Annotated in this window: 54 protein-coding genes and 3 pseudogenes; 37 read left to right on the top strand and 20 right to left on the bottom strand. The window is 56.6% G+C overall.

Going from position 1 to position 56,982, the window contains the following annotated elements:
- Positions 1 to 67: 67 nt before the first annotated feature.
- Positions 68 to 1,207 carry an RHE_PE00001 family protein gene (locus tag DA915_RS13615; protein ID WP_107676139.1) on the bottom strand — a complete coding sequence of 380 codons (1,140 nt, stop codon included), beginning with the start codon at positions 1,205 to 1,207 and terminating at the stop codon, positions 68 to 70.
- A 169-nt stretch (positions 1,208 to 1,376) separates the two neighbouring features.
- On the opposite strand from DA915_RS13615, the gene DA915_RS13610 reads away from it, so the two are divergent.
- The 4 genes from DA915_RS13610 to DA915_RS13595 all read left to right on the top strand — a co-directional run bounded on the left by DA915_RS13610 (position 1,377) and on the right by DA915_RS13595 (position 5,591).
- Complete coding sequence (locus DA915_RS13610; RefSeq protein WP_107676138.1) at positions 1,377 to 1,664, top strand: hypothetical protein; 288 nt, start codon at positions 1,377 to 1,379, stop codon at positions 1,662 to 1,664.
- Complete coding sequence (locus DA915_RS13605; RefSeq protein ID WP_192886487.1) at positions 1,664 to 2,818, top strand: site-specific integrase; 1,155 nt, start codon at positions 1,664 to 1,666, stop codon at positions 2,816 to 2,818. Before DA915_RS13610 ends, DA915_RS13605 begins: the two co-directional genes overlap by 1 nt.
- Positions 2,819 to 3,181: 363 nt before the next feature.
- Complete coding sequence (locus tag DA915_RS13600; protein ID WP_107676137.1) at positions 3,182 to 4,819, top strand: hypothetical protein; 1,638 nt, start codon at positions 3,182 to 3,184, stop codon at positions 4,817 to 4,819.
- A gap of 10 nt (positions 4,820 to 4,829) precedes the next feature.
- On the top strand, positions 4,830 to 5,591 hold the full coding sequence (locus tag DA915_RS13595) for a hypothetical protein (protein ID WP_153064547.1): 762 nt from the start codon (positions 4,830 to 4,832) through the stop codon (positions 5,589 to 5,591).
- 137 nt (positions 5,592 to 5,728) lie between these two features.
- Here DA915_RS13595 and DA915_RS13590 read toward each other — a convergent pair.
- Positions 5,729 to 6,827 (bottom strand): annotated as a pseudogene (locus DA915_RS13590) (IS1595 family transposase).
- A 334-nt stretch (positions 6,828 to 7,161) separates the two neighbouring features.
- Here DA915_RS13590 and DA915_RS29190 point away from each other — a divergent pair.
- The 7 genes from DA915_RS29190 to DA915_RS13555 all read left to right on the top strand — a co-directional run bounded on the left by DA915_RS29190 (position 7,162) and on the right by DA915_RS13555 (position 16,113).
- Positions 7,162 to 7,770: a type II toxin-antitoxin system Y4mF family antitoxin gene (locus tag DA915_RS29190; protein WP_244600711.1), complete on the top strand. Its 609-nt coding sequence runs from the start codon at positions 7,162 to 7,164 to the stop codon at positions 7,768 to 7,770.
- A complete protein-coding gene (locus DA915_RS13580; protein WP_107676135.1) occupies positions 7,770 to 9,122 on the top strand; it encodes a HipA domain-containing protein in 1,353 nt (450 codons plus the stop codon). Before DA915_RS29190 ends, DA915_RS13580 begins: the two co-directional genes overlap by 1 nt.
- Positions 9,123 to 9,603: 481 nt before the next feature.
- Positions 9,604 to 10,839, top strand: a complete 1,236-nt coding sequence (repA, locus tag DA915_RS13575) for a plasmid partitioning protein RepA (RefSeq protein ID WP_107676134.1) — start codon at positions 9,604 to 9,606, stop codon at positions 10,837 to 10,839.
- A complete protein-coding gene (gene repB / locus DA915_RS13570; protein WP_107676133.1) occupies positions 10,836 to 11,828 on the top strand; it encodes a plasmid partitioning protein RepB in 993 nt (330 codons plus the stop codon). The genes repA and repB overlap by 4 nt, the downstream gene beginning before the upstream one ends.
- Positions 11,829 to 11,985: 157 nt before the next feature.
- Positions 11,986 to 13,197 carry a plasmid replication protein RepC gene (gene repC / locus DA915_RS13565; protein WP_107676132.1) on the top strand — a complete coding sequence of 404 codons (1,212 nt, stop codon included), beginning with the start codon at positions 11,986 to 11,988 and terminating at the stop codon, positions 13,195 to 13,197.
- Between the two features lie 1,795 nt (positions 13,198 to 14,992).
- Positions 14,993 to 15,451: a transposase gene (locus DA915_RS13560; RefSeq protein WP_107676160.1), complete on the top strand. Its 459-nt coding sequence runs from the start codon at positions 14,993 to 14,995 to the stop codon at positions 15,449 to 15,451.
- Positions 15,452 to 15,618: 167 nt separating this feature from the next.
- Positions 15,619 to 16,113 (top strand): hypothetical protein, encoded by a 495-nt coding sequence (locus DA915_RS13555; RefSeq protein WP_107676131.1) that lies wholly within the window; start codon positions 15,619 to 15,621, stop codon positions 16,111 to 16,113.
- 302 nt (positions 16,114 to 16,415) lie between these two features.
- On the opposite strand, the pseudogene DA915_RS13550 reads toward DA915_RS13555, so the two are convergent.
- The 4 genes and pseudogenes from DA915_RS13550 to DA915_RS13535 form a co-directional block, all read right to left on the bottom strand.
- A pseudogene (locus DA915_RS13550) lies at positions 16,416 to 16,837 on the bottom strand (transposase); the annotation flags it as partial.
- A 78-nt stretch (positions 16,838 to 16,915) separates the two neighbouring features.
- A complete protein-coding gene (locus DA915_RS13545) occupies positions 16,916 to 17,233 on the bottom strand; it encodes a PIN domain-containing protein (protein ID WP_107676130.1) in 318 nt (105 codons plus the stop codon).
- Positions 17,230 to 17,520 carry a type II toxin-antitoxin system Phd/YefM family antitoxin gene (locus DA915_RS13540; RefSeq protein ID WP_107676129.1) on the bottom strand — a complete coding sequence of 97 codons (291 nt, stop codon included), beginning with the start codon at positions 17,518 to 17,520 and terminating at the stop codon, positions 17,230 to 17,232. Before DA915_RS13540 ends, DA915_RS13545 begins: the two co-directional genes overlap by 4 nt.
- Before the next feature lie 336 nt (positions 17,521 to 17,856).
- Positions 17,857 to 18,945, bottom strand: a complete 1,089-nt coding sequence (locus DA915_RS13535; protein ID WP_107676128.1) for a tyrosine-type recombinase/integrase — start codon at positions 18,943 to 18,945, stop codon at positions 17,857 to 17,859.
- 127 nt (positions 18,946 to 19,072) lie between these two features.
- On the opposite strand from DA915_RS13535, the gene DA915_RS13530 reads away from it, so the two are divergent.
- On the top strand, positions 19,073 to 20,026 hold the full coding sequence (locus DA915_RS13530) for a DUF1403 family protein (protein ID WP_107676127.1): 954 nt from the start codon (positions 19,073 to 19,075) through the stop codon (positions 20,024 to 20,026).
- Between the two features lie 10 nt (positions 20,027 to 20,036).
- The gene (locus tag DA915_RS13525; protein WP_107676126.1) at positions 20,037 to 20,777 is read left to right on the top strand and encodes an SMC-Scp complex subunit ScpB; all 741 of its coding nucleotides are present in this window, start codon (positions 20,037 to 20,039) and stop codon (positions 20,775 to 20,777) included.
- Between the two features lie 273 nt (positions 20,778 to 21,050).
- Here DA915_RS13525 and DA915_RS13520 read toward each other — a convergent pair whose 3' ends face one another.
- Positions 21,051 to 21,491 (bottom strand): hypothetical protein, encoded by a 441-nt coding sequence (locus DA915_RS13520; protein WP_107676125.1) that lies wholly within the window; start codon positions 21,489 to 21,491, stop codon positions 21,051 to 21,053.
- Positions 21,492 to 21,568: 77 nt separating this feature from the next.
- On the opposite strand from DA915_RS13520, the gene DA915_RS13515 reads away from it, so the two are divergent.
- The 6 genes from DA915_RS13515 (at position 21,569) to DA915_RS13490 (ending at position 26,108) form a co-directional block, all read left to right on the top strand.
- Positions 21,569 to 22,255 (top strand): hypothetical protein, encoded by a 687-nt coding sequence (locus DA915_RS13515; RefSeq protein WP_153064546.1) that lies wholly within the window; start codon positions 21,569 to 21,571, stop codon positions 22,253 to 22,255.
- Positions 22,252 to 22,866 carry a GIY-YIG nuclease family protein gene (locus tag DA915_RS13510; RefSeq protein ID WP_153064545.1) on the top strand — a complete coding sequence of 205 codons (615 nt, stop codon included), beginning with the start codon at positions 22,252 to 22,254 and terminating at the stop codon, positions 22,864 to 22,866. Before DA915_RS13515 ends, DA915_RS13510 begins: the two co-directional genes overlap by 4 nt.
- 1 nt (position 22,867) lies before the next feature.
- Positions 22,868 to 23,359, top strand: a complete 492-nt coding sequence (locus DA915_RS13505) for a hypothetical protein (protein ID WP_107676122.1) — start codon at positions 22,868 to 22,870, stop codon at positions 23,357 to 23,359.
- Between the two features lie 429 nt (positions 23,360 to 23,788).
- Positions 23,789 to 24,457 (top strand): transcriptional regulator, encoded by a 669-nt coding sequence (locus DA915_RS13500; protein WP_107676121.1) that lies wholly within the window; start codon positions 23,789 to 23,791, stop codon positions 24,455 to 24,457.
- Between the two features lie 130 nt (positions 24,458 to 24,587).
- On the top strand, positions 24,588 to 25,145 hold the full coding sequence (locus tag DA915_RS13495; protein WP_107676120.1) for a hypothetical protein: 558 nt from the start codon (positions 24,588 to 24,590) through the stop codon (positions 25,143 to 25,145).
- A gap of 384 nt (positions 25,146 to 25,529) precedes the next feature.
- Positions 25,530 to 26,108, top strand: a complete 579-nt coding sequence (locus tag DA915_RS13490) for a hypothetical protein (RefSeq protein ID WP_107676119.1) — start codon at positions 25,530 to 25,532, stop codon at positions 26,106 to 26,108.
- Between the two features lie 157 nt (positions 26,109 to 26,265).
- Here DA915_RS13490 and DA915_RS13485 read toward each other — a convergent pair whose 3' ends face one another.
- From DA915_RS13485 to gcvA, 6 genes are all read right to left on the bottom strand, one after another.
- The gene (locus tag DA915_RS13485) at positions 26,266 to 26,658 is read right to left on the bottom strand and encodes a hypothetical protein (RefSeq protein WP_107676159.1); all 393 of its coding nucleotides are present in this window, start codon (positions 26,656 to 26,658) and stop codon (positions 26,266 to 26,268) included.
- Between the two features lie 79 nt (positions 26,659 to 26,737).
- Positions 26,738 to 28,021, bottom strand: coding sequence for a DUF4238 domain-containing protein (locus DA915_RS13480; protein ID WP_107676118.1), 1,284 nt, complete (start codon positions 28,019 to 28,021; stop codon positions 26,738 to 26,740).
- On the bottom strand, positions 28,022 to 28,753 hold the full coding sequence (locus DA915_RS13475) for a hypothetical protein (RefSeq protein WP_107676117.1): 732 nt from the start codon (positions 28,751 to 28,753) through the stop codon (positions 28,022 to 28,024).
- Between the two features lie 3 nt (positions 28,754 to 28,756).
- Positions 28,757 to 31,633, bottom strand: a complete 2,877-nt coding sequence (locus DA915_RS13470; protein ID WP_107676116.1) for a class I SAM-dependent DNA methyltransferase — start codon at positions 31,631 to 31,633, stop codon at positions 28,757 to 28,759.
- 64 nt (positions 31,634 to 31,697) lie between these two features.
- Positions 31,698 to 31,889 (bottom strand): hypothetical protein, encoded by a 192-nt coding sequence (locus DA915_RS13465; RefSeq protein ID WP_107676115.1) that lies wholly within the window; start codon positions 31,887 to 31,889, stop codon positions 31,698 to 31,700.
- Positions 31,890 to 32,365: 476 nt separating this feature from the next.
- Positions 32,366 to 33,301 (bottom strand): transcriptional regulator GcvA, encoded by a 936-nt coding sequence (gene gcvA, locus DA915_RS13460; protein WP_107676114.1) that lies wholly within the window; start codon positions 33,299 to 33,301, stop codon positions 32,366 to 32,368.
- A 162-nt stretch (positions 33,302 to 33,463) separates the two neighbouring features.
- Between gcvA and DA915_RS13455 the strand changes: the two genes are divergently transcribed.
- The 7 genes from DA915_RS13455 to DA915_RS13425 all read left to right on the top strand — a co-directional run bounded on the left by DA915_RS13455 (position 33,464) and on the right by DA915_RS13425 (position 40,308).
- Positions 33,464 to 34,180 carry a cysteine hydrolase family protein gene (locus DA915_RS13455; protein WP_107676113.1) on the top strand — a complete coding sequence of 239 codons (717 nt, stop codon included), beginning with the start codon at positions 33,464 to 33,466 and terminating at the stop codon, positions 34,178 to 34,180.
- Complete coding sequence (locus tag DA915_RS13450; RefSeq protein ID WP_107676112.1) at positions 34,173 to 34,841, top strand: hypothetical protein; 669 nt, start codon at positions 34,173 to 34,175, stop codon at positions 34,839 to 34,841. The genes DA915_RS13455 and DA915_RS13450 overlap by 8 nt, the downstream gene beginning before the upstream one ends.
- Before the next feature lie 122 nt (positions 34,842 to 34,963).
- Positions 34,964 to 35,824 carry a DMT family transporter gene (locus DA915_RS13445; RefSeq protein ID WP_107676111.1) on the top strand — a complete coding sequence of 287 codons (861 nt, stop codon included), beginning with the start codon at positions 34,964 to 34,966 and terminating at the stop codon, positions 35,822 to 35,824.
- 190 nt (positions 35,825 to 36,014) lie between these two features.
- Positions 36,015 to 36,920, top strand: coding sequence for a class I SAM-dependent methyltransferase (locus DA915_RS13440; RefSeq protein WP_107676110.1), 906 nt, complete (start codon positions 36,015 to 36,017; stop codon positions 36,918 to 36,920).
- Positions 36,921 to 36,929: 9 nt separating this feature from the next.
- Complete coding sequence (locus DA915_RS13435; RefSeq protein WP_107676109.1) at positions 36,930 to 37,700, top strand: hypothetical protein; 771 nt, start codon at positions 36,930 to 36,932, stop codon at positions 37,698 to 37,700.
- Positions 37,697 to 38,437, top strand: a complete 741-nt coding sequence (locus DA915_RS13430; protein ID WP_153064544.1) for a hypothetical protein — start codon at positions 37,697 to 37,699, stop codon at positions 38,435 to 38,437. The genes DA915_RS13435 and DA915_RS13430 overlap by 4 nt, the downstream gene beginning before the upstream one ends.
- A 167-nt stretch (positions 38,438 to 38,604) precedes the next feature.
- On the top strand, positions 38,605 to 40,308 hold the full coding sequence (locus DA915_RS13425) for a phospholipase D-like domain-containing protein (protein WP_192886486.1): 1,704 nt from the start codon (positions 38,605 to 38,607) through the stop codon (positions 40,306 to 40,308).
- 471 nt (positions 40,309 to 40,779) lie between these two features.
- Here DA915_RS13425 and DA915_RS13420 read toward each other — a convergent pair whose 3' ends face one another.
- The gene (locus DA915_RS13420; protein WP_107676106.1) at positions 40,780 to 41,124 is read right to left on the bottom strand and encodes a hypothetical protein; all 345 of its coding nucleotides are present in this window, start codon (positions 41,122 to 41,124) and stop codon (positions 40,780 to 40,782) included.
- A 178-nt stretch (positions 41,125 to 41,302) separates the two neighbouring features.
- Positions 41,303 to 41,782, bottom strand: coding sequence for an Lrp/AsnC family transcriptional regulator (locus DA915_RS13415; RefSeq protein WP_107676105.1), 480 nt, complete (start codon positions 41,780 to 41,782; stop codon positions 41,303 to 41,305).
- Between the two features lie 85 nt (positions 41,783 to 41,867).
- Between DA915_RS13415 and DA915_RS13410 the strand changes: the two genes are divergently transcribed.
- On the top strand, positions 41,868 to 42,959 hold the full coding sequence (locus DA915_RS13410; protein ID WP_244600710.1) for a DMT family transporter: 1,092 nt from the start codon (positions 41,868 to 41,870) through the stop codon (positions 42,957 to 42,959).
- Between the two features lie 575 nt (positions 42,960 to 43,534).
- Here DA915_RS13410 and DA915_RS13405 read toward each other — a convergent pair.
- Positions 43,535 to 44,563 (bottom strand): methyltransferase, encoded by a 1,029-nt coding sequence (locus DA915_RS13405; protein WP_107676104.1) that lies wholly within the window; start codon positions 44,561 to 44,563, stop codon positions 43,535 to 43,537.
- 1,018 nt (positions 44,564 to 45,581) lie between these two features.
- Between DA915_RS13405 and DA915_RS13400 the strand changes: the two genes are divergently transcribed.
- The 6 genes from DA915_RS13400 (at position 45,582) to DA915_RS13380 (ending at position 49,481) form a co-directional block, all read left to right on the top strand.
- Complete coding sequence (locus DA915_RS13400; protein WP_107676103.1) at positions 45,582 to 46,391, top strand: PHB depolymerase family esterase; 810 nt, start codon at positions 45,582 to 45,584, stop codon at positions 46,389 to 46,391.
- A 133-nt stretch (positions 46,392 to 46,524) separates the two neighbouring features.
- Positions 46,525 to 47,079 carry a hypothetical protein gene (locus tag DA915_RS13395; protein WP_107676102.1) on the top strand — a complete coding sequence of 185 codons (555 nt, stop codon included), beginning with the start codon at positions 46,525 to 46,527 and terminating at the stop codon, positions 47,077 to 47,079.
- 63 nt (positions 47,080 to 47,142) lie between these two features.
- Positions 47,143 to 47,565, top strand: a complete 423-nt coding sequence (locus DA915_RS13390) for a DoxX family protein (RefSeq protein ID WP_107676101.1) — start codon at positions 47,143 to 47,145, stop codon at positions 47,563 to 47,565.
- A 50-nt stretch (positions 47,566 to 47,615) separates the two neighbouring features.
- The gene (locus DA915_RS28910) at positions 47,616 to 47,765 is read left to right on the top strand and encodes a hypothetical protein (RefSeq protein ID WP_192886489.1); all 150 of its coding nucleotides are present in this window, start codon (positions 47,616 to 47,618) and stop codon (positions 47,763 to 47,765) included.
- A 287-nt stretch (positions 47,766 to 48,052) separates the two neighbouring features.
- Complete coding sequence (locus DA915_RS13385) at positions 48,053 to 48,838, top strand: class I SAM-dependent methyltransferase (RefSeq protein ID WP_107676100.1); 786 nt, start codon at positions 48,053 to 48,055, stop codon at positions 48,836 to 48,838.
- Positions 48,839 to 49,022: 184 nt separating this feature from the next.
- Positions 49,023 to 49,481, top strand: coding sequence for a YHS domain-containing (seleno)protein (locus DA915_RS13380; RefSeq protein WP_107676099.1), 459 nt, complete (start codon positions 49,023 to 49,025; stop codon positions 49,479 to 49,481).
- 654 nt (positions 49,482 to 50,135) lie between these two features.
- On the opposite strand, the gene DA915_RS28680 is transcribed toward DA915_RS13380, so the two are convergent.
- Positions 50,136 to 50,516: a hypothetical protein gene (locus DA915_RS28680; protein ID WP_153064543.1), complete on the bottom strand. Its 381-nt coding sequence runs from the start codon at positions 50,514 to 50,516 to the stop codon at positions 50,136 to 50,138.
- A gap of 25 nt (positions 50,517 to 50,541) precedes the next feature.
- Here DA915_RS28680 and DA915_RS13375 point away from each other — a divergent pair.
- Positions 50,542 to 50,832: pseudogene (locus DA915_RS13375) on the top strand (integrase core domain-containing protein); the annotation flags it as partial.
- A gap of 23 nt (positions 50,833 to 50,855) precedes the next feature.
- Here the strand turns inward: DA915_RS13375 and DA915_RS13370 are convergent.
- Both DA915_RS13370 and DA915_RS13365 read right to left on the bottom strand, forming a co-directional pair.
- Complete coding sequence (locus DA915_RS13370) at positions 50,856 to 52,919, bottom strand: recombinase family protein (protein ID WP_107676098.1); 2,064 nt, start codon at positions 52,917 to 52,919, stop codon at positions 50,856 to 50,858.
- Positions 52,909 to 53,106 carry a hypothetical protein gene (locus tag DA915_RS13365; protein WP_107676097.1) on the bottom strand — a complete coding sequence of 66 codons (198 nt, stop codon included), beginning with the start codon at positions 53,104 to 53,106 and terminating at the stop codon, positions 52,909 to 52,911. Before DA915_RS13365 ends, DA915_RS13370 begins: the two co-directional genes overlap by 11 nt.
- Positions 53,107 to 54,044: 938 nt before the next feature.
- On the opposite strand from DA915_RS13365, the gene DA915_RS13360 reads away from it, so the two are divergent.
- Positions 54,045 to 54,497 carry a hypothetical protein gene (locus tag DA915_RS13360; protein ID WP_107676096.1) on the top strand — a complete coding sequence of 151 codons (453 nt, stop codon included), beginning with the start codon at positions 54,045 to 54,047 and terminating at the stop codon, positions 54,495 to 54,497.
- A gap of 80 nt (positions 54,498 to 54,577) precedes the next feature.
- Here the strand turns inward: DA915_RS13360 and DA915_RS13355 are convergent, their stop codons facing one another.
- Entirely contained in the window at positions 54,578 to 55,132 is a 555-nt protein-coding gene (locus DA915_RS13355; protein ID WP_107676095.1) for an ankyrin repeat domain-containing protein, read from the bottom strand.
- A 905-nt stretch (positions 55,133 to 56,037) separates the two neighbouring features.
- Between DA915_RS13355 and DA915_RS28670 the strand changes: the two genes are divergently transcribed.
- Positions 56,038 to 56,295: a hypothetical protein gene (locus DA915_RS28670; RefSeq protein WP_153064541.1), complete on the top strand. Its 258-nt coding sequence runs from the start codon at positions 56,038 to 56,040 to the stop codon at positions 56,293 to 56,295.
- 1 nt (position 56,296) lies between these two features.
- Positions 56,297 to 56,982, top strand: a 686-nt coding sequence (locus tag DA915_RS13350) for a hypothetical protein (protein WP_153064540.1), incomplete at its 3' end; no start/stop codon positions are given.

Here is a 56,982-nt window from a genome sequence, read left to right as displayed (position 1 = left end):
TGGGAGAGGCAGCCTGGCGAGAGATCGTGACATTGCTTTGTCTTTCGCTTGATCCCCACGCTTTGGTTCACAAAACCCCCCACGCCCGAAACCTCCCCCTGCCCGTCATCTCTCTGAGGCCGAGCTCCAAAACGATCCGCCGCGCCGCCTGCGGCGTGACCTCGAGCGTCTTGGCCACGATCCCGGCCGACACCAATGGCGTTGCCATCACCAACTCGACCAGTTCCGGCAGCTTTGACGACGTGCGGCGCCCTTCCAGCTTCCGCTCCATGAGCGTGCGGGCCAGCGCCAGCCGGTCATGCTCCTTCATGCCGATCTCGTCGGCCGCGATCATGCCGTGGGTGATGGCGAGCAGCCGGGTCTCCCGATCACGATGCCGGCGCCGATCGACGGGAATGGTTTTGAGACCGAGGTTAATGGCGGCGAGATGGGTGCCGGTGGTGATGCCGGACTGGCGCAGGATCGAGGCGGCAAGCAGCCGGCCGAGCCAGGGGGCGCGCTGAAGCACCGACAACTCGTTCCAGGCATCGAGGGCGACGACCGCCTGCAGCACCGCCGGCAGGTGTTCGACCTGGCGCAGCACACCGCGCCATTCGTCGAGCCGCGCATCTTCGTCCCAGTCGAGATCATAGACGAGAGGGTCTCGCTCGCGGGTGTCTACCGCAGGCCGGTCGGGGCGTTTTGCGTGCTCGATCGCAGCGTCAGATCGCGCGAGCAGCGCATCGATGGCCGCGAGGTCGACGCCCGGCAGATCTTTGTCGTCCCCCTCCCCTTCCGGCTCGACCACCTGTGCAGGCTCAACTCTGCGGTCGTTCGCAGCGCTGTCAGGACCGTCTGATGGTCCAGGCCACGCCTGGGTTTGTCGCAACGTTCGGATACCCTCTGCGGACAACGCCCAATTAGGCGATTGGCCAGAAATCCGTCGGCGAGTGCGCAGCACATCGCGGGCGATGGTGAGTTCGTGGGTGGGGGTACGGATATCGCGGGTGGCGTCGTGCAGGACGAGGTCTTCGAGATGCACCAATTCGCCGTCGATCCACAGCGAGGCACACGCGTCGGCATATTGCGACCGTTCGAGGAAGCCGGCGCCGACGGGCGAGCGGGCGATGCGCTCGTCGAGCCGAGTCAGGGCGACACCGGCGTCAAAAGCCGGCCGCATCAGGGCATTCATGCTGATTTTCGTGATATCATAAGCCATTGATTTTATGGTAAATGATTTCTTATAAGAACTCTATCTAAATATTATAGTTCCTCACTTGCTATAATTGGTAGGTGAGCCTATAACCATCGATAAGTATAGGTTATCGATGATAGATCGACAAAGCCCGCAAATCACCATATCCTGGGCCCAATCTCGCTCCGAAAGGCTCCGAAACATGGAAGATCGCGTCCGCTTCGCCCTCGAAAAGCTGCTGAATGTCGCTCACCAGGATACCGGCCAAGGGCGCCGGGTCGCCAGTTTTTTGCTGGCCTGGTGGAACGCCGAGGTTTTGGGTGGTTTTGACCTGACCGACCTTGCCAATGTCGACCGCGAAATTTCTGAAGACATGGCGACGATTTTTACCTTCCTCGCCCGCGCTGAGGATGTCGTCTACCCCACCGACTATCGTGACGAGATCGAAAAAATCATCGCCCGCTGGCGGCCACAGCCCGAGACGGCCTGATGGCGAAGGTCAACAAATCCGCGGTCCTGTCCGGCGTCGAACGCCGTGCCGTCGAACTCGACACGATCGCCTCGGTGCTGCCGATCGACCGGCGTGACGAACTGGCCGAGCTTTTGACCGACCAGGATGTCGAAACGCTGCGCCACCTCGTCAACGAAGGTATGGGCGCCAACACCTTGCGCGCGCTGACCTCCGATCTCGCCTATCTCGAAGCCTGGGCTTTGGCCGCCACGCGCAAATCGCTGCCCTGGCCGGCGCCCGAAGCGCTGCTGCTCAAATTCGTCGCCCATCATCTCTGGGATCCGGAAAAGCGCGAAAATGATCCGGATCACGGCATGCCGGCCGACGTCGATCAGCTGTTGCGAGATCAAGGTTTTCTAAAATCGACCGGTCCACACGCGCCTGACACCGTACGCCGCCGGCTGGCCAGCTGGTCAACACTGACCAAATGGCGCGGTTTTTCCGGCGTCTTCGCCTCCCCTCCCCTCAAATCCGCCATTCGCCTCGCTGTGCGCGCCGTGCCGCGGAAGCGAATCCGAAAAAGCGCCAAGGCGGTTACCGGCGATGTGCTGGCAAAGCTGCTGGCGACCTGCGCCACCGACAGTTTGCGCGACCTGCGGGATCGCGCCATCCTGATGGTCGCCTTCGCCTCCGGCGGCCGCCGGCGCAGCGAGATCGCAGGGCTTAGGATTGAGCAGCTGAGCGTCGAGGCACCGATCGAAGTGGCCGATGGCCCTCCCCTCCCCTCACTTGCCATTCATCTCGGTCGGACGAAAACCTCGACTGGTGAGCAAGATGACGTCGTCTATCTGACCGGCCGCCCCGTTGAGGCGCTGAACGACTGGATGGTGGCTGCCAGGATCGACAGTGGCAGCATATTTCGGGGGATCGGGCGTTGGGGTACAGTGTCGAAGCGCGCCCTCGATCCGCAGTCGATCAATGCCATACTCAAACAGCGGGCGGAAATGGCTGGATTGGATCCTGGGGAGTTTTCCGCCCACGGGCTACGGTCGGGCTACCTGACGGAGGCCGCCAATCGCGGTGTTCCCCTGCCCGAAGCGATGGAACAATCACGTCATCGCTCGGTGCAACAGGCGTCGAGCTACTACAACAACGCCACGCGGCGAAGCGGACGGGCGGCAAGGTTATTATGATGTCCAAACATCAATATGCAAAGCGCAACTGGGTAGGCTCAACGTGTGTTGCGCCTGCTTGATCTTCGGGCTGCTCCAGTTGCAATACCGCTTTTGGAAGCGGTGACAGTGCTGCAGATTGGTTCGAATGACACCGCGCATACCGGCTTCCTTCGCCCTAGCTCGAAATGGCATCGCCATCCTCCTACCCACGGGTCAGAACAAGAGCTGTTCCCACGGACACGCTAGGTCGAACTTACCTTGCCGGTCTCCCAGCGCACTGTCATTGCGCCCCAACTGGAACCGGTCTCAAATTTGAAAAAATAAACTTGACTCAATTAGTCACGTAATGCTCATTCACGCTATCGCTATGGTTGAGGGGTAATGGCTGTGGGATATACGCTGAATGAAGTCGATATCGATGATCTGCAATGGATATTGGAGGAAGGTGGCAGCATAGAATTATATTACGTTGTCCTCGCATCCATGGGAGATGGTTATGGAAATCTCGCTGCAGGTGTTGTGGGAAATGACTCTTTTTCGGGAAAGATTGCCAACGCCTTCGCATGGTCAGTGACAAACAGCGTGAACCCGGCCTTAGCACAAGGCAATTGGGACGCCACGTGGAAGAAAGTATCCGAGGAATTGGCGCGCGCTGATTTCGAAATGCGGCTTGCAAAATACAATCTAGGTCTTTCCGACCACTCATTAAGCTATCTTGAAATTCAAGAATATCACAATGTGGTTTTTGAGGCGAATGGGCTACCAGCGGAGGCTTGGACCGCTGAAATAGTTCTGAATAGCCATCCGAATCCCGAGCAATGGTGGAACAACCAGCTATCCCAAAGCGGGATAGTAAACCTTATTGCGTACAAGGACCTCTTCAATCAGATGGTGACGTTATCTAGCGCGGAAGCAGATGCACATCGTCATGAATGGTATAACGCTGGCGGCACGATAAACGATGCGACGGCGAATTCGTCCGCATGGATGATCGACAATATGCCGATCACATTCTGGTCTCAGCACCTGTATTCTCCGACCGGGATAGGGGCGGCCGCCAGCGGTTTTCTTGAATCGCTTGCCTCTGGTGTCGTTGACGCATTTTCAGGTGTCAGAGTCATCCAGATGTACCTCTCTGACTTTGTCGACGGCGCAAACGATATTCTCGGCCACTATCTTTACGAGACCTCCGCATTCTACGGTTTGCTTGTGGAAGGGTATATGGATGAAACGGTTCTTAATAATTCGACCGTGACAGGTACATGGGGTATGGCGAATGCTGATCTGCGCTCCCCGAATAACGGCGACATGGGAGCATGGATACAGCTAACTCGAGACTACCGCGATTTCTCCACCAAGTACCAACAATTCATGGCGAAAATTAAAATTTGGTCCGATGATGAAGGTGTATTTGTTGAGTATATGGGGGATTTTCCCGGTGGCGGAGGAATGACCATACTGTCTAAGCAAGAATTAGATGTCGCGAAGATTACACAGGACATGATCAATGATGCCGTTGAATATTACTGGAACTTTTTTGATCCTGTGGTGCTCGATCTCGACGGTGACGGAATAGAAACAATCGCTCTGTTGGACAGTTCGTCTTCCTTCCTTGATCCTACCGGAAGCGTTCATGGTTGGCTGTCGGCAGATGATGGCTTCTTGTTCCTCGATAAAAATGAGGATGGTGTCGCTACAAATGGTTCAGAACTTTTCGGATCAGCATCGGAACGGGGCTTCGACGCCCTGAAGCGACTGGATGTGAACAGCGACTCGGTTCTTGACCAGTCCGACCCGATGTTTACCAGTTTGCGGGTCTGGAGAGACCTTGATGGGAATGGGGTATCTTCGCTTGACGAGGTTTATACGCTCGATCAACTGAACATTAAAAGCTTCAATCTGGCCTATGTGAACGAGCCGTATATCAACAACGGCAACTTCGTTGCGGACGTTTCGAGCTACGAGACGACAGATGGGGGTCGCAGGGTCATGGCCGATGTCTGGTTTGCGGCAGCTTAGAGGAGTACTCGTGAAAAGCGTGCTTATGCTGCTTGGCGGGATTTTACTGGCGCAGCCGGAAATGGCGGCTGCGCAAAGCAAGCCTCGCATCATTGATCATCGTACGATAGTCGATCCGTCGGAAACTCTTCCACTCATCCTTGATGGTGTTCGCTATACGATTCCGGTCAATTACCTCAATACGATAATCGAGCCGGATGACGTGCTTCCTCACGAGGTTAAATCTGGGTTCAGTGTGGAGGGCCTCTATCCGGATTTTGTCATGCGCAGCCGAGAAAACAGAGATCGATTTATCGGAAGGGCACCCGGTCCTGAAACATACAGAGATCTGATCACTGCTACTGTATGGCGTATCTGCTCTACCAGACCCGGCAGTTGCACGGCTGAACGACAATGGAAAGTGAAGCAAGAAATATATCGTGGAACACGATTTTTCGACGTCGGTGATTTGAACAAACTGGGCGTAAATTACGTGGATGTCGTTGAACCGGCAGGACTGAAGCTTCTGGGGGCAGCCAATTACCTAGGCCGGCACGATAAGCTTAATGAAAACTCATGGATTTCATATTCGGTGGACGATGCCGGTGAGGATGCGTTCGTCGCGTGCAAGGTAATTATGACGCACGCCCACTATAATCCTCGTTGCACCTACTATGGGAAATTGTGGAATGCGACACCGATCGAAATCCGATTCTCATATCGCCACATTTCTGAATGGCAATCCATCCGGAGTGTCGTGATGAACAAACTACGGGAATTTTCGGGAAAATAGAGCTGGCTCTGGAAATCTGCCGAGCGGGGAAAAGGCGCTCCGCTGGATCGAGAAGCGCGCACTCAAAAGGGTGATCTTGATCCATATGCATATTCCGGGTCGGCACAAGATTTGTTCCTGCAGACACGCGGCTATTATCAACCAAAGACAGCCACGGCAGATTTGATGGTAATGCCTCCGCTATGACTACGGCGCATTTGGCGGCCGGTAGCAGCGCGGAAGACCTGCTGCAATTGTAGTGCAGGAGGTACACGTGACCAAAGAATCTTCTTGTTTTCCTTGCCGCTTCGGCTTTTCCGCACTGCTTGGCCAGTAACAACGAGCTGCGTCCATCGGAAGCCGATTTCGTGAAAATATAGATCGGCAAGTTCCGGGCTGATGTGATGAAAAACGCATGCAATGGTTCGCCGGACCCTTGCATTGAACCCCTCGGCTGAATTGACGTGGACGGTATCCCGGACATATTCGCGGCTGGAATGGTTGACTGTCTCGTGTGCGGCAAAGCTTTCGCCTATGGCAATGAATGCCTTTGCCTCGTCACTCATCAAATGCGCTCGAAGTTCAACTTGTGTTGCAACTGCTCGAACTGCAGCACGCAACGAAAGGCCGGTAACGACAGCCGCACGGGCATCGCCGGCACTTGAGCCCGGGGTGATATCTGTCGGTCGTTGCACGATCGCCATGACCGGCGTCTTCTCCGTCTTTGCCTGCCCCTTGCGGCCCCTTCCGGGTGGCGGATCATCGGGATGTTTTCTCGCTCTGCCACCAAGATAGGAATGGTCGACTTCCACAGTGCCGTCGAGCATGTGTTCGCGCGCCACCATGAGGCGCAACGCATGACCGATCCGCCAGGCCGTCGGTTGGCTAACGCCAAGCGTCTCGGCGAGACGGACCAAGGATAAGCCTTTATCCGACTGCAGCAACAGCCACATCGCCTTGAGCCAGGTGCGCAACGGAAGCTTCGTAGCGTGCAGGGGTGTATGGGTTGTCACGGTGAACTGGAAGCGGCAATCACCGCTAGAGCATTGGTAAAGACCCGGCCGCGCTCGGCGTTTGCCCATGCCGCGGCCAGCTATCGCGGTCGAACGTTTGTAAGCCACAGGCGGGGCAGATCCTGCCATTCGGCCATACCATGCTTTCCAGCAAGCGACGGCAACGCTCCTCGTCCCGGAACCCAACGACCATGTCTTCAACCGTCCGAATATTGGAAAGCATCGCCAGCATCATTTCAGACATCATTATCTCCTCCGGGACTGACCGAAGAATCGCATGAAAGATACCGTAGCTGTCTTTGGTTGATAAAAGCCGCATGTCAGTGAAAACAGATCTTGTTCCGGCCCCCTGTTAGCTGAATGCTTCGCCTCGGTGCCGCTTTATTGAGGTACCGACGTCTTTAGCCCACCGGCCGATGGCTTTGCTCCCGAGCGGTAACCAACTTGTTTTAAGTGGAGCAGTCGTCGCGATTCTGATCCCGTACAGTATCATATATCGCGCGTGATCCCGTAAGGGTGCAGGCTATCTTGCGGCGAACCACTGAAGGTGATATGTTCCCGATCAGGAGCAAAGGGTGATGAAATTGCCAAAGAAAACGCTTGATTCGCTAAACGACATCCAGAAACTGGTCAACCAAGCTAGTCCGGCAATCGAGCTGGCCCGCACACTCGCCTCGATCGACGCACCGGCAAAAGCCTTGAAGGATCTCAATGAGAGTTTTGCCTCGAACAACGACCTAATCAAGTCGATCGAGTCTGCCTCAGACATTGCAAGGCGATTATCACATCATTCCGGTCTGGCTGCCAAATTAACTGAAGCGTTGCCGAAGATTAATCTGAACCTACCGAATATTTCCGCAACGATAAAGGCATCCTTGCCCAAGCAATTGGCGGATTTCTCTGCCCAGCCAGCGCCGAATGCCCCGATTGCCGCACAAAAAGCAAGTCCAGAGACCTTTGCGCAACCGGAAGTCCAACTCGATAGCACCAAAGATCTCGGAAACATGGTCCGTCGCCTCCGGGAACGTCGAAAACTATCCCAGCAGGAATTTGCAGATCTGGCGGGCGTTGGACGCCGCTTCCTCTCTGAACTCGAAAACGGCAAGCCGACTTTGGAATTCGCGAAAGTTCTTCAGGTCGCTCGGGCGGCCGGGATATCCCTCATTGCGCGCGACCGGTCACTGTAATGGAAACACTCGCTCTCGATGTCCGCTTGGACAGTTCGGAAAGCCCGGTGGGCGTGCTCGTCCGCGATCAACGCGGCGGCTTGGCCTTCGCCTACGACCGAGATTATGTATCACAGCCGGGGGCGATTTCCCTTTCTTTCTCCCTGCCCTTAACGGCAGAGCCGTTTGACGAAGCCGTTGCTCGGCCCTTCTTTGATAATTTGCTTCAAGAGCGTGATGGAGCGCTTTCCGACATCATGGCTCGCGAAGGTATAGCTCGTGATGATATTGCAGGCTTGTTGTTCCATCTCGGCAAGGATTGTGCAGGAGCGCTTTCGGTTCTACCCTCTGGCTCACCTCCGACCAAGGTGCCAGGCGATTATCAGAAAGACTACCAGCGCCTTGACGACGACCGGCTGATCGCGATCGTCGACTCGCTTCACAAGCGGCGGCGATTGCCTGCCGGCACGGATGACCCCTCCCCTCTTGCTGGCATGCAGAGCAAAATCGCGCTTACTCTCCTGCCGGACGGATCTCTCGCCGAGCCCATACCAGGTACTGGTGCACCGACGACACATATCCTGAAGGTTCCCGACCAAGAGCATGTCCGTGACGGGTCTCTTGAATATGAGGCAATGCGATTGTCCCACGCGGTCGGATTTTCTACAGCCGATGTCTCCTTACTTCCACTCGCTGGCATCGAGGTGCTTTTGGTAACGCGGTTTGACCGCGCGCTCGACAGAGATGGCCGTGTTGTACGAATTCACCAGGAGGACTTTGCGCAAGCCCTTGGTCTGCCTTCGACTCTCAAATACGAACGACGAGGGGCTCTCGGCCGTCGTTTCGACGTCGATGCGGTCCGGCAAATTCTCAATGCGACAGACGATCCTGCGGGAGAACGAGAATTCTTCATTCAAGCGACGCTTTTTGACTTGTTCGTCGGAAACGTGGATGGCCACGCAAAGAACTTCGCGCTTCTCCATGAGCCAGGTGGGAGGATCCGTACTTCACCCCGTTACGACATTCTCCCCACGCGCCTCGACGACACTCTCACCGACGAACTCGCGTACAGGATAGGTGAAGCCACAACGCTGGACGAGATAAGTGGCGAAGACTTCGATCTCTTCCTCAAAACGATGGGCATTCCGAGTGCAGCGGCGCGCCGGCGCCTCTCTAAAAGATACGCTATAGAGATCGCAAACAAGCTTGCCGAACACCTGGACCGGCTTGGTAGGGGTGGGCAAAAGCCACTTGCCGACCTCATTGCCTCCAATATGCGCACGCTTCTCGGTGCACTGGATCTCGACATCCCCGGTCCCGCAAAGGACCGCGACGCATATATTGGACGAGCCGGTGGATGGCTGTTGAGCTGAAAGCCCCCACCGCGTTGGCTAACGCTTACCCAGATGTCTCCCGACTTCTGGACGATGATATATGTCTCTGCCACTGATCAGCAGCGCTGCGGCTTACCAGGGGACCGCCGAGGGACCTTGCGCGCTTCGCCGCCCGTCCGTTCGTATGCGCTCACAAACAGGGAATCACCGACTCACTCCTGCTGAAAAAGATCCAATGTCACGAAAATACCGGGTGAAACTGCGTAGGCCCTCGAATAGTGCCTTTTTATCGACTCTTTTTATTCTGCCTCGGTTTCGTGAACGACCCGGCCAAAAAGCCTTGTTTTACCGGGATTTATAAACGGCGGGACTGCACTAAGCCCCTGAAGCGCCTATCGTGTTAAGACCTTGTTAACCTTAAATCCCTTGCCGAACCGCGGAAATCGGGTCTTATTGATCATCTGCGGAGTTTGGGCATTGAATGGCCTGCCTGCGCATGTGACATCTGACAGGCGAGAAGATGATGAATACCGCAAAGGCCAAACCGAGCCCCATATCCCCGTTACGATCTAGGATCCGTGAGCACGCGGATTCCCTCTCGGCAAAGCTCCAGGAACATCACTCAAATATATTCCCACCTCATGCCCGCAAGGGAATAAGGGCGTTCACCCCATCGGAAGCTGCCAAGCTTTTGGGCGTCGCGGAAGGGTATCTGCGCACTGTTGCGGTAGAATTGGAGAAAAAAGCCTCCGAAGGCGGTGAGCTAGAGTTCAGTCCTGTGGTCGCAGGCGGACGGCGAATGTATTCCGTCCAGGAGATATCTGCAATCCGCAACTATCTCGACCGCCCTACCCGCGCCAGCGGCCGCTATCTGCCTCATCGCCGTCAAGGTGAAGAGGTTCAGATCATCTCAGTCATGAATTTCAAGGGTGGCTCCGGCAAGACCACGACGACCGCCCACCTCGCGCAATATCTTGCCTTGCGCGGCTACCGCGTCCTGGCAATCGATCTGGATCCACAAGCCAGCCTGTCAGCGCTGTTCGGTAATCAGCCGGAAATGGACGTCGGCCCAAACGAGACCATCTACGGCGCCATACGCTACGATGATGAACGTCGGCCCATTCATGAAATTATCCGAGGAACCTATATTCCGGACCTCCATGTCATCCCGGGCAACCTGGAACTGATGGAGTTTGAACATGATACACCAAAAGCACTCCTTCAGCGCAAGCCAGACGATATCTTGTTCTTTGCACGCCTGCAGGCCGCAATCCAGGAAGTCGCCGACGCGTACGACGTTGTGGTGATCGACTGCCCTCCCCAACTCGGTTTTCTAACCCTTTCAGCCCTCACCGCTGCGACATCCGTGTTGATCACGATCCATCCGCAGATGCTGGACGTCATGTCCATGAACCAGTTCCTCTCGATGATGAGCGCGCTGCTTGATGAGATCGCTGAAGCCGGAGCGGAAGATCGCAACAACTGGATGCGCTATCTTATCACCCGCTTCGAGCCGACCGACGGGCCACAAAACCAGATGGTTGCCTTTCTGCGTTCAATGTTTGGCGAGGATGTGCTTGTCAATCCAATGCTCAAGAGCACGGCCATATCGGATGCCGGGATTACAAATCAGACGCTCTTTGAGGTTGAGCGAACGCAGTTCACCCGCTCGACATACGATCGGGCACTTGAATCTATGAACAATGTCAATGCAGAGATCGAGTCTTTGATCAACGCTACCTGGGGTAGATCATGAGCCGCAAAAACCTCCTCTCCTCCCTTCACGGCAACGGAAAACAAGAGTCAAGCGTACCGCCGCCCCCGCATTCGAGGCCATTTCTGGATGCGGGCAAGTCGAAGCCGATGGCTGCGGTCACCAGAACGCTCGGCGATCTGAACGATCGAAGCAAACGCGCCAATGAGATCGAACGAAAACTGGCAGAGGGACAGTCTGTTATCGATCTGGAGACGGCGCTTATTGAACCCTCCTTCGTTCAAGACCGCATACCCGGTGGAATAGAAGGACTGGTTTCGTCGATAAAGGAACAGGGACAGCAGGTTCCCATTCTCGTTCGGCCACACCCGGACAATCCCGGTCGATATCAGGTGGCCTTCGGCCATCGCCGTCTTCGCGCCGTCAAGGAGTTGGGCCTTGCGGTGAAAGCCGTTGTTCGTGATCTCACCGACGAGCAGCTGGTAATCGCGCAAGGGCAGGAAAACAATGAGCGCGAGGATCTAACCTTCATCGAGAAAGCCCGCTTCGCATCTCGACTCAAGGACCGGTTCTCACGGGAGGTCATCATGTCCTCCATGTCACTCGACAAGAGTACGCTTTCCATCATGCTTCAGATTGTCGACGTTCTGCCTCCTGAATTGATCGAGGCAATCGGCCCGGCTCCAGGTGTTGGCCGCCCGAGCTGGCAGCAGCTTGCTGATCAACTCGTAAAGACAGATCAACCTTCCAACACCATCGCATTCGCGCGTTCGCTGGGCGCATTGCCCTCAGAAGAACGTTTTAAGCAGACGTTGTCCTATCTGAAGCCACGGAGGCTGGAGCGGGGCCTTCCTGGCGTCATGTCGACGCCCGGGGGTACGCGCCTGGCCCAGATCAAGAACAATAAATCGAAGCTCGAAATCATGATCGACAAGAAGGCCACTCCCGACTTCGCCTCTTTCGTGCTCGAACAACTACCCGCGCTCTACGAGGCGCATCAGGCAAAAAACCACGACAAAAAGGATATGTAGCCCGCAAAAGAAAAGAGCCCCCAAAACGTCGCCGTTCCGGAAGCCCTGTTCTGTTCTCTAAGCAAGCTCAGAATCGCATTTTCGGGAATCATCGTCAAGAGTCTTTGGCATCGTTTTGATGAGCAATTTTCTTTTGCCTCTAGATAGGTGAAAGAAGATGGAACCGAATAGTGTGACGACGCCCTTTGGGCGCCGAGGAATATCTATTGCCCTCGTTCGGCGGCAGCGCTCATCCGCTGAAATCAAGGCTGGGAAATCCGCGGAGAAGTGGAAGGTCTTTCGGGACGTGTCCGCTGCCAAAGAAATGCTTGGTATTCAATCGAATAGTCTCGCTGTGCTGGATGCTCTTTTGAGTTTTTATCCCGAGAACGAATTGCGCTGTGACGCGCAACTGATCGTTTTCCCTTCCAACTTGCAGCTCTCCCTGCGAGCCCACGGGATGCCAAGCTCGACACTTCGGAGACACATAGCCGTTCTGGTAGATGCGGGCCTCGTCGTGCGCAAGGATAGCGCCAACGGCAAACGCTACGCCCGAAAGGATTCAGCTGGAGCGATCGAGACCGCATTCGGTTTCGACATTTCCCCGCTGCTGGCCCGTTCTGAGGAGTTCGCACTTTTAGCCCAAGAGGTCGTGGCGGAACGCGCCGCGTTGCGCAGGGCCAGGGAGAATCTTACGATCTGCCGACGGGACGTCCGAAAGCTCATCGCCGCAGCGATGACTGAAAGCGCGGACGGCGATTGGCACTCGCTTGAAGCAGCCTACACGACGCTCGTCAGCCGCATTCCGCGCAATCCCACGGCAGCTACCCTTCGAAACATTCTCCTCGAAATGACCCTCCTCAAGCAAGAGGTGCTTAATCTGTTGGAATTCCAACAAGAAAGCGAAAATATTAGCACCAATGACGCCCATAATGAGCAGCACATACAGAATTCATATCCCGAATCCATAATTGAACTTGAACCAAGCTCTGGAAAAGAACAGGAAGAAAAGCCAAAAGGAATAGGTCGCTCCAAAGATGTTTTGAAAGCCTTTCCCCTCGCAATTGTGCTGAGAGCTTGCCCTCACATCACTGATTATGGGGCGGGCGGCATAATTGGAAGCTGGCGCGACTTGATGTCCGCCGCCGTCGTTGTCCGATCGATGCTAGGGGTCACCCCATCGGCCTATCAAGAGGCATGTGAGGTCATGGGTCCGGAAAACGCGGCTGTTGCGATGGCTTGTATTCTGCAACGTATAAGCACGATCAAGTCGGCCGGTGGTTATCTTCGTGATCTGACGCGACGAGCCGCAGTGGGTGAATTCTCGCTTGGGCCGATGATCTTTGCACTCTTGAAGGCAAACGCGCAGGGTGTGCTGATGGCGGCTTGATGTGTTTGCAGCTGCAAACGCTCCTAACGGTTGTGAATCGCTACTTTTTCTAGATCGCTTGGTTCCTTAGCTTTGCAAAAAGTCTTTGGCGAGGTCGCCTAACCAGTCAACGCGGCTCATTCACCAAAAGGATCGAACCCACAGACGGAACCGCTGCTCTCACGATCGTAGGACTTGTTCATGTCGGTGGCCTTTGGCGGATTGTCCTGCACTACTTTTGCGAAATCCGCCGATGCCCAAATCGATCAATCGGTAAGAATCTTCATTTTGCACGAACGGTGTGCCAAAGTTAATGAGTAACGAGCGCCATCGCAAAGGTCGGCCGCGGCCTTCCCAGGTTGTCAGCAGCGCGCGGGCTTTCGACGGGCTCAAGGGGCAGGGGAAATGACGGGGAAGGCAACCGTCGTCGCTCGAACTTCGCGATAAGAGTAAGTTGCTCATCAATCTTGTCGTTGCAAGTCCGAGCGACTCAGATCTTCAGGTGGTAATGTCCCGGGAGCTTGCATTGATCTTCGCCGCTATGGTGTGACCCACTCAATGAGGGGAGGCTCTTTGTCGCTTGGCAAGACTTCGCGACGTTAGAGCCGAACACCTCAAGCATGACCGGAGCGATGATGCATATGCGGCGTTCGGCGCCGCAAGCCGAACAATCCGGGACCCCAACGCTGATGGCATTGTCAGGTGTCACTCTCACGGCCACCGTCTGGTTCCGTGGGGAACGTAATCTCAGGCGCCCGCGTCAGGTGGGTCCCTGGCGAGGGTGTTGGCTGGAGCAGTCCCCTCGAGCGGTACAGTTGACGTGCCCAAGCCGATCCGCGGGCAACACACAGGTGCCAGGGGCACATCGCCGCATGTGCCAAAAAAGGGTGTAGGTCGGAGCGTTGACGGCGAGAACGTCCTCAGTAAGATCGCGGCCGGTCTTGTGACTTTGCAAGCAGGCACAGAATCGTCATCGCTGGAGAAAGATGTTCCAAATGTAATGCCGGGTGGACGGAACTGTTTAGTTTGCCTCGTTTGAAAGGTTCCTGGATTGGCTGGTTTAGGCCTGCCCCATTCAAAGCATGGGATTAGCCTTTGCGCCCACACGGCTGCCCGCGTCCGCGCCGCCCACCCGTGGCCGTCTGTGAGTAACAAACCGGCGTGCCACCATGCACAGTCTGGCCAGACTGGGAGACGCCTTCGCGTCCGGGTCCTTTCGCGGAGTTTGACCTCTTGGCTTTAGTCCGAGATGCTCGTCAGATACCGCTTGCTTCAAGTTCCCCTCGTTCAGATTCTCGAACCGGGTAAAACATCCGCCGCCGGCCGTGGTACGCTTCGTTCGGGTCGCTGCGTTGCCAACGGATCGTTCAGGGACGAGTAAATCCCCCTCGCCTCAAAGGACCAAGGTCACGCCATTTGAAGGTACCAAAGTGCCTTGGCATGGTCGGTTGCGCATGAGCAGTTGGCGAGCTTCAGTAAAACACCCACATCAACGACGATCGGCTATGACCGCATTCCTAAGGGCGCGACTTGCTGTAAATTCGACTCGATTGTAGCCTGAATGACAGGTGGCGAGGGTGGAAAAAGAGTTTGCAGCTGCAAACAATGGTAACCGTCTGAAAAGAATAAGTTTTACCAATCGTCGATTTGCAAAGCCGACAAGCGCCATGTTGGCGGGGGAGCCGAAACTGCGCGCCGTGTGGTCGGCGTACGATCGGGACCGTCCGCATGCATTTCCCTCTAACATCGCGCCCGACAGCCGTTGACTCTTGTCGCTGCCTGACAGAAAAAGAGAAGAATCATTGCGAGGATCATGATGGCTGACGAAGAAATGCCTGCTCTGCCAGAGGGCGACGCAACAAAGCCTGCGGCGGAGCAGGCCGCCACCGCCGTTAAAAGTAAGCGCCCGAGCTCAAAGACAACGACCGCGGTAAAGAGCGGGGCCGCCAGTGTTAAGGTGGCAAGGCAGAAAGCGCGCGGGTTGAGTGAGGCGGAGAAGCTCGAGAAGATCAGCCAAGTTGAAGCTGCCGTGGCTGCCGGTGCAACGCTGAAAACCGCGGTGCTCGCCGCATCTATATCCGATCAGACCTATTATATGTGGAAGAAAGCCGCCGCTGCGGCGCCTGCTGAAGATCGCTTGAGCGCCTCTTCGCCCGATGACGAATTTGCCGAGTTCATTCATCTGGAGGAAGAAAATCGCCGACTGCGCAAGCTCCTCGCGGATAAACTTCGCTCGGAAAACGCAGACTTGCGCAGGCGCCTCGGAATGAATTAGGCAAAGCTACGGTTTGGAAATGACGCCACGCGGCGGGATAGGACTACTACGTCGCTGCCGCGATACAAAGTTCATGAATGATGAGACCAACAAGACGCACGTTTGTCGTGGAATACAAAACGAACCGACGGCAAAGTCGGACAACGCCTCCATCCATTTGGGGCAATTTGGATTTGCAGGCCGTTGCCCGCCAGATAGAGAACGACGGAGTTTTGGCTCGGCCAAGCTCTTTCGATCCCCATCTGCCCGCGGTGGTTACGACGCAAGCTGTTGAAGCCGCCTCCGCGCTGGTAGAACAGGCACCAGCCGGCGACCCGGTCCTCGGTGACGTTGCTGCGGACGTCCTTGACGAACAGGGCGCGTTCGCCGATGGGCTTCGCGAGGATATTTCGGTGGCCGAGGTAAGTGCCAAGCGCACAAAAGGGCGCGGTGTTCGCCGGGCGAAAGCGGTCAAGCCTTTGTCGGCGCCAAGTAAACCCAAATCGGTGAACGGGCGCGATAAGGTCGACGCCCTCTCCGTCGCATTGCAACGAGGCGATGACGAGGATGAACTCAGAGCGCTTGACGCGGAGAACCGCCGACTGCGGTTCCTCCTAATCGTGAAACTTCGCCAGGAAAACCAGACGTTGCGATCGATGTTGTTTAGGTTCGGCGTGAAGTGACGACGTCCTTGAACCAGGGCAATTGGATCGTCATGTAAAAGCGCGGCACCGGCCTTTCTCCGGAAACTGATCGACACCTGCTTTGCTAGTATCTTCTTTCCGGACAGCGGTTTATGCGGAAAGTCGTAATCTACCGTTCTACACGACAGATTGTGCCTGCCACACTGGAGAAGGGGAGGGCGGGCGTCCTACTGTGGGAAGTCAGAATCTTTGGCTATTGCGGTCACCGCCTTGGTGATGAAATGGTTGCTTCCGTGATCCGCCAGACACGATTGGGGAGGACGAGCGCCAAGGCTATCGGCGTCCTTGATTTTTAGCTTCAGTTCGGCCTGCTCGCCGCGCCGAGACTTGTAGACATAAAGCGACCGATCGATCTTCAGCACCGAGCATGCGCGCCGGATTGAGACCTTCCAATCAGCCTTGACCGTGTCGACAAGCTTGCGCTTGCGGGCAGGCCTCAGAGTTTTTTTGACAGCACGTCTTGCAGCATAGCCTTATCCAACGATAGGTCGGCAACGATCCGCTTCAGCTTGGCATTCTCTTCTTCGAGCTGTCGCAAACGCTTCATCTCCGACGGCATCAGCCCCGCATATTTTTTGCGCCAATTGTAGAAGGTCGCGTCGGAAATCCCGGCCTTGCGGCAAACCTCGCCGATCGGCGTGCCATCCTCTGCCTGCTTCAACACGAATGCGATTTGCGCTTCCGAAAACTTCGAGGCCTTCATCGAATTCTCCTCTTCTTCCCATCAGGGATCATAAGTGGAAAACTCCAGTTCCAAATGGCCTAATTTAACGGGGGCACGTCAGCAGCACCGCGTCTGGGCAGCGAGCAGTCTATCCCATGGGTCGGGGTGATCCCAATCGAAGCATGCTGCCAGCTCGGCATGCAGATCGGTGATGGCGAGGGTCTGCAATCCGCTGGCCGTGACCGCGGCTCGCAACTCCTGTGGCTTGAGATCGAGCTTTCTCAGCCGCATCTTGTTGTCGAGCTCGTAGAAAGTCACGGCGCTCACAAAGATCGTATTGGCCTTGTCCTCGATGATCGATCGCGCCGTTTCGGAGAGGCGATCGCTCCCGATCGCCCACCAGTAGACGGCGTGGCTGTCGAGCAGCACCTTCATTGTGGCTGGCGGCCATCTTCGGGCTTGCCCTGGAAGATGCCGACATCGTCACTCCATTCGCCGGCATCGATCTCGGCCTGCTCCGAGTCGATATCGTCGAACAGATTGTCAGGCAGGTCACGCTGACGAAGCAAACCGAACGGGCGTTTGCCGCCGTCAGCAGGTCCGATGCGGGCATAGACTTGGCTACCGCGCATGATGACGATTTCCTCGCCCTGGCTGGCGCGTTCGAGCACCTCGGCGAAATGCTTGCGGGCTTCGCTGATCTTGTCGCTGGTCTGCGGCATCAGGGCCTCCGTTATATTAAGTACCATATAACTGCCTCGGCATGCGTACAAGCGATCTGTACCTATCACTATCGATACTGATACTATCGCTAGTGAATGCCTTCATCATGTGGATCAAGCAGTAGGGAAAGCAATAGGAGATATTGCTTTCTTTTCAAAAAGCATCGATATTATTTTCAATGCGTTATGATATCGGCACGATCGATCTGCGAGCCTTGATTTTACCGGCTGCCCAGTGTGGCTTTTACTTCCCAATTTCAATTGAAGCGCTAAGCTAAAAATCCAGCCCGCAATTTTGACCTAACGGTTTCATCACCGGGGCAGGGGAGGGATCTCCTAAAGCCCTGACGCTTTTGTCAGATTGGTGCGGAAGCGGTCGCGCCGGCGCTGATATTTGCGGGTCATCTCGGCCGAGGCGTGGCCCAATTGCTTCTGGACGTAACGTTCCTCGATCTCGGCCGAGGAGGCAAGGCCGGCGCGCAGCGAATGCCCTGCAAACAGCAGGGCACGCTCGCCTTCCGGAAGATCGGAACGGACGCCGGCGGCGAGCGCAGTCTGCTTGACCAGGCGGGCGACATGCTTGTCGGAAAGCCGCTCGACGTCGACGGTCTTGTTGTCTTTGAAGATGCGGCGGAAGAGGGGCCCCCTGACGATGCGGCCAAAACGGATCCAGCTCTCGAGGGCAACGACGGGGCAGGTCTGTTCGGAGGCGCCGCGGCCGACCTCGACCTGGCGCCAGCCGGTCTTGCCGCGCAGCGTCACCAGCACGCCCTGGCTGGGAAAAATCTCGATCCAGCCATGGCCGTCGCTGTGATCGTCCCGGACGATGTCAAGACCAACGATCTCGGACCGCCGCAGGCCGCCAGCAAAGCCCAGGAGCAGGATGGCCCGGTCGCGCAGACCGCGCAGATGATGACCGAGCGTGTCGACCATCGCCTTGATGTCTTCGCCGAGCACCGCCTCCTTCTGCCGCGGCGGCTTGGCGTGCTTGCGGCGGATGCCGGCGAGAACCGTGGCAATATGCCGGTTGGACCGGTCCATCGGTATGCCGCGCTGGGTAAAGTTCCAGGCGAGCCCGGAGAGGCGTCGCTCGATCGTCGCGACCGAGAGGGCAGGGGTATTGCGCTTCGGATCGCCTGACGCACAGGCGCCGATATAAAGGCCGATCACCTGGCTCGACGGCGGCATCGGCTCGAAACCTTCCCGACGGCACCAGGTGGTAAAATGCCGCCAGTCCTTGGCATAGGCGTCGCGGGTGTTTTCCGAACTGGCGGCGTTGGCGTAGGCTGTTGCGGTCTCGACCAGCGCTTCCAGCCGCGCCGGCCGAGACGCGGCGTCCATTTCCACCACGAGCTCGACGCCGGCGGGGAGGGCGCTGTCGGCAGAATCGTCGATTTTGGGCGTGTTGGCCGGGGGATTTTGCATAGTTCGGGAACCTATCAGCATACGTCCGATAATGCAACATTATCGGACATTTTATGTTTACGACATGTCGTGCGGTTTAGCACGATAATACTGGCATAAAGCGCGCATCTAATTTAGACTCCATCGCATGGATTCGCTCGCACCCTACGCTCCAACGGCCCCCGCCTGCTCGCTCCGCCTGCAGCGCTGGACGCTGCCCCGCGGCCGCGACGTCAGCGAATCGGACGCCGCCTTCGCCGCCGGTATCGCTCTGAAATCACTTGACGATCTGATCCGCACCGATCCGCACTGGATCGGTTGCTGGCGCGATCGCCTCGCCCTCAAATCGGCGGCCGTCGCCGCCAGGATGGTCGGCCGCAGCGAGGAGGAAAATGCCATCCGCGACGCGGTTCTGTTGACCGCTGCCGGCGACGATCCCGGCCCTGCCGGAAAGCTGTTTTTCGCCACGCGATTGCTGACGCGCCGATCCAGAACGGTCACCACCTCATTCGTCAAAGAGGTCGCCGATCTTTTTGACCTTCGGTGGGACGACGGTCTTGCCTCAATTCCCGATATCGTAGACTCTGCAAATCAGTCCGGGCGAGCAGCGCCCTTCGCGGTGGCGGACCTTATTACGGCGATCTCTGCTGTTCGCCCGGATGCCGAAGTGCTGGCGCTTTTGTTGGCCGAGGCCGTACTGGCGCAGAAGCTGAACTGGCTAAGATCTGTGCCGCTGCTGTTGCCCGAACGCTATGGGCCAGCTTTTCGGACGATCGGCGGGCGAAGACGAGTTCGACCGGGCGAGCCGGCCTATCCAAAAGCGATCTGCTTGGCGCTGGCCGATGGCGTCGACGCCGCCCTTCGTTCTGCGGCCGAGATCGACCGCCGCGCCGCAAGGCTGCTGGCAGCTGCACCGAAGTTGCGCACCAAAGGCGCCGAGCCCGTCATCCGGAAACTACTGACCGAGGACGCCGTGCCGGCCTCGGCGTCCGGCAGCAGCTTATCGCGCTGGGCGGCGAACCGGCTGTTCGAGCGTCTCGAAAGTTTTGAGGCGGTGCGCGAGCTCTCCGGCCGCCCCTCGTTCCGGATATTTGGATTGTGAGGCGGCCGATATGAGCACGACACAGTCACGCCGCAACGCCAAAAGGTCTCCCCACGACGATGTCCTGTTTGATCGGGAGCTGGAGGAACTGCCGTCAGAGCTGCGCTGGCGGGAATGGATGCTACGCGTCGAGGCGGTGATCTTTGCCTCGGCCGAGCCGGTTTCGCGCGAAGCGTTGGCTCGTGTGGTTGGCAAGGACTGCAGCATCGATCTGCTCATCGATGATCTGCGGGAGGAACTGAGTTCCCGGCCCTATGAACTGGTGTCGGTCGCCGGCGGCTGGCAGCATCGCACCCGGCCGCGGTTCGCCGAGACGATCCGGGCTTCTTCGGCGCCGACGCGGGGAGGGGCGGCAGCCCTGTCGGAGTTCGAGGCGATGGTGCTGATGGCAGTGGGATATTTCCAACCTATCACCCGAGGCGAATTGTCGAAAATCTTCGGCAGGGAGGTCAGCCGCGATACGATTTCCCATCTTCGCTCGCAGGAGCTTGTTGCCTCCGGTCCGCGCAGCCCGCAGCCGGGCGCGCCCTACACGCTGGTGACCACCAAGACCTTCCTGAAGCAGTTCGGGATGGAGCGCCTCCGCGACCTGCCGGACATGGAGGCGCTTGAGGACGCGGGTCTGCTCAGCAAGGAGAAGCTGCTCGCAGGCGATATTCCGATCGCAATCGGCGACGAACCTGACGATGATGAACACGACATCGAGATTGACCGCAGCGAGATCGATCCGCTGTCAGACGCGCCGGACTGAGGGCGCGGGGGGAAAGGACCTCCATGGCTACCAAATTACGTGGTATTTGGATTGTCTCGAGAAAGCAGTTCGAATCTCTCTCGGCCCACCACCTACGATGAACTTGAGGCGTCATTTCAGAAGGCGATGGTGCCTGAGGATACAGAGACCTAATCGGAGTATCTGGCGGGTAGCCGTTCATCGAGAAGCGGGTGGCACCACGCCGCAGCCGAGGCTGATGGAGGGCATCGTGCGCGGGAGACGGGAGAACGTGGCTGCAAGTGCGGCGGAAGCTTAGTCCATCCGCTTGCACTGATCGAAATCGATCGCGGCCGTCTTTGAATCGTGCGCCAGGTAGGTGTACCCGGCTGCAGCGTTGGACCAGTCGATATAGTAGACAGTGGGTGAGAACTCCATTTCCTTCCCGGTAGCGATGGACGTGATCCTGTTCTGGATGACGACAGTCGAGACCCATAGTCCCTGGGTGACACCGTCCGCCGGCGTGCGGCTGTGGTAGAGCACGCTCTCGTCGGTGAAAGTGTGAGGCGAATCCGGCTCGCCGGTGACTAGCTTTTCTGTCTGGATCGCCACCGCCTCGCCGGTCATCGTGGCAACCAGTCCGTCAACCATCCTGCTGTTGTGCCAGCGCTCGCATTTCAGGATTTTTTCCTGGGCCATGGACGGCACCGTGGACAGAATAGCGATGGCTGTTGTTGCGGCGAAAACGGTCTGCATATTGTTTCCCATATGAAATCATCGAATGCGTATTTAAGCTGCCTCAAATTCCACTCGAAAGCGATAAAGACTGAGCGTTGTCTACACGTCCTGATCTGCCGAAAAGACTTGCCGCTCGCGTCCGCAGTGCTCAGGACAAGGTGTTGAGTGCGAGGGGGTGGATTGAATCCCTTGAATTCAACACGGTCCAGGATCAAGCGCGGTGGGAAGAGTTCGCTCGAGACCCTGAGGCCTTCGCCCGCAAGTTTTACCCGGGCCAGGGCGTCGACAGCTATCCAGTTCGGACCAATACCGGCCGTATCCGTGAGAAGCTCGACGATCTGTCGCGGAAGAGGGAGCGGAACCGGCTCGAGCTGGAAGAGGCGGAAGCCAATCTGCGGGCGGTCGAAGCGGAAGTCCTCAGCGAAGTCGAGCGGATGCGGCCCAGCGACGGACGGGTGCCTTGGCCGAAGCTGTTGGAAGCCCATGAAGCCTTCATGAAGCGGGTGATGGCCGAGGCCTATCAGGAACGTGCCGAGGCACCAGCGCGACGTAGAGCCGAACTCGCCGAGATCGATTGCCATTATAATGAAGAGATCGCCGCGCTCGAGGTCGAGCGCCAGGCCGAACTCGAGGAAATGCGTGAGGACATGAAATCCTGGACGGAAGCGGAGCGTGTTGAGTTCCGCCGGGTCATGGGCGCGATCGCCCAGGGACTTCGCGACAAGACGCTTTCGCCTGGCGACATTGGTGACTTCATAAAGCGCGAGACGAGACGATCATGAGAGCGATGTCCGAAGTGGTCGCTGGTCTGGACACCACAGCCGACAAAATCCGTGCCCTGCTGCTTGAGGGGCACCTCCGCGCCGACGTCGCCCGGTTCCTTGATATCCGTTATCAGCACGTCAGGAAAGTGGCCGTCGACGCGGGCATCGAGCAGGGCCTGCAGCGCGGCATCGTCGTCGTGCCGGCAGCTCAGCCGGTTCCGGAGGTCCGTGAGGAAACGGCGATCGAGGTACTCGTCGACGCCGGCTTCACGCTGCTCGGTACTTGGCTGGTGGCCGAGGCCGGTATTGGACTGTCCGCGCCAGCGCCGAAGGATCCAGGCGTCTATGTCTTCGTCATCGACGGCGTGATCAAGTACGTGGGTCTGACGAAAATGGGCTTCCACCGGCGCATGTATAGCTACTCGAAGCCAGGCAGCACGCAGCGGACCAGCAAGCGCATCAATGGCATTATCGCTAAGCACGCTGCGGCAGGAACGATCGTAGAGATCTACATTGCTGTGCCGCCTGCCCTTGAGTGGAACGGCCTGCCGATTAACACGGCAGCCGGCTTAGAGGCTGGGCTGATCGAGATGATCCAGCCGGAGTGGAACAAGATGGGTGTCTCCTGACATGCTGGAATTCGACCTGCCGCCGGCGATCGCCGACCTCGTCGCTGCACGAAACAAGCTGCGCGATCATTACCGGTCGGTCGGCCTCAAGTTCACTCTGGACGGTAATCTGGTCGGAGATCTGGGCGAAGCCATCGCCGTCGAGCTTTTCGGGCTGCGTCTAGTCGACGCCAGGTCAACCGCGGGAATCGATGGCTACGCTCCGGACGGCAGGACCGTCCAGGTGAAAGCAACCGGAACCGGGTCGGGGCCGGCATTCCGTCAGACCGAGACCAAGGCTCATCATCTCCTGTTTTTCGACCTCGACTTCGAGAATGCACGGGGCACCGTCGTTTTCAACGGCCCGGAGTATGTCGCGACGGCATCGCTGCCGGCGGTGTTTCCGAACCAGCGGTCGTTGACCAGGGGACAGATTAGGATGGCTGACGGTCGGGTTGCTGATACAGACCGCCTTCCGCGCATCGACGGGATGACGAACGGGGCGAAGCGGTGAAGGAAAACCGAGAGATCACTGTGAGCGAGGATGATGCCAAGGCCTACGGCAAACTCCACCCTGCATACCACGACCTTAGCCACTGTGTCAGCTATACCCTTTTCATATTGAAGGGGGGCTGGAAGGCGAAACCCTGGAGCCGAGGTTCAGCCTCCAGAAGAGCCGGCGCTTGCGTGACTTCGCCGACCAGTCGTCCCACCGTATCAGCCAGCATATGATCTTGGGTGGTCAGTTCCGGGGATTGATATCTGGCCCACGCTCGATCGCCTCGGGCGAACCTTAGGCACAACCAGGGGCAATTTGGCTCGTGTACGGGAGCCGGGTATCGCTAGGGGCTGGACCGCCAGCGCGGTAGTTGTTATTTGCACGGCTAGTTGCGATGCCGAAAACGTCGCCGGAACATCACCGCAGACACCAAGGCCTCTCAAAGTGAAAAAAGTCCAGCGCAGCTTTGCCGTCGAATACAGATCTGGTCGGCGAAAACTCAATTCCAATCCGAACTCGATCTGGGGAGACACGGATCTCAAGTCCGTGGCGCAGGATCTGCAGGACGAGGCAATGCCATTTCTGTCGGTGGGCGCTCAGGATAGCAAATCCGGCAGCGAGATGTCTTTACCTGGAGATGAGCAGGCGGGGGCGTTGTTGACACTGCCGATTGAGCAGGAGACAACTGCATCGGCTTTACAGGAGACCAAGATGGCTGACGAAAACCAGACGATGACTGATGCTGACACGCCGGCCGTAGCGGCGCCTGACGTACCGAAGAAGGAGCGCAAGCCTCGCGCCAAAAAGGCGGCCGCTGAAACGGCCTCAGCCGCAGTTTCGGCGCAACCGGCAGCGGCTTCGAATGCCGCAGCGGTCAAGCCGAAGAGAGGACGCAAGGCAAAGTCCGACGAAGGTGCGACAAGCGCCAAACGTGCGCCAGTCAAACGTGCCCCAAAGGCCGTGCAGGCAGCGACCGCTCCGTCGGTGGCGGCGGTTGACGAGTTTGCGGATCTTCTGCAGCTGGAAGAGGAAAACCAAAGACTACGCAAGCTGCTGGCCGAGAAGCTGCGTGCTGAAAATGCCGATCTGCGAAAGCGGCTCAACCTCGGTTGATCGACAGCCGCCGGTCAAGCGCTGGCCGCATTACCATGCTTATCGAGACGAACATCTTGGCGGCGGCCGGTCCTGCCGCCAACGCTTTTGATCGCAGCCTGCATGCGGGTTAAATACGAGGTCGAATAAAATGGCGTCTCCATGGAAACTTCTTGCTCGGCTGGTGTCACCACGACGTCAGCAGCGGCAAGAACACGGCCCGACCAATGACGTGAAGCCGGACGTATTGGCCATCGCCAAACCGACTGAAGCGGCTGCCGACAACGGCCTTTACGCCGATCTCAAGGTTGACGAAAAGCCAGCCCGTCATGATCAATCGGAGGCGGTGTCAGCGGACACGGATCATTCCGAAGAATCGGCAAGCGGTGATCAGCGCACGGCAGATATCGAAGGCGCCAGGCCCGTGGAGGCGGCTGATCCCGCCTTATTCGATGACGCCGGTACGGCCGCACACGACGCACCGAAACCCTCCCAGGCTGGCGAAGGTGCAACGCGAAAGCGTAGTACGCGGGGCAGGACAGCGGAAACGATTGAAGCCGTTCCGCTACCTGCTCCAGCCGATTCCGCCGTTTCTAACGATGCGATCCGCCTTGATGAAGAGATCAGGCTGCTGCGGGACCAACTGGCGCGCAAGCTTCAGCTGCAAAATGCACAACTGAAGAGGATGCTGGAGCGATTCGAAAGCTGAACGTGATCTCTCCCAATTCGGCCAATGTGCCTTTGCTCGGCAGGGGTATGATCCGAGTTGCTGGCGCGTTACGCAAGGTCTGTGCATGCGACTGAGGAGCTTGCCGGGATGTTTGTTGCCTGTGCTGGCATAACGCGGGTCGCGCAAGAGCAGCGGAATCAGATACGGATAAGCCTATCTGGTTCTGGAAGGCCACGTAGAGCCCGGCAATTCCGCTAGCATCGCATGCTGCCGGCGGTGCGGGTTCGCGATTCTGCCGGAACGGGATGCAGAAGGCTTCGTTCAAGCGATCTATCGCAGGTCGTTCAATTCCAGGAATTGTAAGACAAAACGAATTTCTTGCTGCACTGTCGCGTATAGAACCTCGAGCGAAAAGGGACGCGGATGAAAAAAAAGCCAGCACTGAGGATTGCTATACTGGGTTGGGGCTCGCTCATCTGGGACCAACGTCCCGAGTTTGATATGCACCATAATGGATGGCTACGGGGCGGTCCGGTGTTGAAGCTGGAGTTTTCTCGCATCTCAGAAAGCCGAAAGGGCGCCCTCACGCTTGTGATCGACAACACCCATGGAGAGCCGTGTGAAACTAGTTACTCTGTCAGCACCCGAAAAGACGCGGATGACGCCATAGCCGATTTGCGCTGCCGGGAAGGCACGATCATGCGGCGGATGGGCTTCTATTTTGCTGACGGCAGTCGGGCCTGCGATCCAGAAGTTCCAGATGCAATCGGTCCCTGGGCCGCCCAGAATGGATTCGACGTGGTGGTCTGGACAGGTCTACCTAACAATTTCAAAGCCGAGACAGGGACGGACTTTTCAATCCCGGACGCCATTGCTCACCTGCAATCGTTGTCGTCCGAGGGCAAGAGCATGGCGGCGACATATGTTTGGCGCGCGCCAGATTTTGTGAAGACAAACCTGCGGAAGGCACTCCAAAAGGAACCTTGGTTCGCTGGCGGCTGAGACCACATGCTTTGCAACAACCTCCCGGCGCCAGGGACCCACGTTTGGGGGATTGATGTCTAACTAAGGCGAAAATTATGCCTTCCGTTTCGGTGTTGAGGTCGTCTAAAACCCGTTGGAAGAACCTTGCGACGGGCGAGTACCGAGCGAACTCCAGTTAAGCTTCGCCTTCAACGACCATTGATGTGGGAAAGCCGCCGTGAGGTTTCGCGATGAAAGCCAGTCGTGCTCTGCGAAGGGGCCACACCTTGTCTCGCCACCAATAAAACTCCAGATGGGATCTCCCCTCCGCGCGAATTTCAGACTCGATCTCGCGGCTCTCGCGTGTGCCCGGAACAGCAAGAAAAGTTCCTGTCACGATACAGCGGGTGCTGCCCCTCACGGTGGTCTCGGTGTCGAAAACCGCGTCGCTGACGCAAACCCCCAGGAAATCCCTGCTGCGCTTGCCCCCAGGTGTCTCAAGAATGAGATCCCCGGATTTTCGATCGAAGTAGATTTTCACCCGGCTGCCGATCTCAGGTGGCTGACGAGAGACATGGGGAATATCCATTTTTTGAATTCCTCTGTGAACATCCAGAAACGTTGGGATCGCGGGTTTCCAGTTGGTTTGCTCGACTCCACTGAAGCATCTATCTCTTTCGTTCGGCATCAATATGAGCGGTTAGAGCTCTCAGGCTTGGATCGCGATGGACGACACGAAACCAACCGCCCTTTGGCCCACCAATACGCTCGATCATCGCTTCACCCATGGAGCGCCGGAAGTGACCATCTGTAAAAAGTTCGACCCGCAGCATCCCCGGATCAGCCGCGACCATGGCAAGCAACTCGCCTTGGCTAGTCCGCGCCGTTAGCCCTTCACCAGCGTCATCAATTTCTTCGATGGCGAGCATGCAATGATCCGCTACACCAAAAACGACAAGGTGGGTGCCGGTTGGCATGTCGGATCGCGGTGGCGGGGCATGCCCCAACTTGCCAAGTTGGACGTGGCTTTCAACCTTTTTGAAATCAGGATGGTCGCGAACAATCTCGCGTGCGAATTCAAAATCGTCCTTGGCCGCGTAGAGAAAACGAGCGGATCGAGCGATCTGGTGAAAATTCACGGTTCGGACCGCGTCGTCGTCAACCGCGATAGGCTCGCCTGACCTGAGGCCATCGCGGTAACGAAGCATGCGCATCTTGCGCTCGTCGTCAATGTCAGCTCTTTCCGCGAGTTCATAGCGGTGAACGATAGTCGGACAATGCAGCGTGATCGCAAGCTGTGGGGCGATCGGCAATGTCACCAGGATCCCCTGCGACGTCAGTCCAAGGCCACCGTAGGGGAAGGCGTTTGTAACAGAGACCGGATGATCGGAAATGAGGAACCGATGGTCGCCTGCCGCCATATACAGCGCCGGGACCAGCCGCCCCAGCGCGACGACATGCTGGCCGCGATCCAGAAACGCCTTGACGGCACCAAGTCTAAGGACCGCGTCAGATGGCATCGCCATGTCCGGATCCTGATCCGGATCGTAGCCTACCTGTCGTATCACCTCGCGCATTCCTTCGGCTATACGCTTGGGTGTGGTTCGACTGAAATGGGTTCGCAAAAGCTGTGTGGCAAAGAGATCGATGAGCGCCAGGTGGTCGACGGGCGTTAGCCATGCCAGAGAGAGGCGTGTAACGATTTCGCCAATAAGGCGGGCCGAATTGGTATCGACCTCCTGAAACAGATCTTCGAAGTTCCACTTAGCGTCACCGAGGCTGACCGTGTTAAAATCGTTCTCAGAACCCGCATTGAGGATGGAGGCCCGGAACGAATGGCCCGCGTCCTTCGCAAAGACGAAGATATAGTTTTGTTCGTCGTCAGCCGCGAAATGGCGGAGTTGGGCCTGCGGTACGAAATGGTGCTTTTTGGAGGGGCGGTTCGGCGTCATTCACACACCCAGATCAGCCATGTCGATCCAGAGGTGATGGAGTTGTATCTCCGGAAGACCACCTTGTCGCTGATGGGTAGACTCCAGCAACGCCATTCCCGCAGCCGAATTGCGCTTCGTGAAGCGAAGCCCGTCGTCACGGGTCCAGCCATCAACAGGTGCTGCCACCAGATCCTGAAGCCATTCGCCGAGCTTGCTTTCCCAGAAGTCGATGTCGCGAGACTGAATATACCCGATCATCGCACCGATCGAGTGCGAAGCGCCGTGATGGCCGGCCTTGAAGCGCTGGACACCTCCGGTTGAAGAAAGTGCGCTGTAGAGATACTCCCGCTCATCGCGAGATACGCTGGTGGGTGTAGGCAGGCGCTTGCATTCTATAGGGATCAAAGGCGAATACTGCGTGTATTCGCGACCTTCGATCCAGATTGTCGCTGCGCTGGGGGCCGCAACCAGATCGACTTTACGACCGCCGGCGATCTCGTCCGGCTCCTCCACACGGAACTGAAGGAAATCCCATCCTCCGGATTTTCTGGTCGCGCTGTTCATATGCGCACAAAGGCGTGATGTCAGCGATGTCTCGGCGGTCTCCGATGGACGTTTTGGATCATCCCGCCATTTCGGCAACTCGTCTGCGATGAAGTCCAGGAGAGCGAGGCGCCAGGCGGCGGGAAGATGGAGGTTCTGGTCGAGACCGCCTGTTTGGATTTTGGGTTCGTCTTGATCCGCCAGCAAAACTTAAAACCCCTGCGCACGAAGATCGGCGAGCACATCATCGGCATCGCGCAGCGCGGTCGAGCGGAGCCAAAAGCGCAGTCGATCGGGTTTGAGCAGAAACACGAAGTTGCGGTCATAAATCCGGGCGATCCGGGTAACGGTGAGACTTGAACCGCGCTGTTCACGAAGGAGGCTATCAAGCCTGCCCCGCAATTCACCTGCGTCGCTCCAGTCGACCTTGCCGTCTCCGAATGCGAACGGCTGGCAGATGATCCCGGGCCACCGCTGCCTACCAAGCGCCACCAACGGCTTGTTTGGATAGACAGTGTTTATCTGTGAGGTGAAGCTCTCGGCGAACGCGGACAGCCCCTGGCCGCCATCGAGCTTCATAACGTCGGAATCGCTCCCCTTGCGGACGAAATCGCGTCCATAGCGCACGACGTCCTCGATCAGTATCTGTTCGTTGGCACTCAGGTCGAGAGCACCGTCCTCCGGGTAGGGAAGGGCCATAATGTCGGCGCTTGCTATCGAGGTTGCTCGTTGTGTGAAGAGCCGAATACTCGTGCCGGCCACATAAGCTTGAAGGGCAGGGGTATTGGCCGCGATCCACGCGTGCACCTGGCGCAAAAGCTCCAGGTCCGTCTTTGGCGCAGCAAAACCAACGATTTCGTGCTTATAGGTGAGATAGCTATCCTCCCACATCGCGTTGTAAAGATCTTGGTGTTCCTTCACGAGCAGCATCGGAGGACGAAAGCGTGCCTCTGATTTGGGATCCTTGATCGGTGCAGCCGGCACCTCAGACAGTGCTGATGCATCGAGGCCTTTTGCGGAAAGGGCCTTCGTTGGGAGCAGACGCTGCCCGATGATGTGATCTGCTGGCCTGGAAATGCCTTTCTGTCCAGCAATGTATCCTTCTCCGCTATTCCAGCCTCGCTCGGTCGCATATGTGCCTAGGGTTCTGTATTTGCGCAGCCGCTGGAGGAAGGTGAGAAGTCGTTCGCCGCCGAGAAGGTTTGCCCGCCAAATATCACTGTTGCCCGAAAGGGCCGCGCGGGGCACGCGGTGAAGATCATAATAATCGATCTCAAAACCCTGCTCCGCATTTGCTCGGCCGTTTCGCCGAAAGACGGCGTGAAGGAGCTTCAACGTTGGGTTTGCCGGCTCTGACGACGCTACAATGATAACGACCTTGGGATCTGCCTCGCCCTTCTTGAAAAGGCCGCGGACAGAGACGAAATCAAGAATCTCCCTGACATTCCAGCTCTTGAAAAAGTTCTCGCGAAAATCACCAGCGTGCTGATTGTAGAGAAAGCCGGAGGGTTGAACCATGCTGAGGATGCCCCCTGGAGCGATCATCCCCATCGCTTCGTGTAAGAAGAGATAGGCGACTTGCTGATCGGCCAGCTTTCCATGTTGCTTCACATATGACGCGTAGGCGCGCTTGGATGCCGGAGTGGTTAAGGCGGATTCGAACGGGGGATTTCCAACCAGCACACCAATTGGAGCCTTTATAAGCGCGTCCTCCTTCGCTTCAAAAAAGCACCGCTTATGAAGAGAGCTGTCGGCGAGTTTTGGAAAAAGCCTTACGCTCGCGCGGATCTCTTCGGGTTCGAGTGCGTCGCAAAGAGCCAGGCATAGGCTGAAGGCGGCGAGTTCGACCGCGCCAGCCTCAATGTCAATTCCGTGAACGCGGTCCAGAAGGGTACGAAGTTCGTCAACGCCTGGCTTTTTCCAGCCGTTCCGGCTGCGCCAATGAAGAACCAACCGCTTGTAGGCCTCCACCAGGAAAACGCCCGAACCGCAGGCCGGATCAAGTACGACCTCGCCGTTTGCCATCAGGCGGTCAATACGGTCCCAGCTCATGGCCTCGTCGAGCATGAGGCGCACCAATGGTGGTGGCGTATAGACTGAACTGTCGGCATCGGTCACGAACAGTTGGTAGATGTGGCTGATCAACTCCACCGGTAGGTCTTTGAACGAATAGAGGCGCCAGAAGCTGAGTTGGCCGCCGGCATCCTCATGTCCTTCAACAAGAGCGGCAAACCGTTCCAACTGCTTGCTTGCCTTCAGAGAGGCAGCCTCGTCCGCCTTAAGGGCAAAAACGTGCCCGTTGAACCGCTCCTCTAGCGCCTTCAGCATTTCGACGAGCGCGGCCCCGTTCCGCAAAACTTCGAAAAACCGGCTCGCGCCCGGAGCGAAGCGTTCAAAGAAATCGGCTCCCAAGACCCCTCGTTCTTCAAGGTAAGCTATGAGCAGTGACAGGATTAGCAGCCTGCGCCGCAAGCCTGCCGTCAGCAGACGCTTGCTTGTGAGCTCGTCGTTCAGATCGCGGACAACCTCGACCAACTTTCGGTGAGCGGCCTTTTGTGCGGAAAGCATAAGGCGGCAAGCATCGGGGTCATCCCAGAGCGTACCGTTACGAATGCGTTCGGCGTCCCACCATGCTTCCGTCGTGGCGATACGGGATGCTATGTCGAGAAACCGGAATGGCTTGCAAATCTGCTCACCGGACGGAGAGATGAAATCCGGATCGTGAACGCAACGAAACAACTGAATCTGGCCGGGTGTCCGCCGATAAAGCAACGGGACGCCGCCCCAGCTCCAAAGGCGCTTGTGCAAATCCGCAAATTCGTCGTCGTCAGTTCCGTCTTTCGAAACGAAAATGAACGCTTGCGGAAGCGGCGCGCGTCCATTGTAGCCGGCTTCGAAGAAAACAGAGTGAGCCTTGTAGGAGCGCGCCTTCTCCATGGTCGCGACCTCCTCGGGCGGACGACCGGTCGGATCATAGCCATCGGCAAGAATCAGCCCGTCAATCCCGTGGGCAACGTTTTCGTCATCGAGCCGAGCGAACCAATGGTTTGGGTCTGGAGCTGCAGCGCTGAAGAGGTCAAGGGTCATAACAACGTCTCGGCTGCGCTGCGCGCTCTGGTCTCTGCGCCATGCTTGGACATGTAGGGATACGTCACTGGCCGCGCCGTTTCTTCGAAAGAGCAAACCCTTCCTTCAGAAGCTCGACCATGGTGATGCCTTGGCTCACGGCGTAGCCTTTGAACTCCTTCTTGAATTCCGGGGTGACCTTGAAGTTGAGCGAACCGCCCTTGTCGCTGTCTTCGATGAAGCTCTTCTTCTTCGCGCGAGCGGCAGTCTCAGCCATGACAATTAACCTGCATCGGTCATCGACCGGAATTGGATTCTGATTCGCGGAATCATAACGAAATCCGCCTTTCTTGCAATACCGAAACCCAGAAATCGGGCTAACCAGAAATCTGCCTCGCCCACTCTGCGCCAACTGTTCACTGTTCGCCGGATGTTGCTTTCTTAAGCCGCTGAAACTCACTTTATGCAAAGAAGTCTGCGGCGTAGCGAGGCTGGCTGCCGTCGGGCCGTTTACCAGGAGCAATCTGGGACTCTTCGCAGGCTTGGGAGCCGCAAAAACCACCCCCAGTCTAAACCGGGACGCACCTTGGCTTCTTGCTTAAAGCCTTGTTGCCACGCCTTATGGAGCGGAACCTTTAGTGCTGGTGCTCGAACTTGGCTATGATCCTGTCCAGCCGTTCCAAGTGTGAACGGGAAGGCAGAGCCCTCCGTGTTCGGCTCGTTCCGGTATCGCAAGAGTGTTCGCTGATTGCCTTATGCAAAGGCACTTGCAGAAATTCCCGTGACTCCCGTCAATGACGCGACGCGCTCAGACAATAGCCACTCGCGAAAGACGCGAACTTTTTCTTCATCTTCAGACGTCGTCGCGGTGACGAGAAAGTACGCGCCGTCACCGCAAAGGAACCCAGCACAAGGCGCGACGAGGAGACCAGCAGCAATTGCGTCGGCCACCAAGGGGCGACTGACGATCGCTACCCCGTCTCCGTTGATTGCCGCCTGAATTGCAAGGTAGGTGTGGTCGAAGTAAAGCGCTCTTTTTGGCTCGGCAGACTGCGCCAGGTCTTGATTTGCGAACCAGTCGGCCCACCCTGGCTTCGATCGATCATGGATAAGGGTTTGCTCTTCAAGCCTGAAACCGTCCAGTCCCCTTTTGAGCAGCGCTGGACTGCACACCGGCAGTCGCTTATCGTCAAACAAAACAACGGAGTTCGTGCCGGGCCAATGACCGGCACCGTAACGAATGGCAAAATCGAAATCTTCTTTCCGCAGATCGACGAAACGGCCGTCGGTGGACACTCTGACGTCTAGCCACTCGTACCTCTCGCGGAATCGCGCCAACCGAGGCACGAGCCAATTTGTCGCGAATGAATGCATGGTCGAAACCGCCAGCGTGGCTCGGGCGGTTCCTCCGGTCAACCGCCGTGTTGCGATGGAAACCCTTTCGAAGGCGCCTGTCACATCGTAGAAATAGAGAGTGCCGGCTTCCGTCAATCTCAGCGGACGTGCATCGCGCACAAACAGTTGGGTATTCAGCCATCCCTCAAGTGACCGGATCTGGTGGCTGATGGCGGATGTCGTAACATTCAATTCCTGGGCTGCGGACGTGAAATTCCGGTATCTCGCCGCAGCCTCGAAAGCCCGCAATGCGCTTAGAGATGGGAGAATGCGCTTCGCAACGACCTCTGCCATGTTGAATCCGATTCAAGATATGGTTGAGACTTATTTTCTTTGCACGGATCGGCTTCCGAATGAAGATGCGATCGTTGGAAATCGGCCGAGAAATTATCGAGTAGGTTCCGATAACTTAAAGTAGCATCCTCATGTAACATATTCTTATCATAGGCTGTCCTGATGAAAGCTCACGTCTACGGAAAGCCGAGGATTATCGGGCCGGAATTCGCCGATTACTTTGCCCCGGATCGCACCGCCGTCATTTCGATTGACATGCATCGCAGCCATCTCGATCCGTCCGGCGAATGTCCGTCTCCTGCACCGAGAGCACTTGAAATCATCGAACCAATTGATCGCTTCCATTCGGATGCGCGGGCCTTGAATATCCCGGTTATCCACGTCCGCACGACCTTGCGGAAAAACGGCATCGATGACGTCAACGGGATCAGCGCTGCCTGGCGCCGGACATGGCCGTTCTACGCCGGCGTCACCGAGCGAAGCATTGATCATGCCGTAGAGGGATCGGAATGGGTTGAGTTCGTTACCTCTGTCGATCCAAGTGATCTGGTGGTGAGCACGAAGAAGCGACTTTCGATTTTCTATCCGACAGATCTCGATTTCCTCTTGCGCAACCTCCGCCGTGAGATCGTCGTCCTCAATGGCGGGTTCACCGATTGCTGTGTGTTGAACGCGGCTTTCGATGCGAGCAATCATAACTACCGGGTGCTGGTTCTGAACGACCTGGTCAGAGGCACCAATGACGAGTTGGAGAATGCCGCCCTCGCCATCATCTCTCTCAATCTCGGCCTTGTCGTCGATTCCGCGGACCTTCTGGAAAAATGGCGCGACGACAAAATTGATACACGGCGCGATACATTGGGGGGCGAACATGCGTGACAATCAACAATTTCCAGCAGAGGCGAGCTGCCGGTACGAGGCAAGAGGTGTCAGACCAGCCTCTGGAGAGGAATACCGTGGCCTCGTCACCTTCTCCAGGGATGGCGAGGCTTGGCGCATCAATTGGGACCTTCGAACGGCCGCTGGAGAAACGCAGGCATTCCATGGCGTGGGTTTTGCCGTCGGTTCGAGTTTTTTCGCGGCTCGATCCGCGTTCGACGCCGATCCGGATGGCGAGAACTATCCGGGCATGGTCGTCTATGACAGCGGCCAGTTCGGCCGGTTGCCGGCCAGGTGGTATCATCCGACGTTGAAGGGTCGCCTTGGCGCCGGTTTGTCGGTTGATGGTCCGCGAGACGGGATTGCCGGCCTGTATCGGGCTGAATACCGGTCCGACGTCAAGGAGTTCGATCCCCTTACGAAAGAAATCGTCGCCAGGAATATGCATTTTGAATTCGACTGGCGAACATCTGCCGCGACCATCTATATCGGCGCTGGGGACATCATAGGTGAGCATTTGGCGGCCGCCTGGTGTTCGCCGCGAAGCAGCCTGGACATGCTTCGATACCCTCTCGTCCCAGCCGAGGACGGTGAAGCGGCGGGTACCTGGTTGAGCTTTGGCCACCCGGGGCATGGCATCGAGCAGCTCAAGAGAACATGAATTGTCCTCCCAGTGACCCGTGTGCTCTATCCAAGCCTTTCCACGTCGCATCGCAAACAATCCGCACCGGCCAGTTCGCCGGCACTCTGGCCATCAAGATTGCGGCGCTCGGATAGAACCCAATGAAGAACTGGTATCTCGCCTATCCGACGCTGGCCATATTGATCTGGACCGGCAGCCCCATCGCAGCCAAGCTTTCGGTGAACGTCGTTGAACCGGCCCAGATCGCCTTTTTGCGGTGGCTGATCGCCTTTGTGATCCTCAGTCCGCTCGTGCTGCCGTCATTTATCGCGGCTCGCAAAGATGTTTTTCCGCATTGGCTGACGCTGCTTGTTCTGTCTTTCCTTGGCATGGTGACCTACCAGTCGCTTGCCTATTTCGCCGCGCCCTATACCTCCGCGACAAATATCGGCCTGCTGAACGCCAGCATTCCTATTTTTTCGATTATGATCGAGGCGATCGCCTTTCGAAAGAGACAGTCTCCAAAGGTAATTCTTGGCTGCATCATTGCCTTCATTGGTGTCGTTGTCCTTGTCTCCCAAGGTGAGATGACCAGCCTGTTTCGAAACCATGTCAATTTCGGTGATTTCCTAATCCTGGTGTCGTGCCTCTCCTATGCCCTGTACAGTGTCCTCGTCGGCAGGATCGCGCCAGGCATTTCGCGCTGGCATTCACTTTACGCCCAGATTGGCTTTGCCGTTGTTTTGCTGCTGCCTGGCTTTCTGCTGTCGGGACCGGTGGCGATAAGCCCGAACGGTGCCTTGATCATTCTGTATGTTGGCATTCCCGCTTCGATATTCGCGCCATTTTTCTGGATGCAGGGCGTTCGATACCTCGGCTCCGCGCGAACGAGCGCTTTCCTGAATGTCGTTCCGATCACGACGTTGGTCGCCGCATCGCTGCTGCTCGGCGAGCCATTGGCGCCTTTCCAGATTGTCGGCGGTTTCCTCGCTCTTGCAGGGGTCCTTCTCTCCCAGGCGTAATTCCCAGCCCGAGATTTCGTCCGCAAAATTCGGATAAACCGCCATCATGGCAAGCATGAAATCAGCTCAACATCATGTTGAGAAATGCAACCAAGACTTCCAAGGCGATTTCAATATGCTTCTCCCAATTGCAGGCGTTCAAGCTTGATCGTTCATTAAGTTATTGACGAGATCGGGAAGGAAGAAAGCGATGGCTCTCCGTAACCGCGAATATGCCTATGCAGCCGAAAACAGCGAGAAAGCCGATTTTGACGATGTCTACGACCGGGATTTGCCGATCGCGTATTACGAGCGCATGCGCGAGGCTTCCTACGGAATACCCGGTGAAGCAGCCCCGTTTTTTCTATCGTTGCTGGATGAACGCAGCCGCCTGAAACTCGATGGGCAGACACGCCGAATTGTCGATATCGGCTGCTCCTACGGTGTGCTCGCCGCGCTGCTGAAATATCGGCTGTCGCTTGAAGAACTATACGATTTCTACCGCGCCGACCGCCACCCGGATCTTTCCCGGGAGCAATCGCTTGTCGCGGACCACGCGTTCTTTCAGAAGCAATCACGTCGAGACGGTATAGAGGTCATCGGGCTCGATCGAGCTTCACGAGCCGTCGAGTATGGGCTTCGAGCCGGCCTGCTGGACCATGGCATCAACCGCGACTACGAGGTGCTGGACAGTTCAACCGCAGTTCCGTCGATCGGTTCAATCGATCTCATCATATCGACCGGTTGCGTTGGGTATGTCGGCCAAAAGACCTTTCTGCATTTGCTGCAGTCGATGAGAACACCGCTCCCATGGATTGCCTGTTTCGTTCTTCGGATGTTCGACTACACGCCGATCTCCGACATGCTTTCCCGCTTTGGCTACCGAACCGACCATGTCCAGGCTGTCAGCTTGCGACAGCGTCGATTTATATCCGCGGAGGAGAAAATACACACGATCGACCGAGTGCGCCGCCGCGGGTGGGCGACTGCCGATCGTGAAGAGACGGGGTTTTTGTTCGCCGACCTGTTTGTCTCGGTTCCGGCGCGGCAACCTCGTGACATCGATTTCGCCTCGATTTTTCCAATTCATCCGCAGGCTTTTGAGCACGCCATTTAGGGGACACAGATGACCGGCCGCGACGATATCCTTGTGAAACTGGACCGTGACGAGATCATTGGTTCGCCGAGCTATACCCAGATCTCAAACCTTGGCGTCGTGCAGCTCAAGCACGGCTACGATCAGGGCCTCCTTGATCTCATTCTTGAAAAGGCCCTCGAGCTGAAAGAACAATATGCGGCGAAACGGCAGCTTAACCTGAGATACATCCGTTCGGCGCATGTGTTGATTCCTGAGATAAACGAGATCGCTCGTTCCCCGCTCCGGCTCGAACGGCTCAGCAGGCTGGCACAGACAAAAATCGAACCATATCCACTGTCAGTCATAGCCAGCATCATTACTTTCTCGGGGACCGAAAGCTCTCCGGATGGAGCGATCCGATGGCACGCCGACGGCGTACCTGCCACGGAGCTCGTTCCGCTGGCAATGGAAGATCTCGAAGGCGGCGAACTCCAGCTCTACAAAGGGGCCGCCGAAGTCGGCCTCGCGCTCCAGGAGCAGGGACAAATCATTCCAGTAGGCAGCGTGAGCAGCGTGACCCATCGGCTCGGTTATAGCGTCTTCGGGCAGCTCATGCGGCTGATGCACCGTGTCGGCCCGATCACAAGAGGCTCGCGCGTGACGCTGAATATGAACCTGCGGTCGGCCGAGCGTCCCTATGTCGACGACAACAGCATGTGCTATTTGGCGGCCGACAATCCTGACTTCTCCTGGGCTGACGCCTACATTACAGATGTGCGTGAACGGCAACTTCCCGCTTATATGGAACATCAGTCGTGATTAGCTTGACGGAAGTGCGCGGCGATATTGTAAGGCTACCTGCGAACGCCGCGGACTTCGAAAAAACTCCGGCTCGCATGGGCTTTGTCGTTCTGGCCACCGATCGGGGGATCGAAACAGAACTCCCCCGCTATTTCCCGGATGGTTTCTCTTTCCATGTGTCCCGGGTCTCGCCTTATTTTGAACTGTCTGAAGCTGAGGCGCTTGCAGCCATTCGAAGCGCCGCATCGCTTCTTCTTCCAGGCGCGCATCTCAGCGCCATCGGATACGGATGTTCTTCAGGAGGTTTCCTTCTGAACGAAGCGTCGATCGTGGAGGCGTTGACCGCGGGACGCCCAGAGACCCCTGCTGTCACGGTAAAGCGAGCTATCATCGATGCGCTTCAAACAGCGCGCATCGAGACCATCTCATTGCTGACGCCGTATGATCACGCCTTGACTGAGACTGTTGTCAGAGGTTTCGCGGAGGCCGGAATCTCGATCGCCAAGGCGGGCTTTCTCGACCTTGCTTCGGATGACGAGATCGCCGGCCTGTCGCCCGAGAGAATAGCTCAATGCGCGATCTCGTTGGATAGTTCGAGAAGCGAAGCGACGGTCATTCTTTGCAACGCGCTTCAGGCAGCAGGCGCGATTGGCAAAATTGCGGAGACAACGGCAAAGCCAGTGTTCTCCAGCACGGGAACCCTCGTCGCCAAGTGCATCAACCTGATCTCCTGCCAACATCCTCATCACCGCTAATTGCTGCAAACCTCCGCGATATAGGCACTCGCAGTTGACAGGCGTTGCGAGTGCCGTTGGCCAGCTTGGCGTCATCACCGTGTCAAAGGGTGCGGTGATATTGTTGGAGATACTTATGCGGGCGAGCAGAATAGCATGATGTAAGGTCAATGGTTGGGGGAACGGCGATGTCCAAAGTCATCCTGAAGGTATTTTCCAATGCCGACGACGTTCATCTCGTCTGGACGCACCAGGACGACATTCCGGGCTGTTTGGGGTTCGCCATCGAATGCCGACGAGGCGATGCGGAACCTAAATATCTTTCGAACCGCGTCGGGTTTGAGAACGACACGGAGCTCGACGCCAACGGGCAGCGATATACGGTGCGATCCTCGCAGCTCTGGCCGTTTCAGCGCTACGATTGGACTGATCACGCGGCGGATCTTGGCGATGTGATCGCCTATCGGGTGGTGGCGCGGGTTGTCGGCGACGACGGAAAATTGACCGACGGACCATCGAGCGCCTGGTCTCACACACTCACCTTGAAGGCCGACTGCGGCGATGGCGTCAGCGTCCATTTCAACCGCGGTTACGTGTTGTCGCAGTTCATGGCGCGATACATGAAAGAGCACGGCATTACGCTTCAGGAATTGAAGGAAAAGGCCGTCGTCATCAGCAAGGACGTCGACCGGAAAGCCCGCAACTTCCTCGGCGGCACGCTTCGTGAAACCGTCCTTGCGATGATGGCCGAGGTGGTGCGCAAGCCGAATTTGGAACTTCATGCGGCGCTCTACGAGCTTAGCGATGAGGAACTTCTCGACGGCCTGGCGGCGATCGGCGAGCGAGCGCATATCGTTCTGGCGAATGGCAGCGTCGATAAACGTGGCGAGGATGAGAACGCGGACGCGCGTAAGCGTCTCATGGAGGCAGGGTGCGTGATCCACGACCGCTTCCTGGCTCCATCGGGTCTGGCGCATAACAAGTTCGTTGTCATAGGGGAGCGCGCCGGATCGAACTTCCGGCCGAAGAAGGTTTGGACGGGCAGCTTCAACTGGACCCCGACCGGGCTTTGCACCCAACTCAACAACGGCATTCTCATCGAGAACGACGAACTAGCCGGACATTTCGAGGCGCAGTTCGAGCTGCTCGAACGGGCGGGCAATGGCGGCACGGCCGAACTGCTTGCCTCGAACAATAGCCCCAGGCGAGGAATCGAGTTGGGCGACGCCACCGTCGATAGCTGGTTTTCTAAGGTCAGCCAGGAGATCGATATCAAGGAACTGATTGAACTTGTCGAAGGCGCCCAACAGGGCATCTTTTTCATCATGTTCCAACCGGGCAATGAGCCGGTAAAGACACTCCTGAAGATGCAGAAGGAGAAAAACCTTTACGTCCGCGGTGTGGCCACTCGATTCACCAGCACCGGGCTTGAGGACTTCAAGCTGCTCAAGCAGGACCCGGAGGGGTTCTTCCTCGACGCGGTTCAGACCACCGGCGTGGGTATGACTGTCGGCGAATGGGCAGTCGAAGGCACCGCGAGCGATTTCAGGAACAGCGTCGGCCACGCGATCACGCATTCGAAAGTCCTGGTAATCGACCCGTTCGGCGACGATCCCATTGTCGTTACGGGCTCCCACAACTTCTCGAAGTCAGCGAGCAAGGACAACGACGAGAATTTCATTGTCATCCGCGGGCACAGGGAGATCGGGATGCACTATGCGATCAACTCGATGCAAACCTACAGCCACTATCGTTGGCGGGCCTATCTGGAGGAAGCCGAGCGCGAGGACCGTGATCCGTTCCAGTATCTCTCACGAAAGCCCTCCTGGCAGCGCCGTCGCACGAGTGGCGAGACTAAACGCATGCTGGCGTTCTGGTTGGGGGATGCTTGAGCTGAGACCGGCGGGCGCCACGACGGGGATTATCTAGGAAAAGGCAAAGGGTGGATCACGGCTCAGTGCGACGGAATCCGCCCGGTCCGGTCCGTTAACGGCAGATGTTCGACGTGTCTATGAGGTTGATCGGGGGAGTGATAGATCGACGGGTACGCGCGGCGCCATCCTGCGGAGGGGCAGGCGCTGCGACAAGGGGTCAGCATGGTCGATCCCTCTTGTGCTCACAGGACGTGGCTCAGCAGCAAGGGTGCCCGATGCTGAGATACGCTCCAAGTATCTGGAACGTCTGTGAAAATTCAAAGGGCGCCGCCGGTCGTGACCCGTCTCTGCGGAGAATTCCGCTGGAAATTAAAGTGTTGCGGATCGCCAGTGCGGGGGCAACTTTCAAATCCCTTTTACAGTAGAGACAGTTCTGACGACGGAGATCGTCGCAGAGGTTTAGGACCCCTCCGAGTTCAAAGGAACCCTTTAAGTCTCGACATGTGTGTCGTCATTTTCAGCCGTTTTTGTCTTTTTCCTCTTTGCCTTCACGATCGAAGGAGCTGGTGTTTTCACGTCATCATCGTCGTCTTGATCTTCCCCAGGCCGAACCTCGTCCATTCGGTGCTTTATCGCCAAGGCATAAATCACATCCAGGACGTTGCGATCTGTCACATGCGGATCCGTCAGCGCCAGAAGTGAAGCACGGACGATCTTTTTACCGGATGTCTTGGGGCAGCGCTTCTGCACGAAATCATAGAGGTCACTGCCGGAATGACCATCCGTCGCACCATCCACAAGCGCCTCGTAAATCTTCTTTCGCTTCTCACCCATTCTGAATACCTCCAATAGCGTTGCCGCATCATCTGTCGTGAAAGTGTCATAATCAATTTGTGAAATCTGAACAAAGCATAGATCTGCAAAACGGCACGTCCTGCTGCGGCCAGAACGAACGTACATAGTGGCGCGGACGTGCGGTTTTCCATAGTGCTTAGTCGCGGATGCTTTTTTGCTACAGGGGCGGCAAGCGCCGCTTGACGGAAGTTCCCTTGATAACGGCTGTGCTGGTGACGGCGTGCTCTGAGAGGGCTTCAAGAACATCGTCCATTTGCTCGATCGTATGGACGACGAGGCGGGCAAGGAACGGATCGTCGCCGGTGATCTTGTCACACTCGATGAATTCCGGCCGCTCCTGAATGAGCCGTTCGACCAGGTGCAGCTTACCGGGCAGCGGCCGGATCCTCACCATCGCCCTGATCTGATAGCCGATGGCGCGCGTGTCCACGTCGATGGTAAAGCCTCGAATGACGCCGGCGGCCTCCAGCCGGCGAAACCGTTCCGATACGCTCGGCGCAGACATGCCCACGAGGCGGGCAAGCTCGCTCATCGACAGGCGGGCATCGGAATCGAGCGCGGCAAGAATGCGGGCGTCGGTCGCGTCCAGGGTCGATTTTCCGGTTTGAAGGTTCTGAGGTGCTTTTGCCTTCGACATGGCAAGTAATCTATGCGAACGGCTCTCGCCATTCCATATAAATCGACCGGACCGCATTGCATGATGACCCCAATAGGAGAAAATCATGCTGCTTGGGATCATCGCCGGACTGACCACGTGTGCGTTATGGGGGCTGACCTTCGTCGCTCCACGCGCCATCACACCGTTCACAGCATGGGATTTGACCATTGCCCGCTATGGTGTCTTCGGCTTGACCTGCATTATGCTGATGGCCGATCGACGGTTCCGGCCTGTCGGCATTGCCTCCTCACGGCCCCTGATCGGATTGCTGCTCGGCGGGGCGGGGTATGTTGGATACTTCGTTAGCGCCGCGTTTGCCGTCCAGCTTGCAGGGGCCGCAATCCCGCCCGTCATCATCGGCACCATGCCGGTGTTTTTGGCGATCATCGCCAATTTCCGGGACCGTTCAGCGCCATGGCAGACACTTGCCATACCTTTGGTGTTGATTGCGATCGGCGTGGCGATCGTCAACGTCGCGGCGATCAGCGCGGCAGACATTGCGGACACGGCGTCGATTTTGCTCGGCGTTCTTGCCAGTTCGGCAGCGCTGGCGATCTGGATTGCCTACGGGCTGGCGAATGCGGCGGTGATGCGGGCGGGCGATGCGCCGGATGGTCTGCAATGGACCGGGGTGCAAGGTATCGGTGCGGCGATCGGAAGCCTGCTCCTGCTGCCGCTGGCGTCTTTCGATCTGGCGGATACGGCATCTGCTTCGGAAACGTTCCGCTTTGTCGTATGGGCACTGGTGATGGGGCTGGCCGGCTCGTGGTTCGCGACGTGGTGTTGGGTGGTTGCGTCTCGTCGCTTGCCGCTGGCACTCTCCGCCCAACTCATCGTTGCCGAAACGATCTTCGGCCTCGGCTACGGCTTTATGTTCGAGGTGCGGTTTCCATCTCCCGCCGAGGCGATCGGAGCGACTTTGCAATTCGCCGGCGTCTGTTCCGCCATCGCAGTTTTCGGTAACCCTCGATCACCTCATGCCGTGCTACATCCGTCGCGTGATTGTTCTCGATACTGGTGGGATATTCCCGCAGACCCCACGTCAGAGACCCTGGCGCCGGGTGACGAAGAACGGGTTCGTAGTGAATTTCCGATCCCCCCTGCCGCTCGTCGCCACCGACTGCATCCGAACAATCCGTCGCCTTCGATCTCGTAGATTTCGCCGGTCACACTGTGCCTGTCTGAGCTGCCCCACAGCGGTAGACTTCCATTATTCCCCCGAAATCCGCCAGCTATGCGGTACTTTAGTTCCTCCCGGGAGCGGTCAACCGTGAACTCAACGGATCTTGTGGGACAACGTCAAAAGCACCGCAAAACCTACGGAGCCAATAATCGCTGCCATCGCGCAAGTTGCCATCCATCCGACAACTAAGGCGGGGTTTGTTGATAGTTGATCGGACCATCGTGTGAACCCCCATCCCCCCACTAGCGTCATTGCATTCAGGACTGCCAGAAGAACCAGCCATTGGCTTTTTGTTGGCACGCTTTGCTCCTTATGCTGAATATCCATCGGTTCGAGAAAAAGTGTCGTTTGGCACTTAAACGCAAGAATGCGGCTGTTTCGAATTCGTTTGGCAGATAATTTGAGATTCCTGACGAAGGGCATCTCAAATAAGTGCAACTACGAAGACGTTCGCGGGTGGCTTGCGCGGTCCGCGATGTCGTTGAAAATGCTGAAGCGGGAGTCTTACGATTAACTGGGAAGCGAAAGCATTCTCATAGATCGCTTGCTTATCGACATGCGATAGCCGCGGTAGACAAACCGGCTAAGTCCAAACGCTCGATTCGAACGAAGCCGGCATCACGACACCATTCGTTGAATTGCGCGAAGGTGAAATTGTACCCGCCAGGCGTTTCGATCAGCATGTTTAGCGACATTAGCAGTGCGCCGGCATTGGTGCGCCGGGCGTCGTCAATGATATCCTCGATAACAATGAAGGCACCGCCGGACGGTAAAGCTTCCCATGCCTTGCGAATGAGCATTTCTTTGGTCGGCGTGTCCCAGTCATGCAAGATGTTACCCATCAGGATCACATCCGCCTTTGGCAAAGAATCGACCATGAAGTTTCCGTTCCGGGCTTCGATACGTTTCGTCAGTCCTGCATCTTCAATTCTCTGACGAGCGACGTTGGTTACGAGTTCAAGATCCATGCTGATGCAACGAACATGCTTATGCCGTTCACAAATTGCGATCGACTGCAAAGCTCCCGAGCCGCCGACATCACAGATGCTTTGATAGGAGCTGAAATCAAACCGTTCACTCAACAGATTGAAGTTGCCACGCTGGAGGCTTCCCATTGCGTCAACGAACTCTTCAAGCGCACGTGGATCTCCGTTCAGCACTGTGAACAAATCTGGAGAGCCTTCGTCACGAACCTCATTTTGTGGTTCTCCCGACTTCAAGGCATCGGTCAAACGTGCCCAAAAAGGGTACAGTCGATTGTTCGCCATGCGCAGGACACCGCCGATATATGCTGGACTTGAAGGAACTAGGAATGCGGAAGCTTCGGCGGAATTGCCGTAACGTGCATCGGGCCCGTCACCATCGCGCTCAAGAAGGCCAAGGGCAACGAGAGCATCAAAGAAATCGGCTGCGGAGCGTGGATGTAACCCTAATTTGTCACGCAAGGCTGTACGTGAAAGAGGCCCATCGCCCAACGTTCCGAACAGATCGAGTTCAACGGCGCTCAGCAGGGTCTTTGATGCAAAGAAACCCGTTCCAATTTGAAGTATCTTCGAAGGCGAAAGTTGCAATGTCATAGCTCCTAATTTGATGGTCAGATTTGGTGAACTTGTGGGGTTAGCAGCGTGCAACAGGCCGCGGTGGTTCCGCTGAAGAGTGGACACGGCGATATCGGATCGCAGTCGTGCCCTACTTACGGCCTACATCGGGGGCACGACTGTTCAGAACAGGTAGCCCATGTCGGGCGGTCAAGAACATGCAAACTCCGCATTTCGCGTAAACCGCCAAGAACGGTCCAGCTATTTCTCTCTGCCACCTAGTACGTTTACTCGGATGGATTTGTTACAGGAGAGAATTGGAGGCATGGTGTCCTTCCAAGAGGTGCAGCGGGAGGACGGTGACCGTCGTGTTTTCCGATGGGGTGGCGTTGCGAAAACGACGCCTCAAGGGAGAAAACCTTTGTGAGTGTGACGACTCAACGTAGAAAGCGCTCATCGACCAATGGACCGTCCTGCCGCGGCGATCGCCGGGGTGGCGATCGTCATGCTCTCGGAGACTGGCGAGCTTCGCCGGACGTCGATGCGGCGGCGGAAACAATGCTTTCGCCGCGGCTGATTTTAATGATCCATCTTACCGGTCGCGCTTGAATGCGGCAATTGAAGTGATTTAGGCGGTCAAAACGCGTCGCGGCCATAGCGGGGCGCAACGTATATGAACGGCGATCAGAGATCGCTGCAGATTCTCGATATCGTTGTCAGAGCAGCGCATGAGGCGCCGATAGGAACGAGCGAAGGCAGCAATACAGCATGGCCACGGTGTTGCCCGTCTGCCCGTCGACCAATTCCGCACAAACGTCCTCAGTATTTCTGCCGTCCGATGTAACGTTTCGCGACCCGCGCGCGAAATATCTGCTGACACGGACTGCCCACCTCCTTCCGGGTCACTGGAGCGGCCCGGCACTTGCCTAGCCGTGCGCAGAGGCATCGTAGCTTGAAGGAACAACTTATGGGCACCAATCACGCCGCGCTCGCAATCTGCTCACCACTCATCATGTCTCTGGCAGACTTCTCATTATAAGCACCGGTGATACCCTTCATGCGCACATGCCTGCTCTCCGTTCTCCTCCTCATAGGCGTCATGCCTCTCACTGTTTCCTCCGCAATGCTTTGCGAAGCGCAGACTGCTTGTCCCGTCAAGGACGGAAACTATCGGATTGAGTTGCCGCACGATGGCGACATTCGCGGCGTCTATGTCTATTTCCATGGCTTCAAAAGCTCCGCCAGGTTGCAGATGCAGCAACGCTCCTTGGTCGAGATGACGCTCGCGCATCATCTTGCCTATGTAGCCGTCGATGGCATCGACGGAAATTGGTCTTTTCCTCACGGTCCCCGCCAGGATCGCGATGAAAAGGCGCTTGTCGCGAATGTCTTTGATGACCTGCGGCAACGCTACGGTTTTACCCCGGACAAGACGGTGATCGGAGGATTTTCCATCGGCGCATCGATGGCCTGGTACACTGCCTGTGAGCAGGGGGAGAAAGCCGCGGCGATGGTGACGTTCTCCGGCGTGTTCTGGAATCCTCTTCCAAGTCCGGAGGACTGCGTTGCCGATCTTCCTCCGATGGTCCATTTTCATGGGACCACGGATCAGACATTTCCGCTCGCCGGTCGGGCGATTGGCATCAAATTCCATCAGGGCGATGCGCTCAAAAGCTTGGCCATTCTGCGTGAGCGCGCCAAATGCGACATGAAGGCCGCGAAGAAAGTCACGCTGGATGGCATCGAGTGCGACGATATACCGGACTGCATTCGGGGCGACAGTGTCATGTGCATCCATAGCGACGGCCACGAGGCCCGGGCCGATATGCTTGATGCTGGCCTGACCGAAATGGGCTTTCCCAAATGAACCGGGCTGCAAAATAAACGAAGATCCTTTGTAACAACTGCCTGCATTCCTACGAATTGGTAGGCAGCAAGGTCGCAAACATGATCCGGCGCGATGCTGGCGGATCGTTCGACGATGACAAAGGAACACGCTGATGCTGCAGTCAATCACATGTCCAAATATCGGCCATGCTATCGTTCATCACTTCGGAGAAGGCGCGGCCGTCTGGGGGCAGACGATTACTCCGAGCATTGCTCATCTGGTTCAGGCGCAGCGGGAGTTGGCGATCGATTATTCCCGGATACGCCCCGGGATTGTGTTCGAGACCGTCTCGAGTGTTGCGATGCTTCCCCACGTCATCGATGGATCCACGTTTCGCGTGCACGTCGAAAGCACGGCGTTTCACCGCACAGTTGGCAGACGCGACGCGGCGGTGGAAGCTTTCGTCCGCTGCGATGCAGGCGCCGAAAGCACTCTCAAGCTTTGGGGTCGTGTCGCGACGGAAAGTCCATCGCAGCAGTCAGATCAGCTGGCAACCATCGACGATAAAGCTGTCGCCACCGTTCCTGTGATTTTCACCGTGACACTCTGGGAGATATCGCGCGCGCCTGACGCCCGCATGGAGCAGATGATCAGGGAAATCTCCGAGAAGGACCGCAAAATTCGGGAGCTGGAAGGAAAGGTGGCGCTCTCGATGTGTTCGCAATGAACTCATGTTCAGACAGACGCTTAGCAGCCGTAGAATTGATTGTTCCATACTAGGGAGTTTGCCATGCAGAATTCAGACAGCCCGACGATAAAGAATGAGGCGGCGCCGCGCTGGCGTCAAATCGGACTGTGGAGCGTCAAGCTTCTCCTTGCTGCGGCCTTCATCGCCGCCGGCAGCGCCAACCTCTACGGCCTGCCGATATTGGTTCAGAACTTCGAGCAGATCGCGCTCGGGCAGTGGTTTCGGTATTTCACCGGAACACTCGAGCTGATCGGCGCGGCCGCGCTACTCGTCCCGGCCGTGGCCTCGCTCGGTGCGCTTCTGCTCGCCGCGATCATGGTCGGCGCCACCTTGACCCATCTCTTCGTGCTGCCGGGCTCGCCCGTCCCCGCGATCGTGCTCTTCGCGCTGAGCGTGATGGTAGCCTGGGCGCATCGCGACCAGATCGCGGCGCTGGCCAGCAACATCCTCGTCGACCGCGACTGAGAACACGAAAGTCGTCAACGCTCTCCCCTTCACGTTCCGAGGCTTATGTCATGTCACGGCTGATCATCGCCGCTGCTCTCTGGGAGATATCGCGCACGGCCGATGCCCGCATGGAGCATATGATCAGGCAAGTGTCCGAAAAGGACCGCAAAATCCGCGAACTGGAATTGAAGGTGGCGCTCTCGATGTGTTCGCAATGAACTCATGTTCAAGCAGACGCACGGAGTTGTGAAGTCCCCAAATGTAACGCTCCGGCGCTGTCGGACGTAACAGGAGTGTCGCTACCAGGTATCAAAGGAAAGACCAATGACCTTGACGAGGGACTGTTATCAAACTGAGCAGCCAGCCTCGATCGATGCGTGAGCCGATGAATTGATTGTTCCACATGAGGGAGTTTACCATGCAGAATTCAGACAGCCCGACGATAAAGAATGATGCGGAATCAACCTGGATCCCCAGGGCAGAGCCAACTGTCGAACATCCCCACATGACGGACGACTTCGCACGTGTCTACGAGAAGACGGCGAACCGCAACACAGGCCAGATCGCCGCTGTCGCGCTGGATCGGGTCGGAGACATTCGATGGGGAACGCAGGTTCTTGACATTGCAGCCGGGGCGGGAGCGCTGAGCGTGCCTGCGGCGCTGCACGGTGCGGCGGTGCTCGCCGTCGACAATGCGCCGGGTATGGTAAATCTTCTGTCGAAACGGCTTGCTCCTTTCCCGGCAAGCGGCGCCCGGCTGATGGACGGGCAGAAGCTCGTCCTGGAAGATGAAGGCTTTGACGCGACCTTCTCGCTGATTGGCGCCAGCATCTTTCCCGACTGGCGGCGAGGGCTTGCAGAGCAGGTCCGCGTGACCCGCACGGGCGGCAAAGCATGCGTCGCGACGTGGCGCAAGCTGCCTGGCGGCGGCCCCTTCCTTGTTATGGCTGAAGCGCTTCGTGCCGTTTACCCGAATATGGCACCGCCGGCGCCACCCGAGGGGTTCACAACGCTTGCGGACCCGGACCGACTGCACGCAGAGCTCAAAGGTGCGGGTCTTTCCGCACTCGAGATCGAAGAAATCGAGGTCGTTTGGGAAGGGCCCGCTGGCCAGTCCTATCTTGACGACGTTCGGGAATTGCACAGCTACATGGGTGCTTATGCCACACTCGATGACAATGAACGTCGCCGGGTAGATGAGGCGATCATAACGGTGGTCGACCGGATTGCGACGGACAACCGGGTTGTGCTCCGCTCGACGGTGGTTCTAGCCGTGGGAACGAGACAGTAGTCACTCATTCCAATTTGTCGCAAAGGTTGCGCAGACGGCCTCAAAACCCTGGCGCGTGAGGACTTGGCCCGTTGGTAATCGGTCCATCCCTCTCCACACAAAGGTGTGAACAGCCTGGATGTAACGTCGATGCATCCCGTGACGAAGAAGGCAGGTCGCTTTCGTTCAACAGAAGGATAACATCATGACGATCTCACTACGCCCCATTCTGCCGCTTGCAGCTGCTCTTACGCTTTCCTTCGTCTCCGCCGGCTTTGCCGCCGAGATTTTCACGACCAACGGTGTGGCCATCAACGGCTATGATCCCGTCGCCTATTTCACCGACCACAAGCCGGTGAAAGGGTCAGATAAATTTACGGCAACCTATCAAGGGGCGACGTTCCACTTTGCATCCGCCGCACATCGCGATGCCTTCACCGCCGACCCCGGGCATTTTGCTCCGCAGTATGGCGGCTACTGTGCCTTTGGAACGGCGCAAGGCCATAAGGCATCGACCGAACCCCAAGCCTTTACCGTGGTCGATAACAAGCTCTACCTCAACTACAATGACAGCGTCCTCAAGACGTGGAGAGAGGATGTCAGCGGGAATATCAAAAAGGCCGACACAAACTGGGATGAGGTCAAGGCACAGCCTGATCCGTAAATCCCGATGCCGACATGAATCACCTATCCGCCTCGTTGCGGATAGGGACCTTTTTAAGTTGATGACGGCGACGCCCAGAGCGAAGGGGACGCCAGGCTCAGCGAGATCGCCAATGCAGTGCGTCAGAAACGAGATGACAATCAAACGCCCGCCCTCAACTTTGTCGGTATGTCGCCCCTTGTCATCGGCAAGACGACCCATTCCGTAAGCCTCCGGTGGAAACTCCGCCGGAGGTTTTCCGCGATAATCTTCTCGCCAGGGTGTTGCCTGCGCTTAAGGATCTTCATCGCTCTCTCCAAAGAAAACCCCGCCGTTAAGCAATATCCTTAGAGGTGGTTACTAACGTAACGCGATATTCCTTATGATTCGGAGCGGTCATTGATATGAACTGGCCAAAGTCATTTAAGGGAGTAGTCGAATGGGCAAAATAGCGACGCTCGCCGAACGTGCTGATTGCGCTCTCTTGATTTGTCGCTGCGACGATAATTTTCCTTGATTTTATTGAGGAATTTTAGAGGACCTCATAAAGATCAGGGCGAATTGCTCCGATAGGTGTGTCCCGAAACTGAAGTGCTAGAACTGTAGGCAATAAAAAAGCCCGCTGAAGCGGGCCTTTCAAACTGCAGTACGGAAGATTGACGAGGGCAATCTGCGTTATTGCCAGTGCGCTACGTCCGATCGTCGATAGAATTTCGAGTTTCTACCGGTCGGTTCATAAATGGGTCGCACTCCCTCGGCCTCGAGCTTTTGACGAAGGATACCGGGAAATACACCAGCACGATCTGACAAAAGAGCGAGACAAATATGCTCGGCGACGAAGGCATCCACGGAATGAGCGAGGATGTATTGTTGCTCACGCCGGGTGGCAGGATTGATCCGGGTTTCGGTCTTTAGATAACCGAGGCGCAGCAGTTCGCTGATTGTGGCTCTCGCCGTCCCGATCCGGCGTTCTGTGTCTCGGACATTGAGGTGGCTATGACTATCGTTTTCAACGTCGCCATTCAACAATGCCACTTCAGGAATAGAGTGGTTCAAGCAGGCTCTGACTTCCTCCCAATCCACAAGGAGGTTCGAGAGCGTCGTTCAGACGCTTGAACGGGTTTGTCGGCAAGTTGGTTATCCGGCCACTATTCGGGTGGATAACGGCAGTGAGTTTATCTCTCGTGATCTCGACCTGTGGGCCTATCACAAGGGTGTCGTGCTCGACTTCTCCCGGCCTGGCAAGCCGACGGACAATAGCTACATCGAAAGTTTCAATGGCAAGTTCCGCGCCGAGCGCCTGAACGCCCACTGGTTCATGAGCCTTGACGACGCACGGGCAAAGATGGAGGATTGGCGTAGAGACTACAATCCTGTTTCATAACGCCCATCTTTCTATGTCGCTGAAGGGAATAAGCTTTCCTGATTTGGATGCGATCCTGTGGGGTATCGCGGGTTCTTTCGGGTACGATCAACGATCTGACGTGCTTGCGGGGTCGCGAGTTTAGAACGGCTGAAGATCCACGGGCCATCAGGCAACGGATGGGCGCCCTCAATCTCACCGGCCTCAGCCGCCAGGCGCAACGTTTTTGGCGTGACCCCGAGCAACTTTGCCGCATCTCCCAGATTAAGCCAAGGCTCGACCCCGTCCGTCTGCGGATGGAAGACCGGAATCCTGCGATATGACCTCAGCGCGGTCACCCGCTCACGCGTCCAGCGATTGCCATTGCCGGTCGTCAGTCCATTGCGATTAAGGACACCGGCAATCACGTCGTCATTGGCAATAAGCACGAGTTGCCGGACAGCCTCAATGACGTCGTCAGGGGTCGCGTTTCTTTGCCCTCGACGTCGTTTTGGCAGGCGTCGCTCGGTATGGACCCCGCCAACCCAATGGATGACAAGAACGATCTCAGAGGCCACATCATCGAGATCAGCGACCACTTCATGGATGAGCGTGCGCACGATGCGTTTCTTGAGCCTTGCATCGGTCGAGGGCGCTGTCCAGACGGCACGCAGGTTCCCCGCAAGCGCGACCATCTGCGATGCCGAAAGAGGGGATGGTTGTGGCGTCGCTGTCTGATGGCTGGCAATCTTATTCTCGATCTCGCCTACGCGCGTGAGCGCCTTGTTCCAACGCGCCTCGAGCTCCGACGCCACTAGCCGGTTCTCAGGATCAGCGGCGTCGTATTGCCGGAATGCCCGGTCGGCGGCGTAGCGCGCCGCCTGAAGATCGCGCAGGAGTGCCTCCTGGACCTGGTCGCGTTGGCTGGCCATATTGCGCTCCGCCTCAACGGCGGCCGCAATGGCTCCCGGTTCCACCACCCCGAGCAGCGCCTCCTCGATCGCATCGTCGACCCGCAAACCGCCGAAAGCGATGCAACGTGGTTCGCCATTGTCGAGCAACCCTCGCCAGCAGGAATAGCGCGGGATGTTATGGTTGGCTCCTGTGTAACGAACCGTAAGCTTCCGGCCGCACCTTTTGCAGCGGAAAAGGCCGGCAAGCAGAGCGTCGCCATGCTTCGGCGCTCCATGATGGCGACTGGCCGGTACATTGTCGCTGACCATCTTGCGGATCTCCTCCGCCCGTTCCCAACTGACGTAGCCTTCGTGTGCATTGGGGATCAAGGCAAGCCACTCATTCCGCGCCTTGCGACGAATTCCAGATCGGCCACCGTATCCCGGCACGGATCGACTCTTACCATAAGCATAAGCACCGCCGTAGATCGGGTTCGCAATCATCCGGTGGATGGTCGCATAATTGGGTCTGCGCCAGATGACATCACCGTCAGGGCGCCTGACCGGCAGATCCAACCCGTGTTCGAGGAACCATAGGAGCGCCTGTCGTGCACTGCCGAGTTCGGCGACCTTGTTGAAGACGAGTGCAATGGCGTCCTGGATGCGCCGGTCGGGATCTTTCTCGATCTTGTCGCCGACCTTCAAGAACCCAATCGGGACCGTGACGACAAGTTCTCCGCGGCGTGCCTTCTCGTAGCGGGCGGAAAGGGAACGCTGACGTAAGAGATCGAGCTCATACTCGTTGAGGCTGCCCTTCAGGCCCAAGAGCAGCCGGTCATTGCCCTGGCGCGGTGCGTAGACCGCTTCCTGGTCGATCAGAACGGTATCAACGACGCGGCACATCTCGATGAGCTGCTGCCAATCGCGGCTGTTGCGGGCAAAACGCGATACCTCTCGTGCCGCTACCGCCCCCACCTTGCCAAGGCAGACCTCGGCGACCATTCGGTCGAAACCAGCGCGGGTTACACCACCGGCGGCCGAACGACCAAGATCGTCATCCACCGTCTCAATGCGCGACCATCCGAGTGCTGTCAGGCGATCGCGCATGGCGTATTGAAGGGTACTGCTTTCGCGATTGTGCAGAACCTGATGGACCGAGGACTGCCGGACATACAGGATGGCCTTGCGCTCCAGATGGTGTGGCCCGATCTTCTCATGCATCATCACCGGCCTCCTTCCATTGTGAGGCGCGTCCGCCGTTTGCGTGGTCAATCAGCAGTCGCACCATGAGCGTCGTCAGTGTCTGGCGCGTCCCTTCCGGCAACTCCTGCCATTGCGGCATCGACGCTGTCCTCTCGCTGTGTAGACCCGAGAACAGATCGAACTGATATGTCATGAACTGGCGTGGCATGGACATCTCTCCGACTCGCTTCGTGAGAGACCAATGCTGCGCTCATCTTGGCCGATTGTGATGGGCCGCCTGCCTGTTCAAGCAATCTGGCCAAAGCATGCAGGCAGGAAAGTTCAACATGGGCAAACGGCTTGGTGCACCAAGTCGCACTCAGAGACCGATCGAACATCCATGCTGGAACTTCCAGAGATCTGCCAGAGGAAGCGCCGGAAAGGCTGCAACGGAAAACAGCGTCCCCCTTTGAGAGCGCCGCATGGATATGAACGAACAGCCCACACCAGGGATGCCACGGATATAAAAGCTCGCGAACTTCAATCCCGTGGGTGTTCCGTTGTCTCGTTGTATAACGAGTTCCGGCCACATCGCGCGATCGGCAATAAAGTGCCGATTTCGCTGATGAACGGCTCATCGGCACCCCTGCCGGGCTGAGCCCTAACCCCGGAAAATTCCAGCCCTCGCTGGCCCAAAATCGGGATGCACTTCAAAAAAGGCCAGAGCTTACTTCAAAATGGATTATTTCAACGGGGCAAGATCACTTGAACCAGTTGCTTCTGCTCCCCGATCCATGCGCCCATCTGAAGCACTCGGCCAGTCATGTGCGAAATGTCATATTCAACGTTACAATGTTTAATCTTCAAAATATGGCCTCAGAGTAACACGCCATCCACCAATACGGGGTACTGAAGTCGTTGGTACGACTTCAAAATTAACGATATGTCAACTCGCTCGCTATCAGAATTTGGCCCAGCCGGCCCGAACGGGGGATTTTGGCCAACTTGACGAACAAATGCAGAATTTGAATTTTGATAGTCGTTGGCGACAGTGTTTTTGCGTCGCAAAAGTCAGACGCAAAACCGATTCAAAAATCGGGGAATTGCGCAACGCCGCTGCGGCGAAGTAGAATGGGCAGTGGACATTCCCGTGTTGGGGGAGATTGTATGACAGGACGGATCGAGGCTCTGATGCCTTCACCGCTGCCAGACCAGATCGCAGAGCTGGAAAGCTTGGTTCGCCGCATCGTCGATGGTGTTGAGGGCGGCTGGGACTGCGACGCGCGGATCGACGCGGAGGCCGGCTCGCCGGGATACACCCGTGACACCTTCGCCGGGCTTCACGGCTGGACGAGTCCTCGGGAGTTCGCGGAACTCGTCGCCCTGGGGCGATCCCCCTCGGTGTCCGACCTGACAGAGCAGGAAATCGCCGAGTGTCTGTGCCTCTTGATCGGCGGAGACGAGGCGCAGACCCACTTCTATCTCGGCGTTCTTGAGAACAGCTTCCCATACATCCCCGTCAGCGACATGATCTTCCACCCGAAAGAGGAGCTACCGACCGAGGAGTTGGCAGCGGAAATTTTCCGACGCGGGCGGGCATCCGGTCCCATCCTGCTCTGACTGGCCAATAGTCGAATGTCCGCTGAGGGCCCGGAAGCAGTCATGCAGCTTGCGTAGGAGCATCGAAGCTGAAACGGTCGTCACTTCACCGCGCCGTTAGCGATCAAGACCTCGATAAACGATCCATCGCCAGTTTCCCTTGCGAAGGAAAGAGCAGTCTCACCATTGTGTCCTTCGGCATTCGGATCAGCGCCGTGAGCAAGAAGGGCGGCCACGACGTCTGGCCCATTTTGCTGGTTGTTCGCCTGCATAATCAAAGGCGTCCATCCTCTTTTGTCGCGAGCTTCGATATTTGCGCCTCGTCCCACAAGGAGCGGGACAGCATCCGGGTCGGTGACAATGTGGAGAATGGTCACGCCGTCGTCGTTCGCGGCATTGATGTCGGCTCCATTCGCAAGCAGGAGGTCGAGTACTTTTTCATCGGGATACATGTCGAGGAGGTGTACAGGCTGGAAACCATATTCGTCCCTAGACGTCGCCAGGCCAGGTTCTGTCGCGAGCATCGTCCGAACAGTTTCCACTTCGCCCACATCGACAGCGTCGTGAAAAGTCCTCACTGCGTCGACGTCCGCCGCAATGGCTGAGCTGATAGAAATTCCCAAAATCGCCAGAAATCGATGAACCCAGTGAAACACCGTTACCTCCTTGGATATACACGACGACATTCTCTACCAATGCGGCTAGTCGGTGAAGGCCGTCTTGTGAGGTGGCACTGAACGTTGGAAGTCCTTGTAGATGTAGAATTAGTCGCCGGTAACCCACCACATATCCTGCTCTAGTCTAGGGGATCAGTTTTTCCGATCCTCTGAATTCTCAACGATAATAAAAACATGAGAAAAAATACAACTTTCTATTGAAGCCTGTGTGAAAACCGGATTTAAGATTTTTGATACCCCGTTCTCAATTGGTTGAAACAATACTGGGACGGGTGGGTCAGAGGTTCTGCTGGTTAATGATGATAGTAGTGTCGGCGATAATATATCACTAGGTGGACAAAGTGTTCTTGACTATCAAGGAATATCTCCTAAGCGAACGATTTTTTTTGGACGCCTTATTGTCTGCCTGTTTGTATTTTTGTTTCTTTTATTACGTGCCTTACTTAATAAAATCCGCTTTTTCCGGAAAAATCAAAACAGGAGCCGGCTCTTATAGAGCTGCAGAAAAACCATTTAAATATTTCTCTTTTCTTTTATTCAACGTAGCACTGTTTCTCATAACAGGATTTGGTGCGTTTGTAGTTCTGCGCCACAGACATGGCTTTTTCTAAGTAAGGGGCAATTCGTTGTCCTTGCATCCAAGGGGATCGATTTTTCAGAGCCTGTGAATTCTCAATGGTCATAAAACATGAGTAAAATTCACAACTTTCTATTGAGTCCCACACCGAAACCGGATTTAAGATTTTTCTTGAATATTTGCGGTTGCAGTCAATCGACGATTTTGACGCAGATGGCCGAGAGTTCAGTTGGCGTCAGCTGTATTCGATTGTTGAAAAATTGCCTTTGGATGGAGAGCAGAGGTGTTAAGTCTCAAAGATTATATTATGAGTGAAAGTTTCTTTTTAGATGCTTTTCTTGCTGCTTGTCTGTATTTTTGTTTATTTTATTATGTTCCGCATATATTAAAATCTATTTCTCGCAGAGAGATTGATTCCAGTATCGGGTCTTATAGTTTAAGAAGTAAGCCTTTTGCTTACATTTTTATTCTTATTGCAAACATTATTATGTTTTTGGTTACGGCAATTGCTGCTTTAGCAATCTTACATTCCAAGCACAATTTCTTCCGAGAGGTCTGGTGGTGATATGGCGACATTTATCGATGATTTTGCTCGACGGATATCTGATAATCTCACCAAGCCATTTCATAGCACTCCTGACGCCGTGGCTACGGGCTACTCTGCCTACGTAGGAATTTCCAGTGGAGTACTTCAAAATGTCCTTGAGGGTGGTATCAAAAATACGGCAGCTGGAAAGCTGGCGCTTTCTCTCAGAACCATCGAAGATGTGGTTGTTTCCGTTGCAGTTGGTGCAACTGATCGCGATTTAAGCGGTGTGGCGAATGTTGCCGGGGGGCTATTTGCCGGTGCAGTTGTAACGTTTATTGCGGGGCCGACTCTAACGGGAGTCGCCGCCAGCGTTGTTGCAGGATATGCTGGCGCTGCTGTTGCTGAAGCTCTCTATGACACAGTCAACGAACACTACCCCAATGCGTCGGACGATCTCTATGAATTTACGGCAAACTTCGCCTCAGATTTGCGGAACGCGATCACGGATGCCGCCGGTCGATATTCTGTCGGGGACTTCTTCCAGTCGATTGAATCGATGTGGGATGATGAGAGTGGCGATCCGGAGCCAAAGCCCGCTTCCACGTCTTCAGAGGGGGTGCCCTACGAAAACTCAACCGTGTTAGAACCGATTATCCTCAAGGGAGAGCCAGCTGCACCCCGAGTATATATTGTGGAATCCTGGTTTGACCCTGTCGTTCTCGA

Origin of the sequence: Agrobacterium sp. LAD9 (assembly GCF_003031125.1) — a bacterium.
GTDB lineage: Bacteria > Pseudomonadota > Alphaproteobacteria > Rhizobiales > Rhizobiaceae > Agrobacterium > Agrobacterium radiobacter.
This window is presented reverse-complemented; position numbering and strand designations above follow the sequence as displayed.

What these genes read in the sequence shown, in the direction of transcription:
- DA915_RS13610 (WP_107676138.1), top strand. Translation starts at nt 1,377, where the DNA reads ATGGAAGATCGCGTCCGCTTCGCCCTCGAAAAGCTGCTGAATGTCGCT.
- DA915_RS13605 (WP_192886487.1), top strand. Translation starts at nt 1,664, where the DNA reads ATGGCGAAGGTCAACAAATCCGCGGTCCTGTCCGGCGTCGAACGCCGT.
- DA915_RS13600 (WP_107676137.1), top strand. Translation starts at nt 3,182, where the DNA reads ATGGCTGTGGGATATACGCTGAATGAAGTCGATATCGATGATCTGCAA.
- DA915_RS29190 (WP_244600711.1), top strand. Translation starts at nt 7,162, where the DNA reads ATGAAATTGCCAAAGAAAACGCTTGATTCGCTAAACGACATCCAGAAA.
- DA915_RS13580 (WP_107676135.1), top strand. Translation starts at nt 7,770, where the DNA reads ATGGAAACACTCGCTCTCGATGTCCGCTTGGACAGTTCGGAAAGCCCG.
- repA (WP_107676134.1), top strand. Translation starts at nt 9,604, where the DNA reads ATGATGAATACCGCAAAGGCCAAACCGAGCCCCATATCCCCGTTACGA.
- repB (WP_107676133.1), top strand. Translation starts at nt 10,836, where the DNA reads ATGAGCCGCAAAAACCTCCTCTCCTCCCTTCACGGCAACGGAAAACAA.
- repC (WP_107676132.1), top strand. Translation starts at nt 11,986, where the DNA reads ATGGAACCGAATAGTGTGACGACGCCCTTTGGGCGCCGAGGAATATCT.
- DA915_RS13560 (WP_107676160.1), top strand. Translation starts at nt 14,993, where the DNA reads ATGGCTGACGAAGAAATGCCTGCTCTGCCAGAGGGCGACGCAACAAAG.
- DA915_RS13545 (WP_107676130.1), bottom strand. Translation starts at nt 17,233, where the DNA reads ATGAAGGTGCTGCTCGACAGCCACGCCGTCTACTGGTGGGCGATCGGG.
- DA915_RS13540 (WP_107676129.1), bottom strand. Translation starts at nt 17,520, where the DNA reads ATGCCGCAGACCAGCGACAAGATCAGCGAAGCCCGCAAGCATTTCGCC.
- DA915_RS13535 (WP_107676128.1), bottom strand. Translation starts at nt 18,945, where the DNA reads ATGCAAAATCCCCCGGCCAACACGCCCAAAATCGACGATTCTGCCGAC.
- DA915_RS13530 (WP_107676127.1), top strand. Translation starts at nt 19,073, where the DNA reads ATGGATTCGCTCGCACCCTACGCTCCAACGGCCCCCGCCTGCTCGCTC.
- DA915_RS13525 (WP_107676126.1), top strand. Translation starts at nt 20,037, where the DNA reads ATGAGCACGACACAGTCACGCCGCAACGCCAAAAGGTCTCCCCACGAC.
- DA915_RS13520 (WP_107676125.1), bottom strand. Translation starts at nt 21,491, where the DNA reads ATGCAGACCGTTTTCGCCGCAACAACAGCCATCGCTATTCTGTCCACG.
- DA915_RS13510 (WP_153064545.1), top strand. Translation starts at nt 22,252, where the DNA reads ATGAGAGCGATGTCCGAAGTGGTCGCTGGTCTGGACACCACAGCCGAC.
- DA915_RS13505 (WP_107676122.1), top strand. Translation starts at nt 22,868, where the DNA reads ATGCTGGAATTCGACCTGCCGCCGGCGATCGCCGACCTCGTCGCTGCA.
- DA915_RS13495 (WP_107676120.1), top strand. Translation starts at nt 24,588, where the DNA reads ATGGCGTCTCCATGGAAACTTCTTGCTCGGCTGGTGTCACCACGACGT.
- DA915_RS13490 (WP_107676119.1), top strand. Translation starts at nt 25,530, where the DNA reads ATGAAAAAAAAGCCAGCACTGAGGATTGCTATACTGGGTTGGGGCTCG.
- DA915_RS13485 (WP_107676159.1), bottom strand. Translation starts at nt 26,658, where the DNA reads ATGGATATTCCCCATGTCTCTCGTCAGCCACCTGAGATCGGCAGCCGG.
- DA915_RS13480 (WP_107676118.1), bottom strand. Translation starts at nt 28,021, where the DNA reads ATGACGCCGAACCGCCCCTCCAAAAAGCACCATTTCGTACCGCAGGCC.
- DA915_RS13470 (WP_107676116.1), bottom strand. Translation starts at nt 31,633, where the DNA reads ATGACCCTTGACCTCTTCAGCGCTGCAGCTCCAGACCCAAACCATTGG.
- DA915_RS13465 (WP_107676115.1), bottom strand. Translation starts at nt 31,889, where the DNA reads ATGGCTGAGACTGCCGCTCGCGCGAAGAAGAAGAGCTTCATCGAAGAC.
- gcvA (WP_107676114.1), bottom strand. Translation starts at nt 33,301, where the DNA reads ATGGCAGAGGTCGTTGCGAAGCGCATTCTCCCATCTCTAAGCGCATTG.
- DA915_RS13455 (WP_107676113.1), top strand. Translation starts at nt 33,464, where the DNA reads ATGAAAGCTCACGTCTACGGAAAGCCGAGGATTATCGGGCCGGAATTC.
- DA915_RS13450 (WP_107676112.1), top strand. Translation starts at nt 34,173, where the DNA reads ATGCGTGACAATCAACAATTTCCAGCAGAGGCGAGCTGCCGGTACGAG.
- DA915_RS13445 (WP_107676111.1), top strand. Translation starts at nt 34,964, where the DNA reads ATGAAGAACTGGTATCTCGCCTATCCGACGCTGGCCATATTGATCTGG.
- DA915_RS13440 (WP_107676110.1), top strand. Translation starts at nt 36,015, where the DNA reads ATGGCTCTCCGTAACCGCGAATATGCCTATGCAGCCGAAAACAGCGAG.
- DA915_RS13435 (WP_107676109.1), top strand. Translation starts at nt 36,930, where the DNA reads ATGACCGGCCGCGACGATATCCTTGTGAAACTGGACCGTGACGAGATC.
- DA915_RS13425 (WP_192886486.1), top strand. Translation starts at nt 38,605, where the DNA reads ATGTCCAAAGTCATCCTGAAGGTATTTTCCAATGCCGACGACGTTCAT.
- DA915_RS13420 (WP_107676106.1), bottom strand. Translation starts at nt 41,124, where the DNA reads ATGGGTGAGAAGCGAAAGAAGATTTACGAGGCGCTTGTGGATGGTGCG.
- DA915_RS13415 (WP_107676105.1), bottom strand. Translation starts at nt 41,782, where the DNA reads ATGTCGAAGGCAAAAGCACCTCAGAACCTTCAAACCGGAAAATCGACC.
- DA915_RS13410 (WP_244600710.1), top strand. Translation starts at nt 41,868, where the DNA reads ATGCTGCTTGGGATCATCGCCGGACTGACCACGTGTGCGTTATGGGGG.
- DA915_RS13405 (WP_107676104.1), bottom strand. Translation starts at nt 44,563, where the DNA reads ATGACATTGCAACTTTCGCCTTCGAAGATACTTCAAATTGGAACGGGT.
- DA915_RS13400 (WP_107676103.1), top strand. Translation starts at nt 45,582, where the DNA reads ATGCGCACATGCCTGCTCTCCGTTCTCCTCCTCATAGGCGTCATGCCT.
- DA915_RS13395 (WP_107676102.1), top strand. Translation starts at nt 46,525, where the DNA reads ATGCTGCAGTCAATCACATGTCCAAATATCGGCCATGCTATCGTTCAT.
- DA915_RS13390 (WP_107676101.1), top strand. Translation starts at nt 47,143, where the DNA reads ATGCAGAATTCAGACAGCCCGACGATAAAGAATGAGGCGGCGCCGCGC.
- DA915_RS28910 (WP_192886489.1), top strand. Translation starts at nt 47,616, where the DNA reads ATGTCACGGCTGATCATCGCCGCTGCTCTCTGGGAGATATCGCGCACG.
- DA915_RS13385 (WP_107676100.1), top strand. Translation starts at nt 48,053, where the DNA reads ATGACGGACGACTTCGCACGTGTCTACGAGAAGACGGCGAACCGCAAC.
- DA915_RS13380 (WP_107676099.1), top strand. Translation starts at nt 49,023, where the DNA reads ATGACGATCTCACTACGCCCCATTCTGCCGCTTGCAGCTGCTCTTACG.
- DA915_RS13370 (WP_107676098.1), bottom strand. Translation starts at nt 52,919, where the DNA reads ATGATGCATGAGAAGATCGGGCCACACCATCTGGAGCGCAAGGCCATC.
- DA915_RS13365 (WP_107676097.1), bottom strand. Translation starts at nt 53,106, where the DNA reads ATGCCACGCCAGTTCATGACATATCAGTTCGATCTGTTCTCGGGTCTA.
- DA915_RS13360 (WP_107676096.1), top strand. Translation starts at nt 54,045, where the DNA reads ATGACAGGACGGATCGAGGCTCTGATGCCTTCACCGCTGCCAGACCAG.
- DA915_RS28670 (WP_153064541.1), top strand. Translation starts at nt 56,038, where the DNA reads ATGAGTGAAAGTTTCTTTTTAGATGCTTTTCTTGCTGCTTGTCTGTAT.